Origin of the sequence: Agromyces ramosus, from assembly GCF_004216665.1 — a bacterium.
GTDB lineage: Bacteria > Actinomycetota > Actinomycetes > Actinomycetales > Microbacteriaceae > Agromyces > Agromyces ramosus.
The window spans coordinates 843,972-899,032 of record NZ_SGWY01000001.1; the positions used below are offsets into that span (position 1 = coordinate 843,972).

The window sequence follows — 55,061 nt, forward strand, 5'->3', positions numbered from 1 at the left end:
CGCCGCGCTCGGTGTACGCGTGGCGACCGTCGTCCGAGCGGAAGTCGAGCCGCCACGCTCCGCCGGGCCGGGCATCGGCCTCGGCCGCAACGGTCGTGTAGCCGACGGGCGCGAACCAGCGCGCGAGTGCCTCGGGTTCGGTCCAGAATGCGAACACCCGGTCGGATGCCGCAGCGAACTCCTGCTCGATCTCGACCGCGATCCCGCGGTCGGCTTCGGTCGTGCTCATGGGGTCTTCCCTTCATCGGTTGCGTCCTCGGCGTGGTTCGCGATCTCGTCGCGCGCGAGTTCCTCGCGGAGGGCGGCGAATCGCTCGTCCCAGATGCCGCGGTACCCGTCGAGCCAACGGTCGACCTCGGTGAGCGGCTCGACGCGCAGTCGGCTGGGCCGGCGTTGCGCGTCACGGCTCCGCGCCACCAGGCCGGCCTCCTCGAGCACGCCGACGTGCTTCGAGATGGCGCGCTGCGTCAGGTCGAAGGGCGCGGCGAGCTCGGCGACGGATGCCTCGCCCACCTCTGCGAGGCGAGCGAGGATCGATCGCCTGGTGGGGTCGGCAAGGGCCTGGAACGTTCGGCTCAGCGCGTCGGTCGTCATGTCTCGTACCAATCGGTTCTGGAACTATCTGGTTCCATTAAGGCACGCGGCCGACCGCGTGTCAAGAGCGGCGGCCGGTCGTCCCGACGAGCCGCTCTTCCCGGCCGAGCCGCTGGCCGCTACCGTCGAGCCGTGAGTGCCCTGCCGCGAACCGACGCCCCGACCCAAGCCCCGACCGCGGAACCGGGCTCGTCTCGGCCACTCGCCGTCATCCCGTTCGCCGTGGCCGGGATCGCCGGAATCGCGACGATGCTGCTCTCCTCCGCAGTGGTCGGCGTGCTGTTCCGAGCTCCGTGGGGCTTCGTCCTCCTGGCCGTCACGCTCGTCGGCAGTGCGCTCGCGATGACGGTGCTCTTCCGCGCGGTGACGGGCCGAGCGCGCTGGATCGCGTCGATCATGCTGGCGCTCCTCCCGCCGGCGGGCGTGTGGCGGGCGATCATCGGAAGCGGCCGGATCCCGTTCGACACGGTGTACGGGATGCCCGCTGCCCTCGCGATCGGTGGCGCCGTCGGCTCGCTCTCGATGCTCGCACTCCCGGGTCGGTGGAGGTTCGCGGGTGCCGTCAGCGCGGTGCTGATCGCGACTCCGCTGCTGATTCCCGTGTTCGCGCATGCCGCGGAGCGGGCCGCCGCCGAGGAACGCGCGCAGCGGGCGTCGGTGGAGCAGGCGTTCGACGGCCTGGTCGACCCGCTCGGCACCGACCTCGCCGGCACGACCATCACGCTGACCTCCGCGTCGACGGACGCGGCCCAGGTCGCCGTCGACCGCGACGGCCGCGAGCTCGTGATCCTCACCACGCCGACCGGCGGATCGGGGCCGTACGATCCCGACGCCTTCGCCTGCTGGCGCCTCGTCGGCACCGAGTCCTCCGAGGGCGACGAGACGATGGCCGAGTTCGCCGACCGCTGCGTGGTCGTCGACGGCGGCTGGGCGACCATCGACGGTTCCGTCGTCGGTACGAATGTCGGCACCCGCTGGGTGCAGGTGGAGGCCGGCGCGGGTGCGACCCCCGACGACGTGATGGCGGTGTTCCACTCGCTCGAGGAGTTCCCCGAGGAGCGGGTCCGGGCGTGGTTCGACGAGCACCTGATGCGCGACCGAAAGGGCGGGGAGTAGCGCCGCCGGCCCGCGTCCGCTGCTACCCGCCGTTGTTCTGCAGGAACGCCAGCACCGCGGCCACCCGCCGGTGCACACCCGACTCGGGCAGCCGCAGCTTCGTGAAGATCGCGTTCACGTGCTTCTCGACCGTCGACGACGACAGGAACAGCGCCTGCTCGATGCCGGCGTTGGTCTTGCCCTGCGCCATCTCGCGCAGCACCTCGAGCTCGCGCGGCGACAGTGCCGAGAGCGGACTCGACGCGCCCGCGCTGCGTCGGCGCACGAGCGTGTCCACGATCTGCGGGTCGATCACCGAACCGCCGGCGCAGACCTCGCGGAGTGCGTGCACGAGGTCCTCGAGGTCGCCGATGCGGTCCTTCAACAGGTACCCGAGCCCCGCCGAGCCGTCGGAGAACAGCGCGAGCGCGTAGCTCTCGTCGGCGTGCTGCGAGAGCACCACCACGCCCGTCTCGGGATGAGCCGCACGGATGTCGCGGGCGGCCTCGATGCCCTCCATGTGATGACCCGGCGGCATCCGGATGTCGGTGAGCACCGCGTGCGGGTCGAGTCGCCGTACGGCGTCGAGCAGCTCGGTCGCGTTGCCCGTGGAGGCGACCACGTCGATCTCGCCCGAGTCCTCGAGCAGGCGGCGCAGCCCCTCCCGCACGAGGTAGTTGTCCTCGGCGATCACGACCCGCAGCGTGCCCGTCTCATCCAACGGGATCCGCCTCACGGTCGGCCGGGCGATCGGGGCGGTCCACGGGCAGGTCCACCAGCACGGTCGTGCCAGACGGCTGCGCCGCCGAGACGCTCACCGTGCCACGGAGCGCCGCCACGCGGTCGCGGATGTTCGCGAGGCCGCCGCTCGACACGGAGGCGGGCGAGAGGGCGCCGAGTCCGCGACCGTCGTCGGTGATCGCGATGCGCAGGTGGCCGTTGCTGCGCGCGAGCTCGACGGAGGCGTGGGTCGCGTGCGCGTGCTTCGCGGTGTTCGCGAGCGCCTCGCGCACCACGTAGTACGCGGTCGTCTCCACGTCGTCGGAGTACCGCTCCGCCCGCACCGCGGCATCCGCCTCGACCGTGAGGGGGATCGGGTACCGCGAGACCCCCGACTCCACCGCGGCGACCAGGCCGTTGTCGCTCAGGACGGGCGGGTGGATGCCGCGGGCGAGCTCGCGCAGGTCGGTGAGCGTCTCACGTGCCTGGTCCTGCAGCTCGACGAGCTCCTCCGTCGTGAGCTCCCCGCGCTGGAGTCGATTGCGGGCGAGGCGCAGTCCGGCGATCTGCGCGACGACGTCCTGCTGGATGCCGTCGTGCAGGTCGCGCTCGAGGCGCCGGCGCTCGTCGTCCTGCGCGGCGACGAGCCGCTCCCGGGAGGCGCGCAGTTCGTCGAGCTGCTCGGCGAGCTGCGCCGTCAGGCGCACGTTCGCGACGGATGCCGCGGCCTGACCCGCGACCGTTCGCAGGAGTGCGCGCTCCGCGTCGCCGTAGTCGCCGCGGCGCCGCGGCCCCACCTCGATGCGCCCGAGGGTCTCCTCGCCGCGCACGAGGTCGCACGACTCGACCGGATCGCCCGCGACCTCGCCACCGACGCCGATGGGCACCGCGGCGAACGCGGCATCCGTCGACGCCAGCCGGATCCGCACCCACGACGCGTCGAGTCCGTCGCGGACCGCGTCGGCGAGACTGGTGAGCAGCTCGCGCGGGTCGCCGGCGCGTTCGAGCTGCGCGCCGAGCTCGCTCAGCATCGTGAACTGCCGGTCGCGGTCGCCGAACAGTGCGCGGTGCAGCCGCCGCTGCATCCAGCTGCGCGCGGGCAGCAGCACGACCGCGAGCAACGTCGTGAGCAGGATCGCCGGCAGGGTGCGGAGCGGGGGCGCGAGCAGCAGGGCGGGCGTCGCGACGCCTGCCGCGTAGACGACCGTGATGAGCAGGTTCGACGAGCGCTCGACGCGCGCGCCGCGATCGCCGGGATCGATGTCGAACGCGCCGTACCGGAGGATGCCGTGGATCGCCGCGACCGGAATGGCGATCATCGACGCGTAGACCAGGAACTCGACGCCCCAGAGGCCCGGCACGAAGGTCCACAGCCCGAACGCGAGGATCGCCCCGGCGACCGCCAGGGCCATGACGCGGGTGCGAGCGCGCACCTCCGGTTCGCCGAAGAGCGCTCGGGACGCGAGCACGGTGAGGCCGAGGGCGACGGCCGCCCACGCCTGGACGACGAGGTAGTGCACCGCCGGTTCCGCCCACTCGAGCCACGGCACGAAGAACGGGTTGGGGATCGACTCGCCGCTGATCCCGATGAACTGCGACATCACGACGTGCGGGGACGTGAGCAGGGTGAGCGGACCCACGAGCACGGGGGTCCAGAGGAAGATGACCGCGATCCGCTGCCACCGTTGCTCGGGCCGGCCGTCGGGGAAGGTCGCGAACACGATCAGCAGTGTGGACGTGGCCACCGCATCGGTGGTCAGGCCGAGGACGTTGACGAGCGGGAACCACGGCTCCATCAGGACCCCGGGATTGAAGTGCACGAACGTCTCGAAGGCCGAGCCGACGAGCATCGCGGTCGATCCGAGCGCGATGAGCAGGGCGATCCGCGACGCCGACACCGTGAGCAGCCACATGCCGAACACGAACAGCGGCAGCGCGCCGAGCAGCGGCCAGGCGAGGCCGTGGTCGGTGGTGACGTCGGCGTAGAGGAAGCCACGCATCACGACGACGTAGACCAATGCGGCGACCCCGATCGGGCCGAGCACTGCGAGGCACACCCACCTCCGGTCCACGGTCCTATCGTCCTCCTGCCATGGCCCTCGCGGGAGAGGGCCATCCATGTCCGCGCGTGGGGGCTGTCCTCCATCCCCTCATGGGCTCTGCGGTGCCCCTCGATCGGCCGCGGCGGATCCCCGGACCGGCAGGTCCACGTCCACCGTCGTGCCGGCGCCGGAAAGTCCGGCGCCGGAGATCCGGACCGTGCCGCGCAGCACGGCGACGCGGTCGCGGATGTTCGCGAGCCCGCCGCTCGCGTTCGACACCGGGGAGACGGCACCCAGGCCGCATCCGTCATCGCGGATCGAGACGTGCAGCCGCCCATCGGTCCGGGCCAGGGCCACGGTCGCCTGGCTGGCGTGCGCGTGCTTTGCGGTGTTCGCCAGGGCCTCGCGCACCACGTAGTAGGCGGTCGTCTCCACGTCGTCGGGATACCGCTCGGTGCGGACTCGCGCGTCGGCGTGCACGGTGAGCGGGATCGGGAATCGAGCCGCACCCGACTCGATCGCGGCCACGAGCCCGTTGTCGCTCAGCACCGGCGGGTGGATGCCGTGCGCGAGCTCGCGCAGGTCGGTGAGGGTCTGGCGGGCCTGCTGCTGCAGCTCGCTCAACTCGGCCGTGCCGAGCTGACCGCGCTCCAGCCGGTTCCGCGCCAGTCGGAGGCCGGCGATCTGCGCCACGATGTCCTGCTGGATGCCGTCGTGGAGGTCGCGCTCCAGCCGCCGGCGCTCGTCGTCCTGCGCCGCCACGAGGCGCTCGCGGGAGGCGGTGAGCTCCGCGAGCTGCTCGGCGAGCCGCGCCGTCAGGCGCACGTTGGCGACGGATGCCGCGGCCTGGCCGGCGACCGTGCGCAGCAGCGCGCGTTCGGCGTCGCTGTACTCCTCTCGGTGGCGCTTCCCCACCTCGATGCGGCCGAGGACCTCGTCGGCGTGCACGAGGTCGGCCGCCTCGACCGGCTCGCCCACCACGTCGCCGGCGACGCCCGCGGGCGACGCGGCGAGCGCGCCATCCGTCGCCGCGAGGCGGATGCGCACCCACGATGCGCCGAGTCCGTCGGCCACGGCGGCCGCCAGCTGCGTCAGGAGCTCACCGGGATCGGCCGAGCGCTCGAGCTCGGCGCCGAGCTCGCTGAGCATCGCCAGCTGGCGGTCGCGGTCGCCGAACACGAGCCGATGGAACCACCGCTGCAGCCACCCGCGCACGGGGAGCAGGGCGACGGCGACGAGGGCCGTGAGGAACGCGATCCCGAGCGGCGTCAAGGACCCGGCGAGCAGCACGGCGGGGGCGACGACCGCGATGCCGTAGAGCACGGTGGTGAGCACGTCGGCGGACCGGGTCACGAAGCGCGCGCGATCCTCGGCGGCGACGTCGAAGGCGCCGTAGCGGAGGATGCCATGGATCGCCACGAGCGGGACCGCCGTGAGGATGACGAGCACCGCGGCGCTGAGCATGATGTCCTCGGGCAGGAACAGCGTGAGCGAGTAGCTCACGACGATCGCGAAGGTGACCCAGGCCATCGGACGCGTGCGGACCCGGACCTCGGGATCGCCGAAGAACGTACGCGAGACCAGCACCGCGAGGGCGAGGAACACCGCCGGCCACGAGTAGGCGATCCACGTCACGATCGGGCCCGCCCAGGCGAGGGCCGGCAGGGCGAACGGGTTCGGGATGTCCGCTCCCTGGCCGGCGTGCACCTCCACCGTGAGGACGTGCGGCACGACCAGCAGCGTGAACGGCACCGCGACGACCGGAACCCAGAACAGCCAGACCGAGATCCGCTGCCACCGTCGCTCGGGAATGCCCGTCGGGAAGGTCGCGAACATGCTGACGAACGCGGCGGACGCGACGGTCGAGGCGGCCAATCCGAGGAGGTTGAAGATCGGGTACCACGGCTCCCGGATCACGTCGGGGTTCGTCAGCATGAACGTCTCGTACGCCGAGCCCGCCGCCATCGCGGTCGCCGCCCACGCGAGGAACAGGGCGGAGCGGGCCGTGGAGGCCGTCAGCAGCCACATGCTGAAGGCGAACAACGGCAGGATGCCGAGCAGGGGCCAGGCGAGGGCGGGATCCGCGGCTCCGGCGAGGAATCCGCGCGCGATCACGACGTACAGCAGTGACGCCGCTCCGAGCGGCGCCAGGGCTGCGAGCCATCCCCACCTGCGGAGCACACTCCCATGGTCCTCCTCCTCGGGCGCGGTCGGGAGAGGGACATCCCCGACAGCCCTTAGCGGCTGTCCTCCATCACCTGTGCGGCGCTCCCCTACGCGGCATCCGGTTCCCTGCGTTCCGGCACGCGAGGGTCTGCGCGAACCTCGGGGGCGAGCGGATGCCACGACAGCGCGCCGCACGAACAGGGAGACACATCATGCGCAAGGTCTACTCGGCCCTGGCCTGGATCATCGCGGGCGGCGTCGTCGTGCAGGCGGCCGCCATCGCGTTCGCGTTCGGCGGCGTGCTCAACCGCGTGTCGAACGGCGACGTCGTCGACAAGGCACTGCTCGAGAGCGGTGGCGCCGGCGGCTCCGGCGAGCTCGGGTTCTGGATCCACGGGATCGTCGGCGGGGTCGTCATCCCCCTGCTCGCGGTCGCGCTGCTCATCGTCTCGTTCTTCGTCCGGGCGCGCGGCGCGAAGCTCTGGGCCGCGATCACGCTCGCACTCGTACTGCTGCAGGTGACGCTCGGCTTCTCGATCACGGATGTCCCGTACCTCGGCCTCATCCACGGCGCCAACGCGCTCGCGATCGTGGTCGCGGCGGCCGTCGCCGCGCTGCGCGTGCGCCGCTCGTCGCGCACCACCGCTGGCGCGGCTGCCGGCACCTCCGAGGAGGCGACGACCGATGCCGTCGCGGCGTGATCTCCTGCGGTGCGCCGTCGTCGGCGTCGCGGTCACGACCGCGCTCGGCGCCGGCGCGCTCGCGTGGAGCTCCACGCTGCTCGGCGAGTACTCGGTGATGGACATGGGCGGCGGCGACCACGGGCACGACGGCCACGCGGCCCACGGCGCCGTCGGGGCGGGCGCGTCCGTCGCATCCGGAACCACCGGAGCGGCGGGCGAGGTCGACGTGACCGCGCTGACGGCCGACCCCGCCCGGCCGGCCGACGTGCGCGTCGAGCTCGTCGCCCGGCAGGAGACGATCGACGTGCCCGGCGGGCGCGCGGTCGAGGGGTACACCGTGAACGGCGAGTCGCCCGGGCCCGAGATCCGCGCGCGGCAGGGCGACCTCGTCGAGGTCGAGTTCGTCAACGAGTCCGTCGCCGCCGGCGCCACGCTCCACTGGCACGGCATCGACGTGCCCAATGCGGCCGACGGCGTCGCCGGCATCACGCAGGACGCCGTCCCCGTCGGCGGCCGGCACGTGTACCGGTTCGAGGCGACGGATGCGGGCACCTACTGGTACCACTCGCACCAGGTGTCCCACGAACAGGTCGAGCGCGGGCTGCTCGGCGCGATCGTCATCGACCCCGCAGAACCTCCGGCCGTCGCAGCCGACCTGGACGTCACGGCGCTGCTGCACGTCTACGGGGGCCAGCACACGCTCAACGGGCGGGCCGAGGACGAGCAGGTGACGGCGGACCCCGGCTCGATCGTGCGCGTGCGCGTCATCAACTCCGACCAGGGCACCGCGGCCGTCTGGTCGGCGGCTTCGTTCCGGGTGCTCGCGACCGACGGGCACGAGGTGAACGGCCCGACCGAGGTCGAGGGGCAGCGGGTGCTCATCCCCGCGGGCGGGCGAGCGGATGTCGCAGTGCGGGCGCCCGCGCGAGGCGACGCCGTGCGGCTCCACGTCGGCGGCGCCCGCAGCATCGTGATCGGCGACGCCGCGGCATCCGCACCGAAGGCGCCGCAGCCCTCGGAGACGCTCGACCTGCTCGCCTACGGCGACGCCACCCCCGTCGGACTCGACACATCGACGCCCGACCGCTCGTTCGACTACGTGATCGCCCGCCGATTCGGCCTCATGGACGGCCGTCCCGGCAACTTCTGGACGATCAACGGCCGGATGTTCCCCGACGTGCCGATGTTCCATGTCAGCGAGGGCGACGTGGTCGTGATGCGCATCGTCAACGACTCCGGCGACGTGCACCCGATGCACCTGCACGGCCATCACGTGGTGGTGCTGTCACGCGATGACGTCGCGGCATCCGGAAGCCCGTGGTGGGTCGACTCGCTCGACGTACGACCGGGCGAGTCCTACGAGATCGCCTTCGTCGCCGACAACCCGGGCATCTGGAGCGACCACTGCCACACGCTGCCCCACGCGGTCGACGGGCTCGTCGCGCACGTCATGTACGACGGCGTGACCACCCCGTTCACGATCAATGGCGACGCCGGCAACCGGCCCGAGTGACGCAGGCGGCGAGCCGGACCGGACTCGCTGTGGCATCCGCTCGGAACCGAGAAGCTCGGACAATGCAAGGGGTTGGGCCCACAACGCGTGGTGGCTATGTTCGTGAGATGTCATCACCGACCGAGCAGCTGGCGCCCGCACTCGAGATCGACGCGCGGCTCACCGAGATCGAGCGCCGCGTGAACCTGCTCGTCAACGTCACGCCGCTCAACGCGGCGGAGGCGTGGGCTGACTTCGAACGCAGTGATTTCGGCACGGCCCCCACGCTGCGCCTGCGGCCGTTGGACTTCGACCCCGACGTCGCGCATCGTGACCTGTACGACCTCGAGGTCGAGCACGTGGACGACCCGGCGCTGCACACCCTCTTCCGGGCGAAGCGGGACGAGATCGCCCGGCAGATCACCGCGTTGGAGGACCGCGACACGTCTCGGTTCCTCTACGGGTCACTCCAGCTCTACGGAACGGTGGCCCCTCCGCTGGCCGCTGCGGCGGCGGAGCTCCTCGAGACCATCCCCACGCAGGCGCCCAGCACCCAGACCGTCACGGCCGGGGCGTTCGCCGACGCGGCCCGTGCGGAGTTCGAGCGCTACCGCGCCGTGTACCCCGACTTCCCGGTCCGCGTGGAGGTACGGGACGACATCTCCGAGCTGATGGTGTCGTTCGGCCGCCTGCTCATCCCGGAGTCCTCCGCCTTCCGAGCCGACCGGGTCGAGGCGTTGCTGCACCACGAGGTCGGCACCCACGTGGTCACCTACCAGAACGGCGCCCGGCAGCCACTCACGCTGCTGACCATCGGCCTGCCCGGCTACGACGAGACCCAGGAGGGCCTCGCCGTGCTCGCCGAGTACCTGACCGGCGGGTTGGACCCGCGGCGGCTGCGCGTGCTCGCGGCGCGAGTGGTCGCGGTCGGCCAGATGCTCGACGGCGCCGGCTTCCTGGACATCTTCGAGTCCCTGCGGGCCGACCACCGCATACCGGCACGGACCGCGTGGTCCATCGCCATCCGGGTCGTCGTCGGGGGCGGTTGGGTGAAGGACGCGATCTACCTGCGCGGGATCACGCGCATCCTCGACGCCCTCGGCGAGGGCAGCCGGCTCGACGTCCTGCTCGTCGGCAAGCTCGCGTTGGACCACATCCCCCTGGTGCAGGACCTGCTCGACCGCGAGGTGCTCCACGCGCCGTGGGTCCGGCCACGCTGGCTGGACGTGCCCGGTGCACAAGAGCGTCTGGAGAAGCTGCGCGCGGGCGCGACGGTCACCGACCTCTACGAGGGAGACGTGGCGGCATGAGACTCGCATTCCTCGTCAACGACGTCGCCACCGAGGTGGACGAGTACACGACCACCCGACTCGCCAGGGCCGCAGCCAGGGGCGGGCACGAGACCTGGTATGTCGGCGTCGGGGACCTCGAGCACGGCAGCAGCGACGGGCAGTTCGCGGCCATGGCTCGCGCCGCGAGGTGGAAGAGCGACGACACCCTCGCGAGCTTCATGGAGGGGGTCAAGGCGCGCGACGCCGAGCGGATCGTCATGGACGACCTGGATGCGCTCGTCCTGCGCAACGAGTCGATCGACGACCTGCAGGAACGCCCGTGGGCCAGCCCGATGGGCGTGGTGTTCGGGCAGATGCTCGCGGCCCGAGGCGTGACGGTGGTCAACGACCCGAACACCCTCCATCGAGCGACCAGCAAGCTCTACCTGGAGGAGTTCCCGGAGAAGGTCCGACCACGGTCGCTGGTGACACGGAATCCCGAGGCGATCGAACGGTTCGTCGACGACGTCGGCCACTCCGTCGTCAAGCCGCTGTACGGGGCCAAGGGGCGCAACGTCTTCATGATCGAGGGCCCGGGAGAGACCAACCTCGCGCAGATGACGGAGGCGGTCCTGCAGGACGGCTACGCCATCATCCAGGAGTTCATCGACGGAGCCAAGGACGGCGATGTCCGAATGTTCCTGCTGGAGGGCCGCATCCTCGAGCGCGACGGCAGGCCGGCCGCCTTCCGACGCGTGCCCACCGGCAACGACCCGCGCGCCAACATCAGCACCGGCGGTCGGTCGGTGCCCCTCGAGCTCGGTGAGGCCGAGCTCGGCATCGTCGAGGCGATCGGCGACAAGCTCGTCGCCGATGGCCTGTTCCTCGTTGGCATCGACGTGATCGGCAGCCAGGTGGTGGAGATCAACGCGGAGAGTCCCGGCGGGTTCCAGAGCGTCGAGCGGCTCTACGACATCGATGTCGCCGAGACCGTCATCGAGGCCCTGGAGCGCCGCGCGAGCGCGGGGTCCTGAGCCGTACCGCCGTGCGCACCCCGGCGGCGTCAGCCGCCGACGAGATGCGCGAGCTGTTCGACGACGAGCACCACGGCGACGAGGACCATCGCGCCGCCGGAGATGCGGGAGAGGGTCCGAACCGCCGACGGGCGAGCTCGCAGCACGATCCTCGCGCCCGTACCCACGAGGGAGTAGACGAGCGCACAGCTGCCGACGAAGATCAGGCCGAGGGCGGCGAGCTGCACCGGGATCGGCCAGGCACCGGCCGCATCGGTGAACTGGGGCAGCAGCACGACCAGCACCAGCAGCCCCTTCGGGTTCAGCCCGCTCACCCCGACGCCCTGCACGAAGCGCATCCATGACCGCCTGTCGACATCTGGTGCGATGCCGATCCGCCCGACGGACCCGACCTGCCCTGCCGAACCGTCGTGCCCAGCCGACCCGACCCGCTCGACGTGACCGACCGCCACGGGCTCGATCGCCGGCGGCTGCCGGAGGATGCGCACCCCGAGGTACGCCAGGTACCCCGCCGCTGCGAACGTGAGGCCGACGAGCACCCAGGGCACCGCCGCCAGCGCAGCGCCGACGCCCACGGCCACCGCGGTCACGGCCGTGAGGTAGCCGATGAGGATCCCGCCGAGCGCCGGGAGGATCGTGCGATCCCGGGTGCCCGCGTCGATGATGTAGGCCCAGTCGGGGCCGGGCACCAGGACCATGAGGGTCATCATGCCCCAGCACGCCAGCAGCAGTTCCGCGTTCACCGCGCCCTCCCGTCTCCGCCGATACGACGACGGTACGGAAGTTCGCGCAGAAGAGGCTTCCAACTTCCGCCATGCAGCCCCTGCCTCATGGAAGAATTCACTCCATGGACGCCATCGATCGGAGAATCCTTGCCGAGCTCCAGCAGGACGGGCGACTGAGCCTCACCGATCTCGCCGCGCGCGTGCAGTTGACCATGTCGCCGACCCACCGTCGACTGCACGCGCTCGAGGCGTCCGGGGCGATCAGGGGGTACCGCGCCGTCATCGACCCGGAGGTCGTCGGACTCGGCTTCGGAGCGCTCGTGTTCGTCACGATGGACCAGGCCAATCGCTCGACCATCCCCGCGTTCGACGCCGCCGTGGCGGAGATCCCCGAGGTGATCCAGGCGTTGCGGCTCTTCGGAGATCCCGACTACCTGCTGCGCGTGGCGGTGCCCGACCTTCCCGCCTACCAACGACTCTGGGACGAGCGGCTCTCCGCGCTGCCCGGCGTCCGCCGTGTCGAATCGACCCTCGTCATGAAGGCGATCGTCGACGACCGACCGCTGCCGATCTGACCCCTCGGTTCCGGCCCGCTACCGCGCGCCGTACGCCGCCAGGAACACTCGCACCGCCCCGCGCACCTGCGCCGCGCGCTCCGCCGCGGTGGGAATCGCGGCGTCGCCGAGCAGCATGGCCCGGTTCACCGGCTCGCCCATCACGAGCCAGTTGAACTCGGTCGCCGCAGCGGTGGGGTCGTCGACGCGCAGCAGTCCGAGCTCGTCGAATCGCTCGAACATCGCCGCGAGGGTGGTGATGGCCCGTTTCGGGCCGTGCTCGTACAGCGCCTCGGCGAGTTCGGGGAACCGGGTGACCTCGCCGATGACGAGGCGCCGGAGCTGCAGCAGCGTCGGCGTCATCACGATGTCGAGCTGCCGATCGGCGTACGCCTCGAGGAACGACGGGACCTCGTCGGCCTCGGTCGGATCGGCGAGGTCGACGTGGACCCGGTCGCCCGCGGCATCCGTCATCGAGGTGACGAGTTCGACGAACAGCGCCTCCTTGCTCCCGAAGTGCTTGTAGACGGTCTGCTTCGACACGCGCGACGCCGCCGCCAGCTCGTCCATGTTCGTGCCGAGGTAGCCGCCGGCGAGGAACATGCCCTGGGCGGCCTCGAGGATCGCGCGGTGCTTGCGCTCGGAACGGCCGAGCGTCTCGGCGGGTGCTCCACCTCCCGTAGCAGTGTGCGGCGTCGCCGCGTCGACATCTGCAACCATGCGGAAACCGCCTCCCGTTGACAGCCAGTACTGATCAGTCTAGTCTCTCCATAACGGAACTGTACGGTCTAGTTTGATAGGAGTTCCCTCATGACCGACTTCATCACCACCGCGCTCGGCGACCGCGTCGCCTACGACCTGCGCGGTGACGGACCCGCCGTGATCTTCGTCGCCGGCGCCGGCCCCTACCGCGCCATCGACCCGTGGACGACCGAGACCGCCGAGCTCGCGGCCCGCCGCGGCATCCGCACGGTCGTCTTCGACCGACTCGGACGTGGCGAGAGCCCGGCAGGCGGTCGGCTCGACCTCGAACGCGAGCTCGTGGCCATCGCGACGCTGATCGAGCTCGTGGGCGGGAGCGCCGTGCTCTGCGGACACTCCTCGGGCTGCTCGATCAGCCTGGCGGCCGCGGCCCGCGGGCTCCCCGTCGCCGGCCTCGTGCTGTGGGAGGCGCCATTCGGCCCGCAGGACGGCCCCGCGCGCGCGTGGGCCGCCGAGGTGGAACGTCGCATCGACGCCGGCGACCTCGAAGGCGCGCTCGCCTACTACATGAAGGACATGCCGCCCGAGTGGCTCGACGATGCGAAGCGGTCGCCCGACTACCCCGAGTACGTGGCCCAGGTCGTGAGCTACCGCGCCGACGGCGAGTCGCTCGCCTGGGTCGAGTCGGCGCCGATGGCCGAGCTCTTCCGCGAGATCCGGGTGCCCGTCGAGGTGCTGCTGGGCGACTCGACCTTTCCCGAGCTGTTCGACGCAGCCGCAGCGATTTCCGCCGCCATCCCCGGCGCCACCTGGAAGCAGGTCCCGGGCGCCGACCACTCATGGGAACCGGAGCCCATGGCCCGCGAACTCGTGGAGTTCGTGACGGCCGCGGCTGCGGCGGTTCAAGCGGGGGCGGGCGCCACGCGCTCGAACAGGCCCGCGTAGCGCAGCACCAGCCAGTCGTCGTCGAGGTCGAGGTCGGCCTCGAACCCGGCCGCGACGCCGAGGTCGACGAACCGCACGCGGTTCGGCCCGACCCGGTCGTACCGCTGCCGTGAGCGCTCCGCCGTCATGGCGGCGGCGTCGACGTAGCAGGTGTCGAGCGTCAGGCGGGCGCCGGGGCCGAGGGGGAGCCGTCGGATCGGGAACGTGTTGCAGAACGGGGTGACCGACAGGTCGGGTTCCGCTGCGCCGTCGAGGTCGCGGCGGGGCTCGCCGTCGACGAGCCATCCGTCGCCCGACCGCTCGAGCACGAGGCGGCGATGCCCGCCCGTACCCCAGCGCTCCACGTGCAGCGACCGTGCTCGCCAGTCGCGGGTCAGCCACCACCGGTGGTCGAGGCGGAATCCGCCGTCCTCGAGGCAGAGCACCGTGGATGTCGCGAGGATTCCATCGGGCGCCACCGTCAGCTCGAGCCGTTCGAGGCCCTCGACGTCGGTGCGCCGCCAGAAGAAGACCTCCGGCGCATCCGGCGTGCGCGGGCCATCCGTGGCGGTCACCGTCACCCCTCTCGCCGGTTCCCGCCACCCTGCCAATCGCGAGCGACGACCGCAAGCCGTTGCCGGTGTCGGGGGCCGGTGGCAGTGTGGCGGCATGGCGATCGAGGTGCGGCCCGCATCCGTCTACGCAGACGTGAAGACGATGGTCGGGCCGAAGCGGCCCGATGCGAACGTGTGCTTCTGCCTGAGCTACCGCCTGATGTCGTCGAAGGAGAACCAGGCGCTCACGGGCCCCGCACGCGGCGAGCGCGTGAGGCAGCTGTGCCGCCAGGATCCACCGCCGGGCGTACTGGCCTACGACGGCGACGAGGTCGTCGGCTGGGCCGGCGTGCACCCGCGTTCCGACACGAGCTTCGCGCACAATCGCCGGATCCCGCACGTCGACGACCTCGACGTGTGGTCGGTCTGGTGCATCCGCGTACGGCCGGGGCATCGCGGCGAGGGCATCTCGCACCACCTGCTCGCAGGGGCCGTCGAGTTCGCGCGCGATCACGGCGCGCCCGCGATCGAGGGCTATCCGCTCGACAACAGGGGCGCGAAGATCGACCTGACCATGGCGTACGTCGGCACCCGCAGGCTCTTCGAGCGGGCGGGGTTCACGAAGGCGGCCACGACCGAATCCGTGCTGAACGGATTCCCGCGCGTGCTCATGCGACTCGACCTGCGATGACGTCGCCGCCACGACCAGGCCTCGCCCGGCTCGCCGGGGTGCGGCGGCCGGGTCGATCGCACGGCGCTACCGTCGGGGGATGGAAGCCTTCAGGATCTCCGTTCCATCCGACGTGGTCGACGACCTTCGATGGCGGCTTGCGCGAACCCGCTTCACCACACGAAGCGCGCCCGGGTGGGACGCCGGCACCGACCCCGCCTACCTGCGCTCCTTCGTGGAGTACTGGGCGAGGGACTTCGACTGGCGCGCCGCGGAGGCGCGGCTCAACGGCTACCCCCAGTTCCTCGACCGCAGGCAGCACTTCGTGCACGTGCGCCGCGATCCGAGTCGGCCGCCGGTGCTGCTCGCCCACGGCTGGCCGAGCAGCTTCGTCGAGATGCTGCCGCTGCTCGACCGGCTCGACGTCGACGTGGTCGTGCCGTCCCTCCCGGGATTCCTCTACTCCGAACTGCCCGAGGGTCCGCTGACACGGGCGGCCATCGCCGAGGCCTTCCACACCCTGATGACCGAGACGCTCGGGTACGAGCGCTACTTCGCCTTCGGTGGCGACATCGGCGGCGCGGCATCCGGGTGGCTCGCGACCATGTACCCCGACGAGGTCGCCGGGTTGCACGTGATCCACGGCCCGTTCCCCGCCGACTTCGACGCTTCCCCGATCACCCCCGAGGAACAGGCCTTCCTCGACGCGGACGAGGCTCGGGATGAGACCGACTCGGGCTACAGCTGGATCATGGGCACGCGCCCCGACACGATCGCGGCCGCCCTCGCCGACTCCCCTGCCGGCCTGGCGGCCTGGATCATCGACAAGTACCGGGCCTGGAGCGACTGCCACGGCGACCTCGAGTCGCGATTCGACCGCGACACGCTGTGCACGATCCTGACCCTGTACTGGGTGACGGAGTCCATCGGCACGTCGTTCCGCCAGTACCTCGACTGGCCGCGGAATGCGGAGCGACCGACGATCAACGTGCCGGTCGCGGTGACGCAGACGTGCGAGCCGCCGTTCGACCTGTTCCCCCGGTCCATCGCCGAGCGCGCGGCGAGCGACCTGCGTCGCTACTCCGCGCCAGGCCGCGGCGGGCACTTCCTCGCGTTCGAGGAGCCGCAGCTCATCGCCGACGAGCTCGGTGCGTTCATGCGGTCGGTCGGATAGCCCGAGCCGGCTCCGCGGGTGATGAGGCCGGCGGTCTCCATCGTCCCAGCAGGTTGCCGACGGTCGTGCGGCTCAGTGTCGGCTCGCCGGCGATCTCGGCCGGACTGTGCACGCGTCAAGCGCGTGATCGCATACCGCCGCGGTCGGGGCCCGCTCGCCGCTCGCCGCAGTGGCACTACCGCTCGTCGCAGGGGCCTTCCGCTCGTTCGAACGATGCGCTAGGTTCGGATACCTGACCGAACGATCGGTCGGGAAACCCAATAGCGCTCCACCCCCGCGCTCCCCCTCCCCTACTGAGAAACGCCAGAACAACGGAGTTCGCATGACGTCAACTGTTTCCGAAACGCAGGCCACCGGGCGGATGCCCGCGGAGGAGCGCAAGGTCCTCGCTGGCACGCTCGTCGGCACCTCGATCGAGTGGTACGACTTCTTCATCTACGCGCAGGCCGCCGGCCTCGTGCTCGCACCGCTCTTCCTCGCGCCCGTGGCCGAGGCGAGCCCCGGGCTCGCGCAGGTGCTCGCCTTCGCGACGATCGGGATCTCGTTCCTCTTCCGGCCGCTCGGCGCGATCGTGGCGGGCTACCTCGGCGACAGGCTGGGCCGCAAGAAGATGCTCGTCTTCACCCTGATCCTGATGGGGCTGTCCACCGCCCTCATCGGCCTGCTCCCGACGTATGCCGCGATCGGCATCGCCGCCCCGATCCTGCTGATCCTGCTCCGCATCCTGCAGGGGTTCTCGGCCGGAGGCGAGTGGGGCGGCGCGGCGCTGATGGCTGTCGAGCACGCGCCGACGGCGCGCCGCGGCTTCTTCGGGGCCTTCCCGCAGATCGGCGTGCCCGTCGGCATGATCCTCGCGACCTCGACGCTTTTCGTGATCACCTCGCTCCTCACGCCCGACCAGTTCATGGCGTGGGGCTGGCGCATCCCGTTCCTGCTGTCCATCGTCCTGATCGGCGTCGGCTACGTCATCCGCCGCGCGGTCGAGGAGAGCCCGATCTTCCAGGACCTGCAGCGCCGCAAGAAGGAGTCGGCCGCGCCGCTCCGCCAGCTCTTCCGCCACAACACCAAGTCGGTCATCCTCACCGCCGTGATCTTCATCGGCAACAACGCGGCCGGGTACCTGCTCATCGCGTTCTTCGCCACGTACGCCGTGACGGTGCTCGGCATGGACCGCCCGACGGTGCTGCTCGCCACGACGCTCGCGTCGTTCGGCTGGCTCGTCTTCACGCTTTGGGGCGGCCACGTCTCCGATCGTCTCGGCCGCGTACGCACCTTCCAGATCGGCTACGCGTTCCTCGCGCTGTGGGCGGTGCCGATGTGGTTCCTCATCGACACCGGTGACATCGTCTGGTACTTCGTGGCCCTGTTCGTCATGACGTTCGGCCTCGGACTCTCGTACGGCCCGCAGGCCTCGCTCTACGCCGAGATGTTCCCGGCGAACGTGCGCTACTCGGGCGTCTCCATCGGCTACGCCCTCGGCGCGATCCTCGGCGGTGCGTTCGCCCCGATGATCGCCGAGGCCCTCATGAGCTCGACCGGCCAGTCGTGGACCATCGGCGTCTACATCGCCGTGGCCGCGCTGATCTCGCTGGCCGGCGTCTCGCTGGTCAAGGAGACGAAGGGCGTCGACCTGCACGCGTAGATGACGGCACGCGCGGTGGGGGTCGCGCGGCACGGGGGCGGATGCCGCGGCATCCGCCCCCGTCTTCGACGCCTCGTCGACGCCGGGCTCCCGACGCACGTCGTACCCACCCCGTAGCATCCGCGGTATGGCTCCCGATCGCTACCGCTCCGTCGACGAGTACCTCGCGGCCCTGCCGCCGTCTCGACGCGAGCAGGTCGAGGCGCTTCGCGGCCTCGTGCGCGCCGCCGCCCCCGAGCTCGACGAGATCGTGAAGTGGAACTCACCCGACTACACGCTCGACGGCATCGACCGTCTCACGATCAACGCCGCCGGCCGCGGGCCGGTGCGGCTCATCCTGCACTTCGGCACCGAGCGAGCCGAGACGAAGGGCGCGGCACCGACGTTCACGGAGGACCCCACCGGCCTGCTCACCTGGCACTCCGACATCCGCGCGAGCCTCGAGCTGCCGCCCGAGGCCGAGCTCGAGGCGAAGCGATCGGCGATCACGGCGGTCATCCGGGCGTGGCTCGCCCACGAGTGAGGCGCGGGCGGCCGACTCGGCTGCAGCCCCGTCGCACGTGGCGCCGGGCCTCAGTCGTCGCGCCGTGCGTTCGCCCGACTCGCCTGCTCGGCGAGCGCGCTGAGCAGCGGCGGCACGTCGAGCGGCGGCACGACGGCCTCGATGAACACCAGGCGCCGACCGCCGAGCCGGTCGTATTGCTCGAACGCGCCGGTGACGTCGGCGGCGGTACGCGCCGTGACGGAGCGCGTGAACCCGGTCGGGTCGAAGGCCTTGACGACCGCGGTCCAGTTCCACGGTGCGATGTCGTTGTATTCGGCGGTCAGCCCGTGGATCGCCCGCTCGACCGTGTAGCCGAGGTTGTTCACGACCACGACGATCGCCGGCACGTGGTCGCGGATCAGGGTGCCGAGCTCGGCGATGGTGAGTTGCGCGGCACCGTCGCCGATGAGCACGATCGGCCGTCGCGATCGATCGGCGAGCGCGGCGCCGAGCAGCGCGGGCAGGGTGTAGCCGATCGCCGCCCAGAGCGGCTGCCCGATGAAGGTCACGCCATGCGGCATCCGGTGCATGCCCATGCCGTAGAACGACGTGCCCTGGTCGGCGATCACGAGGTCGCCCTCGCGGAGTCGTGCCGCCACCGCGTCCCAGAGGGCGGCCTGGTCGAGCGGGGCATCCGCCGGCTCGGCCGCCTCGGCCGTCACCTCGACCACGGGGAGCCGCGAGGCAGCCGCCCTCGGGGCGACCTCCGCAGCTTCGACGGGGTCCGCTGCGCCGCCGCCCGCGCCTGCGGCGTCCGCGTCGGGCGCGTCCCCCACGAGCCCGCCCTCCTCGAGCACCTCCCCCAGCACGGCGAGCGCGTCGGACATCGCGACCGAGCCGAACACCTCGTCGCCCATGCGCACCGAGCGCGGTCCGATCTCGATGGTCGTCTCGGGTAGGTGCTGCGAGAAGAACCCGCTCATGAGGTCGGTGAACTGCACGCCGACGGTGATGAGCACGTCGACGTCCTCGACCGCGGCGAGCGCCTCGGGCGAGCTCACGGCGCCGATGTACGGGCCGACGTAGTGCGCCGAGCTCTCGTCCACCACGCGCCGGCCCCACAGCGACACCGCGTGCGGCACGCCGAGCGCGAGCAGGTCGTGCAGCGCCGCCTCGGCGCCCATGCGATGCACGAGGATGCCGGCGAGCAGCGACACCGACGAGGCATCCGTGATCGCCGCCGCGGCTGCGCCGCGCAGGGCGGCCAGTGATGCGGCGTCGGACGCCTCGTCTTCGAGTGCGAGCGGGGCATCGGGTGCCGGCAGCGACGCCTTCGCGACATCCGCCGGGATCAGCAGGTAGCCCGGGCGGCGCTCGGTGAGGGTCTCGCGGATGACGCGGTCGATCTCGGCCGCCGCGTTCTCGACGGTGAGCAGCCCCTGCGCGTGCGTGACCTCGGCCGCCATGCGGGCGAAGTGCCCGAAGTCGCCGTCGCCGAGGGTGTGGTGCGTCGCGCGCCCCGCCGCCTGCGTCGCCGTCGAGGGCGAGCCCACCACGTGGATCACCGGCACGTGCTCGGCGTAGGCCCCGGCGATGGCGTTGATCGCGCTCAGCTCGCCGACGCCGAACGTGGTGCACACCGCCCCGAGGCCGCGGATGCGCGCGTACCCGTCGGCGGCGTACCCGGCGCCGAGCTCGTTGGCGCAGCCGACCCATTCGATCGTCGGATGCTCCTCCACGTCGTCGAGCATCGCGAGCGTGAAGTCGCCGGGGACCCCGAAGAGGCGTTCGACGCCGGCTTCGGCGAGGCGGTCGAGCAGGTACGTCGTGACGTTCGCTTCCCCCATGCGCACATCCAAGCACGCGGATGCCGCGGCGGCACGGATCGCGGGGTCAGCGCGTGCGACGGCCGTTCGGGCGGGGCGGTGCGGGCCGCGCCGACACGGTCGCGATCGTGCGCAGCGCCTCGACGACGGTGGCGACCTGGCCGCGCGACAGGTCGCGGATCAGTTCGGCCTCTGCGCCGATGAGCTCTCGCATCGCCGCGTCGACGGCGCTGCGCCCCTCGGGCAGCAGCGTGACGAGCCGACTCCTGAGGTCGGCGGGGTGATCGGTGCGGGCGACCATCCCGCGGGCCACGAGCCGGTCGACCCGATAGGTCGAGGTGCCGGTCGCCGTGCTCGTCGCCGCGGACAGCTGCGACGGCGTCATCGACTCGCCGTCGGGTGCTCGGCGGAGGTTGGAGAGGATGTCGAACTCCCAGGCGCGGAGTCCCGCCGACGCGAACGCCCGCTCGCGGATCCCCTGCAGGTCTCGCGCCACACGGCGGAGGCGCGACATGACGTCCAACGGCGTCAGGTCGAGATCGGGCAGGATCTCCGACCACGCGTCGATGACGGAGTCGACATCATCATCCGACCAGTCCACTCGTCAGCTCCCTCCGGACGCCGGCGCTCGAGGCCGTCGCCGTCGCCTCCTTCAAGTATCCGTGGGATGCCCCGGCGGTGGGGCGCACGGACGGGGGCGATCGCCACTCGACCCACGGAGCGGCCTCCCGCAAGGGGTCGCGCGTGTCGGCGGCATCCGGAACCATGGCCGCATGGATGTCACCGAGTGGCTGCTCGATTCCGATCCGTCGATCCGCTGGCAGGTCATGCGCGACCTGCTCGCCGCGCCCGACGAGAGCGTCGAGGCCGAGCGATCCCGCGTCGCACGCGAGGGCTGGGGTGCCCGCCTCCTCGGGCTGCAGGACGACGACGGGTACTGGGGCGGCGACGAGTACGGCGAGAACGGCGACCGGCGGGGCACCCACTGGACCCTGCACCTGCTGCGCCGCCTCGGCGCCGACCCCGGCGACCCCGCCGTGCGCGCGGCCGTCGAGCGCGTCCGTGAGGGCGTGGTGTGGAAGTGGTTCGACCACCGAGGGTACTTCCACGGTGAGGTGGAGGAGTGCGTGAACGGCGGCGTCCTCGCCGTGGCGGCCTACTTCGGCGAGCTGGGCGAGGGCAGCGAGGGGATCATCGCGCGCCTGCTCGACGAGCGGCTCGACGACGGCGGCTGGAACTGCGAGCGCGAAACGGGGTCGACCCGGTCGTCGTTCGACTCGACGATCTGCGTGCTCGAGGGACTGCTCGCCTACGAGCGGGTGGTCGGCTCGGCGACGGAACCCGCCATCGCCGAGGCCCGGCGAGGCGGCGAGGAGTACCTGCTCGAGCGCAGCCTCTTCCGGCGACGGTCCACCGGCGAGCTCGTGCTCCCCCGCTACGCGAACTTCTCGTTCCCTCCGTACTGGTTCTACGACGTGCTGCGGGCGCTCGACTACTTCCGCGAGGCCGGGGGCACCCCCGACCCCCGCATCGCCGATGCGATGGACCTGATGCTCGACCAGCGAGGGGACGACGGACGCTGGGCGGCCGGCGTGCCCTGGCGCGGCGAGGTGTTCTTCGCGGTCGACGCGCCCGAGGGCGAGCCGAGCCGCTGGAACACCCTCCGCGCGCTCCGCGTGCTGCGCTGGGCCGGGGCCGACTAGCCCAGCGCGGCGGCGTTCTCACTCGCTCACCGGGGCGGGCACCGCCTCGCCGTCGAGGCGCGCGATCCGGGCGCGCGCGTTCTGCTCACTCGGGGACATGCGGCCGAGCAGGCGCACGCCGAACGCGAGGACGAGCCGGGTCAGGGTGATCGCCGGCCACCGTGGACGCCGCAGCCCGAGCAGCTCGCGGTAGTGCGGGTCGAGGGAGGCGACGGCGCCCCCGAACAGGATCGGGTACAGCCGGCCCGTCAGGCCCGGCAGCCCGGGCTTGCGCAGGAAGCCCACCGCCTGTGCGACCCGCGCATCCGGTTTCGCCTCGACGAGGAACGCGTCCATCTCCTCGTGCAGCGCCGCGACCGAGGTGGGCGGGTCCTGCACGCCCATCAACCGGCCGGCCTGCGCCCACTCCCGCACGTAGGCGTCGGGCCCGCCGGGGATCGGTCCGCCCCAGATCCGGTGGGCGCCGATGAACGCCTCGGTGAACGCGTCGTGCACCCAGCGCAGCAGCTCCTCGTCGTTCGCCGCGTACGGGCGTTCGACCCCTCGGGCATCGACGTAGGTGCCCGTGACGTGCTCATGCAATCGCGAGACGAAGGCGGATGCCGCAGTGGCGCTGCGCCGGTCGCCGAAGGTCGTCATCGCGACCCAGCGCACGGTGCCGTCGAGCCGGCCGAGCGGATCCTCGCTGTAGCGCGACCAGTCGTGCACGCCGGCCATCGCACCGGGATGCAGTGTCTGCAGCAGCAGCGCACGGATGCCGGCGACCAGGGTCGGCAGTGCGCCGTTCACGGCCCAGACCGCGCTGCCCGGTCCGAAGAACCCTTCGTCCTCGCCCTCCGCGAGCGAACGCGTCCATGCCGGGGGCTCTCGGCGCCCGTGTCGGCCGGGTCGCCAGCGCACCGCTCCGAGCGAGCTCCCTCGTTCATCGGCCATAGTCGACCGTAACCCGGAGCACGCCCCGGCAGTCTGCGGATCCGCCGCGAACCGAAGCCCGCTGTCACAACGCGCACCGCTGAGTTGTCTGTGCTGGTGAACGCGAGTGCCACCGCACCCGTGCCGGAACAACGCGAACGGCGACGACGATCGTCGGTCGACGTCCGGGAGACGACCGAGAGACGACAGAGAGAAGCGACATCATGAACGAACAGCAACCCGTCATCGCGCTCGTGCACGGCGCCTTCGCCGAGTCCGCCAGCTGGAACGGCGTCATCGAACGCCTGCAGGCGAAGGGGCTCGACGCGATCGCGATTGCGAACCCGCTGCGCAGCCTCACGATCGACGCCGCCTACCTGCGCGACGTCGTCGCCGGGCTCGGTCGACCCGTCGTGCTCGTCGGCCACTCGTACGGCGGGATGGTGATCACCGAGGCGGCCTCGAACAACGACGCCGTGCGGGCGCTCGTCTACGTCGGCGCCTTCGCTCCCGCCACGGGCGAGAGCGCCCTGTCGCTGTCGTCGAAGTTCCCGGGCAGCACGCTGGGCGAGACGCTGACCGCCTACCCGGTCTCGACCGGCGGCAACGAGCTCGCGATCCGCGTCGACGCGTTCCACCGGCAGTTCTGCGCCGACGTTCCCGCCGAGACGGCCGCCCTCATGGCCGCGACCCAGCGACCCGTCACCGAGGCCTCGCTCTCCGAGGGCCTGCCGACGGATGCCCCGGCGTGGACGCAGCTCCCGTCCTGGTTCGTGTACGGCGACTCCGACCTGAACATCCCTGCCGAGCTGCAGCGCTTCGCGGCCGAGCGGGCGGGATCCCGCGGAACCCGCGAGCTCGCCGGAGTCTCGCACGCACTCAGCGTGTCGGCGCCCGACGAGGTCGCGGCATCCGTGCTCGACGCTGTCGCGAGCGTCTCGGCGCCCGTCGAGTAGGAGGACGACGATGAAGATCGCGGTCATCGGCGGCACCGGCCTCATCGGCACGCGGCTGGTCGCGCGGCTCGCGGCCGAGGGTCACGACGTCACGTCCGCCGCGCGGTCCACCGGGGTGAACTCCTACACCGGCGAGGGGCTCGCCGAGGCGCTCGAGGGCGTCGAGACCCTCGTCGACGTCTCGAACTCGGGATACCTCGACGAGCGGGGTGCGAACGACTTCTTCTACGGCTCCACCCTGAACCTGCTGACCTACGGCGCCGCGGCCGGTGTGCGTCACCACGTCGCGCTGTCGGTGGTCGGCACGGATCGCCTCGCGGGCACCGAGGGAGGCTACTTCGCGGCGAAGGCGGCCCAGGAGCACCTCATCCGCCAGTCGGGCCGTGAGTACTCGATCGTCCACACGACCCAGTTCTTCGAGTTCCTCGCGAGCATCGCGGATGCCGCGACCAGCCGGCACCTCGTGCGCCTCTCGAACGCGCTCATCCAGCCGATCGCCGCCGACGACGTCGCGACGGTCGTCGCGACGGTGGCGACCGGCTCGCCCGTGAACCGGGTGGTCGAGTTCGCGGGGCCCGAGCAGTTCCGGCTCGAGGAGCTCGTGCAGCGGGAGCTCCGGCTCCGCGACGATCCCCGCGAAGTCGTGGCCGATCCCCTCGCGACCTACTTCGGCACCGAGCTCGACGAGCGCGAGCTGCTGCCGGGCGACGATGCCACGATCACGCCGACGCGCTTCGGGGAGTGGATCGCGACGCAACCGGGCCCGCGAGCCGGCCGCCCGGTGGATCGGGCATAATCGCCGGGGCATCCGTGTTGTTGAGAATAGTTCTCAATACTATGGAGGAATCATGAAGGTCCGCGCATCGATGAAGTCGCTGAAGAACCAGACCGGCGCGCAGGTGGTGCGCCGCCGCGGCAAGGTCTACGTGATCAATCGCCTGAACCCGCGCTTCAAGGGCCACCAGGGCTGACCGCCGGAGGACCCGGATAGAGCATCGCGAGCAGCTCCGCGGTCGCCTCGTTGGGTGAGAGCCCTTCGAGGAGGCCCGGCGGCACGGCCATCGGCGGGAAGTGCGCCGGGATCGCGCTCGCGGCATCGATGTGCTCCCCCGTGGCGGACTCGAGCTCGGCGAGGGCGATGATCCCGTGACGATCCAGTCGGATTCCGGCCGGGCCCAGCTCGAGGATCGGCAGCGATCCGGAGGCCGCATGCTCGAACGCCGCCTCGAAGAGGATGGGCAGCCCGTGCCGCTCGGCGAATTCGGTGGCCGCGCCCGGGTCCACGATCTCGGTGCGCCCGCTCTCGTTCATCGACGTCGCGGCGACCCACTCGATCCCCGAGTCCCACATGGCAGTCATGAGCGTGGAGGTCCCCGGCATCCGGAGCGGGTCGAAGACCTGCACCCACCGCCGGCCGTCGACGTCCGAATGCAGGTGGTCGGGAATGCCGGAACCCGGCGAGGCCGGGGCGCGCACGGCCACCATCGCCGCCAGCTGCTCGGCGAACCACGGCGCCTCCGCCAAGCGACGCGCGTCGGGAGCGAACGCGCCGACGTCGACGAGCTCCAGCAGGCGCCCCGGGCGCGTGCACACGCCCAGCGGTTTGTGGCCGCGAGCTGCGCCCTTGACGTGCATGATCTCGTCGGCGACACCCACGTGGCTGCCGTCGACGATGAGCCCGAAGACGGTGCCGAAACGGGCGCCGACGATTCCGCCGGTCTCGACGACCTCGATCGCCGCGGCGACCGCACCGGCATCCTCGAACGAGGAGATCTCCATCTGCCCCACCCCCATCGACGATCATCGCCGATCGGACGCGTCTTCGGTGGCACGATGGAGGTCATGACCGGATCCGACCGATCGACCTCCCGGGTCGCGCCGCGCGTGCTGGGGCCGGTGGTCGACGACATGACGCGGTGCGTGCACTACCGCACCGAGGTCGACATCGTCGCGATCAGGTTCGCCTGCTGCAACGAGTACTACCCGTGCCACCGCTGCCACGAGGAGACCGCCGACCACCCGGCGCGGCAGTGGAAGGCCTCCGAGCGCGAACGGGAAGCCGTGCTCTGCGGCGCGTGCGGCACCGAGCTGACGATCGCGTCGTACCTCGCGACGGTCGAGTGCCCGCGCTGCCGGTCGCCGTTCAACGAGCGCTGTCGCCTCCACGCCCATCTCTACTTCGAGACGGGCGACTGAGCGGCGGCGACGCCCCGCCCACGCGCACGCTTACCGCGGCAGGACGGTCAGCACCCGCTGGATGTGCTCCCGGAACTCCGACATGAAGCCCGTCAGGAACTCCTCGGTGCTCGCGTCGCCGATGTCGCCGTCGGCGCCGAACACCTCGGGCGAGTACTGGATGTACGCCTCGGGCGCCGTCATCTGCCGCGCATTGCAGAAGCTCAGGACGGCGCGCAGGCTCTGCTGCGCCAGCGCCGTGCCGATCGATCCCGCCGACGCGCCGATGACGGCCGCCGGGATGTGGTCGAACGAGTTGTGGCCCCACGGGCGGGAGGCCCAGTCGATCGCGTTCTTCAGCGCACCCGGGATCGACCGGTTGTACTCCGGCGTCACGAACAACACGGCGTCGGATGCCGCGATCGCGTCCTTGAGCGCGGTGGCCTCGGGCGGATAGTCGGCGTCGTAGTCCTGGCTGTACAGCGGCAGGTTGCCGATCGGGATCTCGGTGAAGACGAGATCGTCCGGCGCGACCCGGATGAGCGCCTTCGAGAGGACCCGGTTGATCGAGGTCGAGGACAGGCTGCCGACGAAGTAGCCGACCTGGTACGTGGGCATGATCGCTCCTCACTCGCACCGCCGATGCTACCGACGCCCGCAAGGCCGCAGGAGGGGGTTGCGGAGCCGCCCGCGCGGCGCCGAGGCTCGGACTCGGAACCTACGATGGAGCGCGGGAGGGGAGATCGCATGGACGAGCACGTCGCGAACGCCGATCACCTCGATGACGGCCCACGACCGGGCGAGCACTCCTGGCCGGGCGACCTGACCGCCGTCGAGACGCCCTTCGGCGTGTTCGCGGCCGTCGACGACGGCGAGGTCACGCGGATCCGCAACATCCGCTATGCCCGGGCCGAGCGCTTCGCGGCGCCGGTGCCGGTCGAACCCGACCCGCACGAGGCATCCGCTCGGCAGTACCAGCGGATCGGATGCCCGCAACCCCCCGCTTCGAGCGACGGCCTGTTCGGCGGCACGATGCGCGGGGTCGAGTTCGACGAGGACTGCCTGCGACTCTCGATCACGCGCCCGTCGGCGTGGGCCGGGGAACCGCTCCCGGTCATGGTGTGGGTGCACGGCGGCTCCTACGTCTCGGGCGCCGGCGACGTCGGCGGCTACGATCCGTCCGCGCTCGTGCGCGAGCAACGGGTCGTCGTCGTCACGGTGACCTACCGGCTCGGCGTGCTCGGGTTCCTCGGCGACGGCGAGCCCGACGGTCGTCCGGCGAACCTCGGCCTGCTCGACCTCATCGCGGCGCTGCGCTGGGTGCGTTCGCGTATCGGCGGGTTCGGCGGCGATCCCGCGCGGGTGACGGTCTTCGGGCAGTCGGCCGGCGCCGACGCGATCGCGCACCTGCTCGTGGCCTCCGGAGCCGAGGGCCTCATCACGCGCGCGATCGTGCAGAGCGGGCCCTTCGGCATCAGGCGCCGTCGCGAACGGTTGCAGGAACGGATGCGGCGTGCCGCCGGCCCGCTCGCCGCGGATGCCGCACTCGACGACCTGTTCGCCGCGCAGGCGCGAGCCGGTCGCGCGGCGGCCGGGTTCGGGTTGCGCTCGGGCATGCCGTTCAGCCCCCAGTACGGGCACGCGCCGCTGCCGCCCGAGCGCGAGGTCGCCGCGGGCTGGCGACGGCAGGCGCCGCGACTCGACGTCCTCGTGTGCTCGACGACCGAGGAGGCCGCGTTTTTCCTCGAGCTCGCGCCGAGGCTCAGGTCGCTGACCGCCAAGCCCGTGATCGGCCCGGCGATCCGCTTCGCGCTCGTGCGCGTGGTGACCGACGCCGTCTACGGCTGGGGCGCCCGACGGTTCGCCCGCCTCCTCGCGAAATCCGGCGCGCGGGTGCAGCTCGCCCGGTTCGACGGGCGCCCGGAGGGCAGCAGCATCGGATCGGCCCACGCCATCGAGCTCGCCCTGCTGTTCCCGAACACCGCGGCGTGGGCTCCCGCGCGACTCCTGGCGCCCCACGGTGCCGAGTCGCTCGTCGAGGCGGGCGTACCGCTGCGTGCGGCGTGGGGCGAGTTCGCACGCACCGGTCGCATCGCGGCGTCGCACGTCCGCCTCGGACCGGGGTGGCGCGGAGGCCTGCGGGTGCGCTGAGTCGCTCCCCGGATCAGTGGTGCGAGATCGGTCGTGCGAGATCAGCTCGGCGCGATCAGCTCGGCGAGATCAGCTCGGCGAGATCGGCCCACAGCTCTTCGGGGATGACGGCCTCGCGGTTGGCGACGAGCTCGCGCACCCGGTCCGGATGCGACACGCCAACGATCGTGGACGTGACCCGCGGGTCCCGGGTCGAGAACTGCAGGGCGACGGCGGCGAGTTCGACCCCGTGGGAATCGCACAGCGCCCGCAGCCGCCGGGTGCGCTCGATCACCGCCGGGTCGGGCTCGCGGTACTGGTACCGCGGCGCGTGCTCGAGCGGCTTCGCGAGGAGCCCGCTGGCATAGGGGGCCGCGTTGAGGTAGGTCATGCCCAGCTCCACGGCCTTGGTCATGAGCGCGCTCGCGGACTGGTCGAGCAGCGTGAACCGGTTGTGGTTGAGCAGCACGTCGAACACGCCGAGGTCGACGTAGCGGTCCATCGCCTCGAGGTCGCCCCCGGCCACGCCGATCGCCGTGACCAGTCCCTCCTCCTTGAGTTGCTGCATGCCCTCGAGGGCCCCGCCCGGCGCCGTGATCTCCTCGAACGAGAACCGCTCGGGGTCGTGCAGGTGGAAGATGTCGAAACGCTCGAGTCCCAGCCGCTCGCGGCTCTCCTCGAACGATCGCCGCACCCGGTGCGCCGAGAAGTCCCGGCCGTCGGGATCCGCCTTGGTGGCCATCACGAATCCCTCGGGGAGTCCCCCCATGGCCGCGATCACCGAGCCGATCCGGCGTTCGCTCTCGCCCTTGCCGTACTCGTTCGACGTGTCCATGAAGTCGATCGCGGTCTCGAACACCGCCTCGACCGTGGCGACCGCGCGCTCCTCCTCGACGCTGTAGCCGTAGGTCTGCGGCATCCCGCCGAGCGGGCTCGTGCCCACGCAGAGATCGGACACCGTGATGCCGGTCGTGCCGACGCTGTTGAACTCCATCGTTGCTCCTCGCGAATCGGGCGTTGGATCCCAGTCTCTCGCGTCGTCGATCGCGGTCGCCTCCCGTTCGACGTACCGATGTAGGACGAATCAGGAACCGGAGGGAACGATCATGGGTTCGGTCATCTTCGACATCAGCATGTCGCTCGACGGATTCATCGCGGCCGACGGCATGACCGTCGACGAGGGCATGGGCGTCGGCGGGGAGGTGCTGCACGACTGGGCATTCCGCGGCGACGATCGGGACCGCGCGTTGCTCGAGCGCGCCGGCTCGACGCTCGGCGCCGTCATCGCGGGCAGGCGCACGTACGACAACTCCATCAGGTGGTGGGGAGCGGATGGACCGACCGGTCCCGACCGCGTTCCACTGTTCGTCGTCAGCCACGGGACCCCAGAGGAGGTGCCGGCGAACGGCGTCTACACCTTCGTCGGCGACATCCGGGGCGCACTCGACGCCGCACGAGCCGCGGCCGGCTCCGCCGACGTCGGGATCATGGGCGGTGCGGACATCGCGGGCCAGTACCTCGAAGCCGGCCTCATCGACGAGATCTCGATCCACCTCGCACCGGTGATCTTCGGCAGCGGGACCCCGCTGTTCGGCACGGGCTCCGGGATCGACGAGCACCTGCGCCTGGAGCGCACCGAGTGCACGGCCACGGATGCCGCGACGCACCTTCGATTCCGCGTGGTGCGGTGACGGTCGGTGCTCAGCCGACTGCTCCCACCGCCCGGGGCGCGCGCACTCGGAGCGCGTCGAGCAGAGCTCAGCCGGCGAGGAACTCCACCCCGGCCTGGCGGAACACGCGCGACCCCGGCGCGTTGAAGTGGTGCCGGCCGGGCAGCTCGACGAAGGTGCCGTTCGGCGTGGCATCCGCCAGCAGCTTCGACCGCTCGAGGATCGCATCCTCGCTGCCCGTGGCGAAGAGGATCGGCTGCATCGGCGGATGCGCGGGATCGGGATCGGCGTCGCCCAGGCGCATGCCCTCCGCGAGCGCGACGAGGGCGCCGAGGTCGTTTCCTGGCACCCGTTCGGCGAGCGTGACGTAGTTCAGGGTGACCTTGTCCTCGACCGGGGTGCCGTGCGCGGCGTAGGCCCGCGCCTGCTCGATCTGCAGTCGTGCGAGCGGACGACCGTCGGGGATGCCGCCGAGCACCGCGCGGTCGACGTGCTCGGGCGCCTGCACCGCGAGCTGCCAGCCGACCCGCGCGCCGAGCGAGTATCCGGCGTAGCGCACCGTGTCGAGCAGGTACGTGTCGAGCACCGTGATGAGGTCGCCGACGAGCGCGTCCATGCCGTACGCCGCCGCGTCGCGCGGCTTGTCGCTCGCGCCATGCCCGAGCTGGTCGACGCCGAGCACCCGGAATCCCGCGCGGGTGAGATCGCGCACCCAACCCGTGTTCACCCAGTTGTCACGGCAGCTCGACGCGAACCCGTGCACGCACAGCACCACCGGCGCGTCCTCGTCGCCCCACAGGTAGGTCGCGATGCGACGGCCCTCTGCCGACATCACGTACTGCGGCGACGGCATCTCGGTCAGGGCTGGCAGCGCGGCATCCATGTCGCCCATTCTTCCGGTTGTGCGGGTGCATGGCCGTCGCGTGAAGCTGATCACGGCCATCGACGCAGCGGATGCCGGCTACGGCGTCCACCATGGCCGCAGCGGCAGGTCGACGGCCGCGCCGCGGTCGTCACGGCGCACCGCCAGCACCTGGTGCAACTGGATGCCGCCGGTCTCGAACGCGAGCCGCGACCCGGCCATGTACAAACCCCACACCTTCGCGGTCGGCAGCCCGACCTCGGCGACCGCCTCGTCCCAGTGGGCGACGAGGTTGGCGCACCAGTCTCGCAGCGTCAGGGCGTAGTGGGGCCGCAGGTTCTCCTCGTGCAGCACCTCGAGGCCCACGTCCTGCGCCTCGGTGATGATGCGGCCTGAGCCGGTGAGCTCCCCGTCGGGGAACACGTACCGGTCGATGAACCCACGGGTCGACGGGCGCGACGTGTTGTCGGGGCGCGTGATGCAGTGGTTGAGCAGCAGGCCGCCGATCCGCAGCCGCGACTGCAGGAAGCGGAAGTACGACGGATAGTTCCGCACTCCGATGTGCTCGAGCAGCCCGATCGAGGACACCGCGTCGAAGCCGCCCTCCCGGATGTCGCGGTAGTCGCCGAACCGCACCTCGGCGAGGTCGGCGAGGCCTTCGTCGGCGATCGCGCGCTGCGCCCACGTCGTCTGCTCCTGCGACAGGGTCACCCCGAGGGCCCGCACGCCGCGGCGGGCCGCGTAGCGGACCATGCCGCCCCAGCCGCATCCGACGTCGAGCAGCCGGTCGCCGGGCTTCAGCCGCAGTTTCTCGAACACCAGCCGGTACTTGTTCTCCTGCGCCTCGTCGAGCGAGGCGTCCGGCCGCGGGTAGCACGCGCAGGTGTACGTCATCGACGGCCCGAGCACCCACTCGTAGAACGTGTTCGAGACGTCGTAGTGGTAGTGGATCGCCTCCGCGTCCCTGGCCTTGCTGTGCCGGAGCCCCTCGGCCACGCGGCGCCAGCGCGGCGGGACCTCCTGCGGCGGCGGCGCGATCGGGCGCAGGTGCTCGACGCCGATGGACCGGACGATCCGGGCCATCGCCCGTGGCGGCGGCATCCGGAACACGAGCTCGTCGGCGAGCGCCTTGAGCAGCTCGTAGGGGTCGCCCGGGTGCACGCCGTGGATCTCGAGGTCGCCCGCGATGTAGGCGCGGGCCAGGCCGAGGTCGCCGCGTGCGGTCGCGAGGTATGTCGTGCCGCGCGGTGACGTCAGCTCGATTCCGAGCGGTGCATCGGGGGGTCCGGCCGAGCTGCCGTCGTACGCGGTGAACCGCAACGGCAGCCGTCCCCCGGCGAGCATCTCGAGGATCTCGGCGAGGGTGAGCTTCCCGTCCTGGCCGGGCGGCTGAGGCGGCTCCGTGCTGGGCGTGGCTGCTCCGGCCGACGCCGTCGGCCGTTGCCCCGCCTGCGGCCCTTCCGCCGTCTTCGCCGCGTCGTCCGTTGTCGAGGTCATCGTCGTTGCACCGCCTTCGCATAGAGGTCGAGGAGTCGTCCGTCGGGGTCGTATCGCTGCTTCGCGGCCCGGTAGGCGTCGCCGCCGTACAGCGCGTCGAACTCCGCCCGGGAGTAGAAGGCGTCGGAGTACAGCGACTTGTGCCCGTCGAGCTCGGCGACCTCCCGCTCGATGCGGCGGTTGGTCTCCCCCTCGGCCACTCCCACCGGCACGGTCGACCAGAATCCGACGTTCACGTACGTGCGCCGGGGCTCGAGCGGGTAGAGCGGCCAGCCCGCGTCGTCGCGCAGGCGCAGCGGGCACAACCAGATCGGCTCGATCGGCACGTTGCCCAGGAACCACTCCAGGAACTCCGCGCACCGCTCGATCGGCACCTCGATGTCCTGGATCACGCGTTCCCGCGGCGGGCGTCCGCGGAGCTTCTCGAGGCGGTCGCCCACGTCGAACCGCCGCTCGAGCTTCATGAGCTTCCAGTACGAGCTGCTGCGCCGGTACCGCCGCGGCCAGAGTCGGCGGATGAGCGGATGCTGCGCGCCGAACGCCTCGGAGCACCAGAACCAGTCAGTGTCCCAGCGCCAAAGGTAGTCGTGGATGGTGAGGCGGTCGGCCGTCGCCCCGTCGTCGTGCTGGATGGAGCGGTAGTAGACCTGCTGGCGGGTGTAATCGCTGACGGGCCCGGGTGCCGCGGTCTGCACGCCCACGCACAGGTAGCTCTCGTCGGCGCTGAACACCACCCCGTCGAGGTAGTCGACGGGAATCCCGTCGAGGCTGCCGGTTGCGACGATGCGGTCCATCGCGGCGACGAGGTCGGCGAGCGCGTTGAACCGCAGGTGCGTGAGCGCGACGAAGGGCCGCACCGGCTCCAGCTCGATGCGCAGGCGCACGGCGTAGCCGAGCGTCCCGTAGGAGTTCGGGAAGGCGCGGAACAGGTCGGCGTGCTCGCCCGGCGATGCCGTGAGCACCGCTCCGGCGCCGGTGAGGATGTCCAGCTCCAGCACGGACTCGTGCGGCATCCCGTTGCGGAACGACGTCGACTCGATGCCGAGGCCGGTCACCGCGCCGCCGAGGGTGATGGTCTTCAGCTGCGGGACGACGAGGGGCGCCAGCCCGTGCGGCAGCGTCGCGGCGACGAGGTCCTCGTAGGTGCACATGCCCGCCACGTCGGCCGTGCGCGCCTCGGCGTCGACCCCGATGACGTGCGTCAGGCCCGAGGTGTCCAGGCCGCGGGCATCCGTGTCGGCGCGCGAACGGAACAGGTTCGAGGTGGGCTTGGCGAGCCGCACCGGAGCCGTCGCGGGCAGCGCCCGGTAGCTCTCGAGCAGGCGCTCCACGCCGGCGGCGTGAGCGGTTCGTGCGTCGGTCGCGGGAACGGACACGCTCCCACGCTAGTCCGCCGGATGCGTTGCGACCACCCGTCCGCGTCAGCCCTGGAAGTCCTCGGGGTCGACGTCGTCGAGGAATCGCTTGAACTCGTCGACCTTCTCCGCCTCATCGTCGCCGATGTCGACCATCTCCGCGGGGATGCCCGCCTCGTCGATGACGTCGTCGGCGACCCAGATCGGCGCGTCGGCCCTGAGCGCGAGAGCGATGGCGTCCGACGGCCGCGAGTCGAGCACCTGCGGGCCTGTCGGCGTGGCGAGGGTGAGCTCCGCGTAGAAGGTGCCTTCCTCGATCCGGGTCACGTCGACGCGCTCGACCCTCGCTCCGACGGCGGCGAACAGCGTCGTGATGAGGTCGTGCGACAGCGGCCGCGGCGCCTGCTGGCCCTCGACCGCGATGAGGATGGAGGTCGCCTCCTGGCCGCCGATCCACACCGGCAGCACGCGTCCCTCCCCTGGCTCGACGAGCAGCGGCTTCAGCAGCACGATGTGCTGGCCGGCAGCATCGAGCGCGACGCCGAGGACGCGGACCTGGACCATGGCGGCGGCCTACCCGGCGTCGGCCGCGAACCCGTTGGCGACCTTGGCGACCTTGTCGACGTAGTCGTTGTCGTGGTTGTACGAGAACACGGCCGCCCGCCAGCCGTCGGGGCTGGTCATCGGCCCGGACGCGCACAGGTAGTGGGCCGCGCTCCGGGCGGCGTCGTCGATCTGGTTCGGGTCCGCGATGCCGTCGCCGTTCGCGTCGCTCCCCCACTTGGCCCACGTCGAGGGGATGAACTGCATCGGACCGACCGCGCGGTCCCACGTGGCGTCGCCGTCGAAGACCCCGTCGTCGGTGTCCTTGATCGTGGCCACGCCGTCGCCGTCGAGTGCGCGGCCGATGATCGCCGGCTGGGCGTACCCGTTCTCATCGAGCACCGAGTCGCCATGGCTCCCGTGCCCCGACTCGATCTCACCGATCGCCGCGATCGTGGTCCAGTCGAGGCCGCACTCCGGCTCCTCCGCGGCGAGCGAGATGTGCGCGAACGCGTACGCCGAGAGCGCCCGTACCGGAATCCCCGTGGCCCCGGCGACCCGGGTCATCCACTCGGGATCGATCTGGGACATCGGCGAGACGCCCGATCCCGAGACCACGGCCGACTCCTGCGTCGCCCCGCCCGCGCCCTCGCCCTCGCCTTCGCCCTCGCCCTCGCCCTCGGCATCGGTCCCCTCGGCCTGCTCGGTCGGCGAGACGACCGGCGGCAGCGCCACGTTCGCCGGCTTCGCCGGCGGCGCGCCGAACCCGCCGGGCTTGGCCGCGAGCCCGAGGGAGTTCACGGCGACGATCGCTCCGGCCACGAGCGCGACGACTCCCGCAACGACGCCCAGGTATCCGGCGGCACGGCGAGCGACCTGCCACCCCGTGGTCGAGGCCTTCCCTCGCGCTGGGCGACGCTCGCCGAACTCGTCGGCGTAGGAATCGTCATCCCAGGACATCGGTGGGTGCTCCGTTCGGGCGTTGGTTCATGGGCTGCCCGCCGGGTCGACCGTCGCCATCCCGACCGGGATGCGCGTCGCCGAACCCGCCCCTACAGCCTACCCATCGCATCGCGAGGCGTATACAGGCCGGATGCCGGTCGGCGGTCCTCGATCACGAGCATCACGGCGAGCAGCGCGACCACGATCACCAGCGCGGACATCGCGGCGACGATCGCGAGCAGCGGGATCACCGCTGCCAGTGCGATCGCCGCGCCGATGCGCACGACGGGCCATCGCAGGCCCGACATCCGGCCGAACGCCGCGGTGGCCGCGATGTAGAGGGCGAGCCCGGCTCCGAGGGCGGATGCGCCGAACCAGCCGAACGCCTCGGGATCCGCGATGTGCGCCATGGCCTCCTCGACCCCGAGCGCGGCGAGGATGACGCCGCCGACGATGGCGAAGTGCAGGTACGTGTACGCGTCGCGCGCGAACACGACCCGCCTGGCACCCGTTCGTCGTTGCAGGGCGTGCTCGCCGGCCGGGGCGATGCGCGTGAAGTACGCGCGCCACAGCAGGAGCGACAGGGTCACCGAGAGGGAGACGCCGAGCACGATCGGCCCGTCGATCGGCTCCTGCGCGACCCCCACGCCGATCGCGACGATCGACTCGCCGAGCGCCAGGATCACGATGAGCCCGTACCGTTCCGCCCAGTGCACTGGCGAGTGCAGACGCCAGCCTCCGCCGCCGCGCGAGCTCACGTAGGTGAAGACGACGTCCCAGACGAAGGCGGCGAGCCAGATCCACGTCTGGGCCGAACCGCCGATCGCCGCACCGACGATGAGGGCCGTCCCCGAGGGCACCAGCGCGACGACCTGCGTGCCGAGCACCTGGCGCCGCAGCGCACGGTCCTCGCCGGCGACGATGACGTAGAGGGTCGCGTGCACGATGCGCACGAACAGGTAGGCCAGGGCGACGACGAGGGGCGCGTACCATCCGCCCTCGAGGTCGTCGTAGGCCTCGGGGATCGCGAGGGCCACGATGAACACCGCGATCATGGCGATGGACATGCCGGCCTGCACGACGCCGCGGTCGGCGGGGGCCTGGTTGCCGAGCCAGCTGTACGCGCACCACACCCACCAGAGCAGCCCGAGCACCACGAGCGCCTGCAGCACGCCGAGGGCACTGTGGGTGTCCGCCATGAGTCCGCTCACCTGGGTGAACGCGAAGACGTACACGAGGTCGAAGAACAACTCGAAGGTGGTCACCCGAGCCGACTCGCCGTCCCGCGAGGCACGCGGCATCGGCTCGGCGTCGCCGGCGGCATCCGCTCGATCCTGCTGCACCCGACCAGTGTGCACCAGACGACGAGCGTGGTGTCGGATGCCGCGACACGACGACGACTCAGGAGCGGACCGTGACCTCCGCAGGCGGCGGGGGAACCCGGTGCCCGATCGCCGCCTCGAGCAGGCGACGCAGCTCGGGGCGCGCCACGTCGTCGGGCGTGGCGAGACGCACGTTCCGGATCCTGGCGCCCGTGCCCTGCAGCAGGCCCGACGGATCGTCGAGCTCCGCACCGTAGGGGAACGCCATCGCGACGTGCCTCGCCGCGGGGAGGATCCATGCGAACTGGTCGCTCATCTTGCGCGGCCCGGTGCCGTACCCCGAGGTGCGCTGCGTCGGCCACACCACCTCGACGGACTGCGGCAGCACGTCGAAGACGAGTCGCCGTGCCGCGAGCGCGACGGCTGCGACATCCGCTGAACGCCCTTCGAGGATGCCGCGGAACTCGGCGTCGTCGGTCGTGATGATCCCCTCGGCCACGCACTCAGTGTCGCACTCCGCGGGGGTGGGCGTCAGGTGCCGTCGTCGGTCGGATCCTCCACGTAGAGCTCGTCGAGCACCTCGGCGGCGTCCGGGTTGCCCCCCGCCTCGAGCCGTCGGAGCTCGTCGACGTCGCCCGACTCGGTCGCGAGCTGCACGCGCTGGTCCATCGCGTCGGTGCCGCCGCTCTCGGCGATGAGCCGCAGCTCGTATGCGTCCTCTCGCTCGCCGGCCAGCTCCACGAGTTGCGCGGCGGCCTCCTCGTCCCCGAGGGCGACCTGTTCGCGAAGGTATTCGAGTTCGGCATCCGACATGGCGCGCCCCCTTCATGGTGTCGACGGGGTCAATGTAGCGTCCGGTCACCCGGCCCGTCTGGGGGTTGCGTCGGACCGTGGAGGGAGTCCGGCACGACGGGCTCTGACGGTGCCTGCTGGCAGACTCGTGACATGAGTACGCGGATCGGCACGCCCGGCGGAACGCCCGATCGGCCCGCCATCTTCTTCTCGGGACCCGAGGAGTTCCGCGCCTGGCTCGAGGCGAACCACGCCACCGAGACCGAGCTGTGGATGGGCCTCAACAAGCGGCACGTGCCCGAACGCGGGCTCACGTGGGAGCAGGCCGTGCCCGAGGCACTGTGCTTCGGATGGATCGACTCGGTGTCGCAGCGCATCGACGACGATGCCAGGCGGCAGCGCTGGACCCCGCGCAAGCCGAGCAGCAACTGGTCGTCGGTGAACATCGCCCTCGTCGAGCAGCTCACCGCCGAGGGGCGCATGCACCCCGCAGGCATCGCCGCGTACGAGCGGCGGCGTGACGATCGATCGGGCGTCTACTCCTTCGAGAGTCCTCCGCAAGACCTGCCCCGGGGCTACGCCGAGACACTGGCTGCGGATGCCGCGGCGTCGGCGTTCTGGCACGCCGCGACCCCGACCTACCGGCGCCAGGTCACGCACTGGGTGCTCACGGCGAAGCAGGAGGCCACCCGCGAGCGCCGGCTCGCACAGCTCATCGAGGACAGCGCGGCCGGACGACTCGTACCCCCGATGCGCTACGGCGAGACGCCGAAGTGGGCCGAACGTGCTGCCGAGGCGGCACGCGGGGCATCCCGCGCCTGACCGAGCATGACGCCGGCGCGTCATCCGAATCGGACCGACGCGGTCGCCGTACGAGGATGGCATGGTGCCCGCCTTCACGCCGCTCGAGTGGCTGCTCCTCGCGATCGCCGCACTCGCCGTCGGTGCGTCGAAGAGCGGAATGCCCGCGTTCGGCCCCATCCCGGTGGCACTCTTCGCCACCGTCCTGCCGGCGAAGGCGTCCACGGGCGCGGTGCTGGGTCTGCTGCTGGTCGGCGACCTCATCGCCGTCCGGATGTACCACGCCCACGCCGACTGGACGATCCTCCGTCGCCTCGTCCCGTCGGTCATTGCGGGCGTGCTGCTGGGCGTCGTCGTCCTCTGGTTCGCGGACGACACGGCGGTGCGCCGGACCATCGGCGCCACGCTCATCCTCCTCGTCGTGCTGCGCGTGACATTCCTGCTGCGCGAGCGCCGCACGGCCGCCGGCCCGCGATCCGTTCCGAGGGGGCTGGCCTACGTGTTCGGCCCGCTGGGCGGGTTCACGACGATGATCGCCAACGCGGCGGGGCCGGTGATGACGCTCTACTTCGTGGCCTCACGCCTGCCGGTGCAGGCGATCCTCGGCACGGCCGCGTGGTTCTTCCTGCTCGTGAACGCATTCAAGGTCCCGTTCTCGGTCGGGCTCGGCCTCATGACCTGGCAGTCGCTCCTGCTGAACCTCGTCCTCGTGCCCGCGCTGGTCCTCGGCGCCTTCGGCGGTCGCGCCGTCGCACGGCGCCTCTCGCCCGTCTGGTTCGAGCGCATCGTGCTGGTCCTGACGCTGACGTCGGGGGTCTACCTGCTGGTCCGTGCGTAGGGCTCCATTTCGGGATCCGTCGCCGCGCGTGAATACCCCGTGGCAGGTCGTGTGAGACGCCGTGCTTCCCGTGATCGGCGTGGCGCTCACCGTCGTGCTCTGGCTCGACGTGCGCAGCGAGGCCATGACCTCTGGGCCTGATCTGGCTGGCGGTCGGCGTCATCGCGCTGCTCGTGACGACGCGGGGTAGCCCGCACTGCAAGAGGCGCCGTCCGTTCCACCGCCACTCCTGAAAGCGTTCGTTCCACCGTCACTCCTGAAAGCATCCACTCCACCGCCACTCCTGAGAGCGTTCGTTCCACCGCAACTCCTGAAAGCGTCCGTTCCACCGCACCTCCTGAAAGCGTTCGTTCCACGCAACTCCTGAAAGCAAGGACGCAATCATCCGTTGCGTGTCCGTCCTGATTTTCAGGAGTCGCTGGTGGGTCGGGCGGCGCCCCGGAGTGTACGGCCCGGCCGTCCGGGCTCTCCCCCTTCGCGGTGACTCACGGTCGGAGACATGCCGACGGCGCGTGCTCAGCGTCGCGGCGTCCACCCGAACGGCGTCGGGCCGTCGAGGTCGGCCCGCTCGAGGTCGGCCTGCGCGGACCAGCCCTGCGCGGCATCCGTCGCGTCGAAGCCGCCGCGCGCGACGCGGAACCCGACGTCCTCGTGGTGCATCCGCGGCGCCCCTCCGCGACGCGTCGATGCCCGCACGCTCCACGCGTCGTCGGCGAACCCGCCGCCGCGGAAGACGCGGTACGCGTCGTAGCGCGCCGGGTCGAGCAGGTCCCAGCACCACTCCCACACGTTGCCGAGCGTGTCGAAGAGCCCGTTGAGGTTCGGATGCTTGCCGCCGACGTCCTGCGGCGCGGTCACGCCGTCGGCGCTCGTCCACGCGACCTCGGCGAGCGGGCCGTAGTGCGGACCGCTCGACCCGGCGCGGCACGCGAACTCCCATTCCGCCTCGGTCGGCAGGCGGTACCCGTCGGCGTCGACGTGCCACGTGACGTCCTCGCCGTCGTACGTGTAGGCCGGGTCGAACCCCTCCCACTCGGATGCCGCGTTGCAGAATCGCACGGCTCGCAGCCAGCTCACGTCGGTCGCCGGGCGGCGCGGATGCGACGCGGTCTCGCCGAGCAACTCGGCGAGCTGCTCCTGCGTCACCGGATACACCCCGATCTCGAACGGCTCGAGCTCGACACTCCACCGCGCCGCGCGGCGCGCGTCATGGAGCGCGACGGTGCCGCCCGCAATGCGCGCCAGCTCCATGTCCTCCACCGGTGCAGTCTCGCATGCGTGGCGACGCGGCATCCGCCCGCGCCATGATCCGCGTGAGCCCGGCCGTCGGAGCCCTCGGCCCGGAGGGTGCGGTCGATGAACTCGGCAGCGGACGTGGTCACCCTTCGATTCTGCGTCAGTCGAATTCGGCGCTGGTCTCCCGCGGATAGGCTCCGCCCGCGAGTTTCACCAGCTGGGCGTGCGCGTACTCGCACACGAGCGCGTGCCGGTACACCATCCGCGGCACGTCGACGTTGGAGTCCATCCAGAGGCTCATGCCCGCGAGTTTCCAGTGGCGGAACGTGTCGTCGTCGGTGACGAGGGCGAGGATCTCGAGGAACGAGTCGTCGAATCGGATGGAGTGCACCGCTCGGCGGTACTCCTCGACCGTGAGCGCCATCGAGAACGGGATGTTCATGAAGCACAGGGCGGTCTGGATGTCGAGGCGGAGCAGCCGGCGGCGCCCTCGTTCGGCGTCGAGCGGCGGGATGTCGAGCTGCGTGAAGTCGAGCGTCTCCGGTCGCGTCAGCTGCACCGCATCGAGGGCGATGAGCACGTCGTAGACGTTGACGTCGTGCTCGACGACGGCGTGGTCGCCGAGCCCGGCGAGGGCCTCGGGTCGCAGCGTGACCGGCTCCATCGCCACCGGGGTGTTGCGGATGATGAAGTTGACGAGGTTGGTCTCGACGACGAAGTGCCGTATGAGCAGCTCGACGGCGTCGGGCGACACGAACCGCCGCAGGAACCAGACGCACAGCACGTCCATCGTGTGGAGCGGCATCCACCGGAACGGGAGCACGCGCTTGACGATCGAGATGAGCGCGACGAGCACGCGGGACACCACTCGGGCGATCGGGTACAGCCAACGCCGCGAGAGGCGCCGCTGGTCGTCGATGATCAGTCGCACCAGTGCGCGGTCGAGGGGCACGGAGGGGTCGGCGTACACCGCCTCCCACATGCTGGGGTCGGAGCGGACGAACTCCGCCATGTCAGCGGTCCAGTTCCTCGAGCTGCAGCGCGTAGAGCCGGGCGACCACCTGCGCGCAGCGCACGATCTCGTCGGCGGCCGCGTCGTCGATGATCCCGGAGGTCAGGATCGCCTCGAGGTCGCCGGTGTGCTCGCTGTCGGCCTGCTGGTGGTACTGCATGAAGTGCACCTGGTTGTCGGCGAGCCCGAGCACCTCCTGGAACCTCGCGGCCCACCCGGCAGCGCGCTTCGCACCGAGCCCCTCGATGATGAACATCGCCCCGAGCAGCCCCACGGGGTTCGGCCGGTCGGCGTAGTGGAACATGTATCCCGAGAGTGCTTCGGAGCCGAGGTTCTTCCGCCCGCTGCGCAGCTCGGCGAGCGAGCCGCCGATCGCGACGTAGTCGCGTTCGAGCATGAGGTAGTCGCGGTGCTCCTCCTCGGCGTGCCGGATCGCCGCCGCCCGCAGCGTGAAGTGGTCGATGTCGAAGTTGGATGCCGCGCGCGAGATCCACGGCGACCCGTCGACGACCTGCTGGCGGAGGTTGAAGAGCAGCCGCTCGTAGTCGTGGATGGTCACGGTGCCGTCGGCGAGCCGGCTCAGCACGGGCACGCGCTCGAGGCGCTCTTCGAGCTCGATCCACACCTCCGCGAGGCGATCGGCGAGGGTGCCGGGGTCCGCGGGCGCGAGGTCGGCGGGGGCGGCGGGGGTGCTGGTCGTCATGTCGGTGCTCCTTGCTGATCGGATGGGGCGACCACGGTGAGGTGGGCGAAGGCGAACGAGAATCGACCCGACTCGGGCACGGCCAGCAGCACCGTCTCGCCCGGAGCGAATCGGCCCGTGCGCCAGGCCTCCTCGAGGGCGATGAAGATGCTGGCCGACCCGGTGTTGCCGCGCGTCTCGAGGTTCGAGAACCACCGGTCGGTGTCGAGCGTCGGGATCCGGCGGCGCAACCCGTCGAAGGCGAGATCGCGGAAGACGTTGGTGCTGTAGTGGCACACGACGTGGTCGAGGTTCGTGACGTCGACGAGTCCGATGTCGACGAGTTCCTCGAACTGCCGGAGTCCGGCTTCGGCGAGCTCATCGAGCATGCTCACGTCCTGGCGCAGCACGAACATGCCGGCCGCCTCGGCGTCGGCGATCTCGACGTCCTGCCACGTGTGACCCACGCTGGGCTCGGCGCCCGCCATGCCGGACCGCATGCAGACGTCGTGCTCGTGTGCCAGGGAGACGTGCCGCACCCAGTCGAGTCGCAGCGACGGCCTGCTGGGGTGCGGCTGGAACTCGAGGATGACCGCGCCGGCACCGTCGGACAGCATCCAACGGAGGAAGTGGGAGTCCATACCGGCACGGATACCGTCGAAGCGACGCTGGCGCAGGCTGCGACTCGCCAGCTCCGACCCGACGACCGCGGCGCGTGGATGGTCGCCCAGCCGGATCTTGCTCGCGGCCGCATCGAGCGCCGCAAGGCTGGAGGCGCACACGCCCCCTGCGGACAGCAGTTGCATCGGTCCACCGCCGAGACGGCCGTGCACCATCGACGCGAATCCCGGCACGAGCACGTCGCCCATGGTCGTCGCGCACGCCAGCATCCGCAGGTCGGCGGCGTCGATCCCCCGGTCGTCGAGCGCCGCACGCAGCGCCTTGACGGCGAGCTCCTCGTTCAGCTCGGTCGGCTCACCGTGCTCGTCGAGCGCGTAGTGCCGCTGCCGGATGCCGTTCGCATCGAGGACGCGGCGGCGGATGCGCTCGGTCACCGGGTCGTCGCCGCCGAGCCGCGCCGCGATCCCGTCGTTGTCGACCGGATCGCCGGGCAGGTATCGGCCGAAGCCCGTGAGATATGCGGTCGCCGTCGAACCCATGGTGACGACAGTAGGGCACGCGGCCGCCACGCCCTGACACCTGTGCACGGCACAGCCCTCGGGCGTTCAGCGGCGCCGTCGTGACCTGCGCTGCGGCCGCTCCGCTACGGCAGGGCATCCGCCTTCGCGCGCGGACGGAACAGGTTCGACGTGGGCTTCGCGAAGCGCACCGCCGATGCCACGGGCAGCGCCCGGTAGCTCTCCAGGAGCCGCTCCACGCCGTCGACGCGAGCGGTGCGCGCGTCGGTCTCGCGAACGGACACGTTCCCTCAAGCTAGTCCGGTGCGCGTGGCCCCGTACGCATCGCATCTCGGCATCACCACGTCGCTCGACGGCTCCATCGGCACGAGCGGCATGCCCTGCTTGCGCTCGACGAGGAAACGGAGGATGGTGTCCACATGAGGAAGGCTCGGCTCTTCCTGCTCGCTGCTGCGCTCGCCTCAGCGGCGGCGCTCACGGGGTGCGCGGGGGGCACGGGTGGCCCTCAGCCGACCCCAGTCCGGGCAACCGGCGGCTCCGGCGACGGCGACCCCGGCGCGCCGACCTTCTCCGGCGACACGCGAACACCGGATGGACGAACGTTGTTCACGACGTGCTGGGGCGACGGCGAGGCCACCGTCGTCTACCTGCACGGGCTGATCATGCTCCAGGACACACCGAACTGGGCCCACGCGCCGGAACTGCAGGAGCGCCTCGCCGACGAGGTCACGTACTGCGAGTACGAGCGCTCCAACGTGGGGAAGAGCTCGAGCGTCGACGGACCGATCCCGATCGAGCAGACCGTCGCCGATCTCGACGCCGTGCTCGCGCAGGTGCAGCCGGACGAGCCGGTGGTTCTCGTGGGCGGATCATTCGGCGGCCTCGTCGCGCTGACCTATGCGGGAACGCATCCCGAGCGGGTCGACGGCGTCGTCCTGCTCGACCCCTCACTGCCCGGCAGCAACGCGCTCGAGGAGGCCATGCTGCCTCCCGAATGGCGTCTGGCGCCCGAAGCATGGGAAGAGAGTCGCGAGAAGGTCGACGTCTACGCGGCCGACATCGTCGCACTCGAGGCCCTCGACCGCATTCCCCAGGTGCCCGGCACGGTCTTCGTCACCGAGGAGATCGAGCTGCCATCCGCCGCCGGACCCGACTTCCTCGCCGGGATCCGAGCACAGCAGCAGGACGTGGCCGACCGGTTCTCGCCAGGACGGCTCATCACGGTGAATGCGCCGCACGCCATGATCTCCGTGCTTCCCGACGAGATCGCCGAGGCGATCCTCGACGTCGTGGGCGGCGCGGGCGGCTGAGCCCGCCGCCATCGGCACGGGTCACCGGCTCGCGAGCCGCATCGTCTTGCCGGCCCTCGCCGCGAACGTGGTCGCGGTGTCGGCGATCGTGCGCTGCATGACCTCGACCGCGGCGGTCGGCGCGACATCCGCCGGCCGCGCCAGGCTGATCGTGCGCTCGAGGGTCGGTGCTTCGAGGCGTACCGATCGCAGCCCGGGGCGATCGATGAGCACCATCGCGGGGACGATCGCGACCCCGAGACCGCGTTCCACGAACCGCAGCACCGCGTCCATCTCGGCGCCCTCGAGCACCACGTCGGGCAGGAGGCCGGCCGCGCGGAACGCCGCATCGGTCGTCGCGCGAAGGTCGTAGGTCGAGCTGAAGACGATCTGCGGCAGGCGCGCGACATCCGCGAGTCCGATGGCGTGGCGGGTCGTGACGGGCGGCGCACCGGCGGATGACACGACGACGAGCTCTTCGACGAGCAGCGCGGTCACCGTGAACCGTTCGGCCGCACCGGCTGATGCGGCATCCGACGTGGTGATCAGTGCGAGGTCGAGCTCGCCGCCGCCGAGCTCGTCGAGCAACCGCCGCGAGCCCTGTTCCGACAGGTGCAGGTCGATGCCCGGATGCTCCGCGTGGAACGCGCTGAGCACCTCGGCGACGAGGCTGATGCAGAGGGTCGGGGTGGCGCCGAGCCGCACCCGGCCGCGCTCGAGGCCGGCGAGCTCGGCGAGCTCGCGTCGCACCGAGTCGGCATCGGCGAGCATGCGGCGCGCGAGCGGGAGCAGCGACGTGCCCGCGGCGGTCAGCGTGCTGCCGCCACGCGCGCGATGGAACAACTGGGCACCGAGGTCCTGCTCGAGCGCGGCGATCTGGCGGCTCAGCGAGGGCTGGGCGAGGTAGAGCTCCTCGGCGGCGCGGGTGAAGTTGCCGAAGCGGGCCACCTCCACGAAGCTGCGCAGCTGCTCGAGGTTCACGTCGATAGCCTACACGCATTGTCGTCACTGCATATATGCATTGGAGTAATCCATAAGCCGTGCCTAACGTGGACGGTATGAGCACCGCAGAACGCCAGATCTCCACGACCGTCCTCGTGATCGGCACCGGCGGCTCCGGCCTGCGCGCCGCCATCGAGCTCGCCGAGGCGGGCGTCGACGTGCTGGCCCTGGGCAAGCGCCCCAAGTCCGACGCCCACACCTCCCTCGCCGCCGGCGGCATCAACGCCGCGCTCGCCACGATGGATGCCGACGACAGCTGGCAGCAGCACGCCGCCGACACGCTGAAGGAGAGCTACCTGCTCGCGAACCCGCACACGGTCGAGATCGTGACGAAGAACGCGGCCCGCGGCATCGAGGACCTCGAGCGCTACGGCATGCCCTTCGCCCGCGAGGACGACGGGCGCATCTCGCAGCGCTTCTTCGGGGCCCACACCTTCCGCCGCACCGCCTTCGCGGGCGACTACACGGGGCTGGAGATCCAGCGCACGCTCGTGAACCGGGCCGCGCAGCTGAGCGTGCCGATCCTCGATACGGTCTACGTCACGCGCATCCTCGTGAACGACGACGGTGCGGTGTTCGGCGCCTACGGCTTCGACCTCGAGGACGGCACGCGCTACCTCATCCACGCCGACGCGGTGATCCTCGCCGCCGGCGGCCACAACCGCATCTGGCGCCGCACCTCGTCGCGGCGCGATGAGAACACGGGCGACTCGTGGCGGCTCGCCGTCGAGGCGGGCGGCCGCGTGCGCGATCCGGAGCTCGTGCAGTTCCACCCGTCGGGCATCATCGAGCCCGAGAGCGCGGCCGGCACCCTCATCAGCGAGGCGGCACGCGGCGAGGGCGGCATCCTCACCAACGGTCTCGGCGAGCGCTTCATGTCGAAGTACGACCCCGAGCGCATGGAGCTGTCGACGCGCGATCGCGTCGCACTCGCCGCCTACACCGAGATCAAGGAGGGCCGCGGAACCCCCAATGGCGGTGTCTGGCTGGATGTCTCGCACCTGCCCCGCGAGACGATCATGCAGCGCCTCCCCCGCGTCTACCAGACCATGCTCGAGCTGCAGATGCTCGACATCACGAAGGAGCCGATCGAGATCGCGCCTACCGCGCACTACTCGATGGGCGGCGTGTGGGTGCGGCCCGACGACCACGGCACGGATGTCCCGGGCCTCTACGCGATCGGCGAGGCATCCTCTGGGCTGCACGGCGCCAACCGCCTCGGCGGCAACTCGCTCATCGAGCTGCTCGTCTTCGGCCGCATCGTGGGGCAGGCCGCTGCGTCGTATTCGGCTTCGCTGCCGGCGCAGAAGCGCTCGGCGGCCGCGGTGCGGACCGCGCGCGACGAGATCGCTGCGCTGCTCGCGTCGGACGGGCCGGAGAACGTGCGAGCTCTGCAGCGCGCCATCCGCAGTACCATGACCGAGCACGCCGGAGTGGTGCGTGACGAAGCCGGTCTCCTGGCTGGACTCGCCGAGCTCGACGCGATCGAGGCTCGCATCGCCGAAATCGGCGTGCACCCCGACATCGCCGGCTACCAGGACCTCGCGCACGCCTTCGACCTCAAGTCGGCGGCGCTGGCCGCTCGCGCCACCCTGGAGGCCGCGCTCGAGCGGCGGGAGACCCGCGGATGCCACAACCGCAGCGACTACCCCGAGACGGATGCCGCGCTGCAGGTGAACCTGGTCTGGTCGCCCGAAACCGGCGTGACCCGCGAGGAGATCCCGCCCATCCCGTCCGAGATCGCCACGCTCATGCGCGAGGTGTCGACCGTCGGGAAGCTGGTGGAGTAGGCGCGTCGCAGTGCCTCCTCACACGCAGTCCGCACCCTGACGCGCCTGACTTTGCGACTCCCATAGGATGTCCCGGTGCCTCTCTTCGACCATCTCGGCATCACTGTCGATGACCTTCCTCGTTCTATCGCACAGTTCGACCCGGTGATGCAGGCGCTCGGCTGTACGCGGCAAGATGCGGACGAGTCGGTGTCCTGGTACAAGGGCGAGGAGGAGCTGATCCTCTTCCCCGCTCGCGAAGCGGGCAGCGGACCGCACCGGCACGGGCGGGTGGGTTGGCAGCACCTCGCTTTCGCCGTCGAGTCGTGCGCCGAGGTCGATCGCCTGCACGAGATCGCGGTCGGCGCGGGCTGGACGGCGGTGCGCGAGCCGAAGCTGTACCCGCGTTTCAACGACCGCTACTACGCGTCGTTCGTCGAGGACGACAACGGCATCCGTCTCGAGTTCATGTACAACCCGCCGCGAGAGCCGGCCGCCGACTGAATCTCACGACGGCGACCGTCGACCCGGCGATGTTGTCGGCGGTGTCTGGCTACTTCGGTGCTCCACCTTGAGACAGGTTTGCTTCCCTATGCGACCGAGCTGCAGGCGTCGATAGAGGCGGATATTCTTGCGCTCATGTCGGAGTCTTCCGCAGATCGTGACGCTCGCCGCGCCGGACCAGACGATGCGGAAACGGTGGCGCGGTTGTTGCACGACTTCAACACCGAATTCGACACCCCCAGCCCCGGCACGGCAATTCTGACCGGACGCCTGCAGTCACTGCTCGCCGGACCCAGCACCATCGCCTACCTGGCCGGCGAGCCAGCGGCGGGAGTCGCTCTCGTGACACTGCGGAGCAACGTCTGGTACGACGGACCCGTGGCCCTCCTCGACGAACTGTATGTCGCGCCGGATCGACGGGGCCGTGGCCTCGGTTCGGCGATGATCCACCGGCTGATCGCCGAAGCCGAAGAGAACGGCATCTCGGCGATCGAGATCAACGTCGACGCTGGAGATGTCGACGCGCAGCGCTTCTACGAGCGCCATGGGTTCAGCGGCGCAGATCCAGACACCGGAGAGCGGGCGTTCTACTTCTCCCTCGAACTGTAGGCGGCGGAACTCCGCTTCCGGCTGCCATGCCGAACCGTCTCGTCATCGTCGATTACTGCTATCGAGGTCGCGTGATCGCGGCCGTCACCGAACTCAGAGCAACCCGGCGGCACGATGCAGGCTCGGTTCGTCCGCCTCTGACCACCGTTGGATGATGCGTCGTGCGCGCGTGGCATCCGGTTCCTCCAACTGTTCGAGCAGGGGACGGACGACATCGGTGGCGAGCGGATCCACCAGCTCGGGGACAGGAGCGTCGCGCAGGAACTGCTCGATCCGGGTGAGGTCGCTCCCACCCAACACCGCCAGATGGCGCTGCAGGAGGACGATCGCCGCGAGCCGGCGCTCATACACCGGTTCCGACCACAACTCCGAGGCGAGCGCCGTGACCGCGTCGTGCGACGTCCCGGGATAACGCCGAGTCCCGTCACGTACTGCGCCGCGCACGGCGCCGACCGAGGCGCCGTAGAAGCGCAGCCCCGTCCCGATCCGGTCGGCGTTCGCGCTTGCCCGCACCTCGGTGCCCTCGGCCCTCAAGATCCGGTCGATGAAATCCGCCGGCGTCGTCATGCTTCGATTCTCGGTCACCGACAGGGCCGATGTTCGGACGAATGTGTGACGCCCACCAATATGAGGCACCGCGCCAGTTGCCGTGCCGTCAGACGGCGGTATAGCCACCGTCGATGACGAGGATCGAGCCGGTCACGAACGAGGACGCGCCACTGGCAAGGAACACGACGCTCGGTGCGATCTCCTCCGGGAGCGCGAAGCGCTGCTGGGGCGCATCCTCGATCCAGTACCGCGTGAACTCGGGTTGGTCGACCGGCGTCATCTCGGTCTTGACGTAGCCGGGCGCCACGGCGTTCACGCGGATGTTGTAGGGCGCCCACTCGACGGCGAGCGACTTCGTGAGGTGGTGGACTGCTGCCTTCGAGGCGTTGTAGGCAGGCTGCCATTGGGGACGGTTGACGATCAACCCCGACATGCTTCCGATGTTGACGATCGAGCCGCCGCCGAGCTCACGCATGTGTGTCCCAGCCGCGATGCTGGCCTTCCACAAGGCCCGGACATTCAAGTCCCAGACCGCGTCCCACTCCTGGTCGGTCACCTCGAACGACGGCTTGTGGATGCATGCTCCGGCGTTGTTGACCAAGACGTCGACCCGGCCGAGGCCATCGATGGCAGAGCCCATCATCTCGGTGACCTGCTCGTCATCGGTGATGTCGGCGGTGATCGCGAGGAATTCGTAGCCCGCTCCTCGGGCTTCAGCGACGATCGCCGCGTTGCGCGGCTCGCTGCGTCCGGCAATGGCGACGCGTGCACCCGCTTCGGCGAGCCCGAATGCGAACGCCCTCCCGAGACCCTGGTTGCCTCCGGTGACGAGAGCGGTCTTGCCCTCGAGGCTGAATGGTGAGGTCATGCGAGCTCCTTTCGATTGAGTCGTTCGCGAGTCGTTCGGACCGGCCGTGCATCCGTCCGGCGGAGTACCGCCGATGTCTCCGGCACGCCGCAGTCTAGGCTGCTGCCGTGACCCGAACCACCGGTTCCGATCCGCATGCCCCCGAACCGGTCGGCCCTGTAGATAGGTGGAATTATCCAAGGTCGGTACGCATGGACGCGAGCACGTTCGTCATTGCCGCATCCGAGAGAGGATGCTCCAAGCGCTGGCCGCGCGGCGCGTGGCGATCGCGGCGTAGTGGTCGGCGTTGCCAAGCTTCCGTCATGTGCCCGCCTGCTTCGGTGCGCGCGCACTTGACGAGGTCGCTGAAGGCGTCCGCGACGTGCTGCGGAGCTTGGATACTAAGCAACGACTCGTAAAACCGGAGCCGGGACTGAATGTCACTGATGCTTGAAGAGATCGCGATTCGAGCCGCGGCCGATCCATCGCGGCGAACGACTAGGTATGGCGCTTCGAGGTAGTCGTGCACCGCACGAATAGCCTCGGCATAGGTCCGAGCTCGCCGATCAGACCGAGCCTTGCCCTGCTGCACGACGTAGCCCACAACTACAACTACTGCCGCGATAATCGCGGCGAGCACTGTGGCGCCCGCACCGACCCATGCATCGACACTGATCGCTTCTTCTGCGGGCGGCAAACACTGAGCCAAGATCATTGAAATCCATGTGGTGCGTCAGGAATCGGCCATTCGTCGGTTTCGCGCCAGATGTCCTCGTGGAAAAGGTGGTCGGCGATCATGACGATCAACGATTGCAGACCTTTGTCCGACGTCCACCGTTTCGTGGCTGGGTCATTGACGAAGAAGAGACAGAGCGAGTTGTCGTCCGCCATTCGATGCTTCGACCGAGCATCGGGGTCCGCGAAGACCCGTGGATAGTCGTGTGGCTCGAGCCCGTAGGTTTCGTACACAGGCTTCCGATGGAATTCGATCCGAGCGGGCACTCGAAGTTGGCGTCCCGGTACATGGAGGCCACGGTGGTAATAGGTCAGCTTGGTCGGCGCCTCCTCGATGTGGAGCCGCCGACCATGCATTCCCCGCGCATCTGCTTCGAGGGCGGCGCGCCACTCGGGATCAGCGCCGTACCAATGAGCGGTGGAGATGCCGAAGCTTCCGATCACGGCGCCCACGCGCGGGCCGGGATCGGCTTCGTCGCTGAGCTAGCGCTGACGAGCTCACCCGACTTCCGTCCGGCGTTGAGCGCCGCTCCTTCCCGCTTCACCTCGTCGGCAGGCGGGAAGGGAAACATGTCGGGGTCCTCGAAGAGCTGCGCGAGCTTCTCGAGAGCCATGGCCGGGTATCCCCTTCGCTCCAGTTCGAGCGCCTTGTCAAGCAGATCGAGGGCGGTACGCAACTCAGCGATCACATCCCGACTCGTCCAGTCGTCGCCGAGCCTGATCGGCTTCTCGGCGACACCTGCCGGGTCGGGAGTGAGGCCGCGCTCGAGATCGTGAATCGCACCCGCGTACCACCCGCGTAAGCCCGAAAGAATGGATCCCGGCAACCGGACAGAGCTCAGTGCGAGCGCCTTGATGTTCCAGGAGCAGAGCGGCCTTTCATGATGCCGACTCCAGTGCTTGACGAGCCTGACGACTCGCGCGAACCGGCTGCTACTGGCAGCGTTGGCCTCCCGGACGAGACGCGTGTGTTCAATCGGGTCCGAGCGATCCCAGGCATCCCACCGGGGGATGAACAGGCCCGCGGCGTCGGGGTTGTCGATCGCGACAATGACATCCGCAGTGAAGTCCGGCTGTCCGGCGGTCACAGGCTGGCGGAACCGGACGAGGATGGAACGCTTATGCCCGTCCACTTCGACACGGAGGTCTTCGTACATGGGGCTGAGTTCGCGACGGATCGCAGCGGCGGCGCGCGCCTTAAGTTCCGACGGTCCGCGTCGCCCGGGCCCGTAGATTCCGTCGGCGTTCGGCACCACCACCCCGAGATCGACATCGTTCAACGGGTTGAGCGCGTCGCCGTGTGCGACACTGCCGTTGCTGTAGGTCGTGGAGCCGGGGAACTCCTTCTTGAGAGCCGCCGCGATCTCGTCGCGGCGGTAGCGAGCCTCGTCCAACTCGGCCTGGCTCACCTCGATGCGGTGACGGGCTGCTTCAAGCGCGTCTTCCAGAACCGAGGTCTGGACATGGGATTCTGCGAGGGTCAAGTCGACTCTCCGATCTGCCGGCGTTGCCGGCGACGGCCCGGATCCGGACAACCAATTGAGTTGAATCCTCATGGCGTCCGGGCTAGAGTCGAACGCGTTCTGACCAAGAATGCGCGAGCTCTGCCGGGCTCCTTCCCTACGGGCGGGTGCCAGCAGGGCCTTCGTGTTTAAACTACGGACAACCACTGACGCGGACGTTAGCGGCGATTGGGCTCAGCGAGCCCGAAATGTGCGCCTTTCCATGCCTCCAATCTCGCGATCGTGCGCAGGTCGGGCCATCTCTGACCCGGGAAGGTGCGCGCAGTGACTCATGATCGCCGCCGCACCCAACCGTCGTCTCCCGGACGCCCTGCTCGGCACCGCGACGCCGGCTTCCCGCCGCGCGCCACGCCGACTCCGCAGGACGGTTAGGTGATAGACGACTTGACCTTCAGAAGTCCCAGTCCTCGTCCTCGGTGTTCACGGCCTTGCCGATCACATACGACGAGCCCGACCCCGAGAAGAAGTCGTGGTTCTCATCGGCGTTCGGCGAGAGCGCCGAGAGGATCGCCGGGTTCACGTCGGTGACGGTCTTCGGGAACATCGGCTCGTAGCCGAGGTTCATGAGGGCCTTGTTCGCGTTGTAGTGCAGGAACTTCTTGACGTCCTCGGTGAGGCCGACGCCGTCGTAGAGGTCTTGTGTGTACTGCACCTCGTTGTCGTAGAGCTCGTAGAGCAGCGAGAACGTGTAGTCCTTGAGGTCGTCGCGCTTGGCCTGGTCGACCAGCTCGAGCCCCTTCTGGAACTTGTAGCCGATGTAGTACCCGTGCACGGCCTCGTCACGGATGATGAGGCGGATGAGGTCGGCCGTGTTGGTGAGCTTCGCCCGCGACGACCAGTACATCGGCAGGTAGAAGCCCGAGTAGAACAGGAACGACTCGAGCAGCGTCGAGGCGACCTTGCGCTTCAGGGGCTCGTCGCCACGGTAGTACTCCATGACGATCGCGGCCTTCTTCTGCAGGTTCTCGTTCTCGACCGACCAGCGGAAGGCCTCGTCGATGTCCTTCGTCGAGCACAGCGTCGAGAAGATCGACGAATAGCTCTTCGCGTGCACCGACTCCATGAACGCGATGTTGGTGTACACCGCCTCCTCGTGCGGGGTCAGCGAATCCGGGATCAGCGACACCGCACCGACCGTGCCCTGGATCGTGTCGAGCAGCGTGAGGCCCGTGAACACGCGCATCGTCAGCTGCTGCTCACCGGGCGTCAGCGTGTTCCACGACTGCACGTCGTTCGACAGCGGCACCTTCTCGGGCAGCCAGAAGTTGCCGACCAGGCGATTCCAGACCTCGAGGTCCTTGTCGTCCTGCAGGCGGTTCCAGTTGATCGCGTTGACGTGATCGACCAGCTTGATCTTGCCGGCGTGTGCCGGGTCGTTGCTGGCCGAGTTGACCGGATCGGTGAGGGTCATGTCAGTTCCTTCTGAACGGATGTCGCGAGCGGATGTCTCGGGGTGGCGGTTCTCAGCGGTGCGCCGTGCTCACAGCATGCAGCTGACGCACTGATCCAGCTCGGTGCCCTCGAGCGCCATCTGCCGCAGGCGGATGTAGTAGATCGTCTTGATCCCCTTCTTCCACGCGTAGATCTGCGCCCGGTTGATGTCGCGGGTCGTCGCGGTGTCCTTGAAGAACAGCGTGAGCGAGAGGCCCTGGTCGACGTGCTGCGTCGCCGCGGCGTACGTGTCGATGACCTTCTCGTAGCCGATCTCGTAGGCGTCCTGGTAGTACTCCAGGTTGTCGTTCGTCATGAACGCCGCCGGGTAGTACACGCGACCGAGCTTGCCCTCCTTGCGGATCTCGATCTTCGACGCGATCGGGTGGATCGACGCCGTCGAGTTGTTGATGTACGAGATGGACCCGGTGGGCGGCACGGCCTGCAGGTTCTGGTTGTAGATGCCGTGTTCCTTCACGGATGCCGCGAGCTCGCGCCAGTCCTCCTGCGTCGGGATGTGCACGCCCGCGTCGGCGAAGAGCTGCGTGACCTTGGCGGTCGCGGGCACCCACGGGGCATCCGTGTACTTCTCGAAGAACTCGCCCGACGCGTATTTCGAGTCCTCGAACCCGTCGAAGGCCTCGCCGCGCTCGATCGCGATCGTGTTCGAGGCACGCAGTGCGTGGAAGAGCACCGTGTAGAAGTAGATGTTCGTGAAGTCGATGCCCTCCTCGCTGCCGTAGAAGATGCGCTCGCGGGCGAGGTAGCCGTGCAGGTTCATCTGGCCGAGGCCGATGGCGTGCGACTTGTCGTTGCCGTCTTCGATCGAGCGCACCGACGCGATGTGGCTCTGGTTCGACACCGAGGTGAGGCCGCGGATGGCGGTCTCGACGGTCTTGCCGAAGTCGGGCGAGTCCATCGTGAGGGCGATGTTCAGCGAACCGAGGTTGCAGCTGATGTCCTTGCCGATCTGGTTGTACGAGAGGTCTTCGTTGTAGGTCGTCGGCGTGTTGACCTGCAGGATCTCGGAGCAGAGGTTCGACATGTTGATGCGGCCCTTGATGGGGTTCGCCTTGTTCACCGTGTCCTCGAACACGATGTAGGGGTATCCGCTCTCGAACTGGATCTCGGCGAGGGTCTGGAAGAACTCGCGCGCGTTGATCTTCGTCTTCTTGATACGTGGGTCGTCGACCATGGCGCGGTAGTGCTCGGTGATCGGCACGTCGCCGAACGGCTTGCCGTAGACCTTCTCGACGTCGTACGGCGAGAAGAGGTACATGTCCTCGTTGTTCTTGGCGAGCTCGAACGTGATGTCGGGAACGACGACGCCGAGGCTCAGCGTCTTGATGCGGATCTTCTCGTCGGCGTTCTCGCGCTTCGTGTCGAGGAACCGCATGATGTCGGGGTGGTGCGCCGACAGGTACACCGCGCCGGCGCCCTGGCGCGCGCCCAGCTGGTTGGCGTAGCTGAAGGAGTCCTCGAGGAGCTTCATCACGGGGATGATGCCCGACGACTGGTTCTCGATCTGCTTGATCGGGGCACCCGACTCGCGGATGTTGCTGAGCAGCAGCGCCACGCCGCCGCCGCGCTTCGACAGCTGCAGCGCCGAGTTGATGCCGCGCGCGATCGATTCCATGTTGTCTTCGATGCGGAGCAGGAAGCACGAGACGAGCTCGCCGCGCTGCGCCTTGCCCGTGTTGAGGAACGTGGGCGTGGCCGGCTGGAAGCGGCCGCCGATGATCTCCTCGACGAGGTCGGTGGCGAGTTGCTCGTCGCCCTGCGCGAGGCCGAGCGCCGTCATCACGACGCGGTCCTCGAAGCGTTCGAGGTACCGCTTGCCGTCGAAGGTCTTCAGCGTGTAGCTCGTGTAGTACTTGAACGCGC

Annotated in this window: 60 protein-coding genes (2 of these 60 cut by a window edge); 24 read left to right on the forward strand and 36 right to left on the reverse strand. The window is 70.3% G+C overall.

Annotated elements, in window-relative coordinates:
• Both EV187_RS03935 and EV187_RS03940 read right to left on the reverse strand, forming a co-directional pair.
• Window positions 1-229, reverse strand: partial view of an SRPBCC family protein gene (locus tag EV187_RS03935; protein WP_130351688.1) — the beginning only. Its footprint begins 272 nt before the window's first position; only the first 229 of its 501 coding nucleotides appear in the window; its start codon is at window positions 227-229; the stop codon falls past the left edge of the window.
• Complete coding sequence (locus tag EV187_RS03940) at window positions 226-594, reverse strand: ArsR/SmtB family transcription factor (RefSeq protein WP_130351689.1); 369 nt, start codon at window positions 592-594, stop codon at window positions 226-228. Before EV187_RS03940 ends, EV187_RS03935 begins: the two co-directional genes overlap by 4 nt.
• A gap of 132 nt (window positions 595-726) precedes the next feature.
• Here EV187_RS03940 and EV187_RS03945 point away from each other — a divergent pair, with 132 nt between their 5' ends.
• Window positions 727-1,710, forward strand: a complete 984-nt coding sequence (locus EV187_RS03945) for a hypothetical protein (protein ID WP_130351690.1) — start codon at window positions 727-729, stop codon at window positions 1,708-1,710.
• 22 nt (window positions 1,711-1,732) lie between these two features.
• Here EV187_RS03945 and EV187_RS03950 read toward each other — a convergent pair whose 3' ends face one another.
• The 3 genes from EV187_RS03950 to EV187_RS03960 form a co-directional block, all read right to left on the reverse strand.
• Entirely contained in the window at window positions 1,733-2,410 is a 678-nt protein-coding gene (locus EV187_RS03950) for a response regulator transcription factor (protein ID WP_341272745.1), read from the reverse strand.
• The gene (locus EV187_RS03955; RefSeq protein ID WP_165391100.1) at window positions 2,403-4,481 is read right to left on the reverse strand and encodes a sensor histidine kinase; all 2,079 of its coding nucleotides are present in this window, start codon (window positions 4,479-4,481) and stop codon (window positions 2,403-2,405) included. The genes EV187_RS03950 and EV187_RS03955 overlap by 8 nt, the downstream gene beginning before the upstream one ends.
• A 78-nt stretch (window positions 4,482-4,559) precedes the next feature.
• A complete protein-coding gene (locus tag EV187_RS03960) occupies window positions 4,560-6,632 on the reverse strand; it encodes a sensor histidine kinase (protein WP_130351692.1) in 2,073 nt (690 codons plus the stop codon).
• A 197-nt stretch (window positions 6,633-6,829) separates the two neighbouring features.
• Here EV187_RS03960 and EV187_RS03965 point away from each other — a divergent pair, with 197 nt between their 5' ends.
• The 4 genes from EV187_RS03965 (at window position 6,830) to EV187_RS03980 (ending at window position 11,097) form a co-directional block, all read left to right on the forward strand.
• Window positions 6,830-7,318 (forward strand): hypothetical protein, encoded by a 489-nt coding sequence (locus EV187_RS03965; RefSeq protein WP_130351693.1) that lies wholly within the window; start codon window positions 6,830-6,832, stop codon window positions 7,316-7,318.
• Window positions 7,302-8,813: a multicopper oxidase family protein gene (locus tag EV187_RS03970; protein WP_130351694.1), complete on the forward strand. Its 1,512-nt coding sequence runs from the start codon at window positions 7,302-7,304 to the stop codon at window positions 8,811-8,813. Before EV187_RS03965 ends, EV187_RS03970 begins: the two co-directional genes overlap by 17 nt.
• 107 nt (window positions 8,814-8,920) lie before the next feature.
• Entirely contained in the window at window positions 8,921-10,102 is a 1,182-nt protein-coding gene (locus EV187_RS03975; RefSeq protein ID WP_242609421.1) for a peptidase MATCAP family protein, read from the forward strand.
• Window positions 10,099-11,097, forward strand: a complete 999-nt coding sequence (locus tag EV187_RS03980) for an ATP-grasp domain-containing protein (protein WP_130351696.1) — start codon at window positions 10,099-10,101, stop codon at window positions 11,095-11,097. Before EV187_RS03975 ends, EV187_RS03980 begins: the two co-directional genes overlap by 4 nt.
• Before the next feature lie 29 nt (window positions 11,098-11,126).
• On the opposite strand, the gene EV187_RS03985 is transcribed toward EV187_RS03980, so the two are convergent.
• Window positions 11,127-11,840 carry a LysE family translocator gene (locus EV187_RS03985; RefSeq protein ID WP_130351697.1) on the reverse strand — a complete coding sequence of 238 codons (714 nt, stop codon included), beginning with the start codon at window positions 11,838-11,840 and terminating at the stop codon, window positions 11,127-11,129.
• A gap of 104 nt (window positions 11,841-11,944) precedes the next feature.
• Between EV187_RS03985 and EV187_RS03990 the strand changes: the two genes are divergently transcribed.
• Entirely contained in the window at window positions 11,945-12,397 is a 453-nt protein-coding gene (locus tag EV187_RS03990; RefSeq protein ID WP_130351698.1) for an Lrp/AsnC family transcriptional regulator, read from the forward strand.
• A gap of 18 nt (window positions 12,398-12,415) precedes the next feature.
• On the opposite strand, the gene EV187_RS03995 is transcribed toward EV187_RS03990, so the two are convergent.
• A complete protein-coding gene (locus EV187_RS03995) occupies window positions 12,416-13,096 on the reverse strand; it encodes a TetR/AcrR family transcriptional regulator (RefSeq protein WP_130351699.1) in 681 nt (226 codons plus the stop codon).
• Between the two features lie 90 nt (window positions 13,097-13,186).
• Between EV187_RS03995 and EV187_RS04000 the strand changes: the two genes are divergently transcribed.
• Window positions 13,187-14,023, forward strand: a complete 837-nt coding sequence (locus EV187_RS04000; protein ID WP_130351700.1) for an alpha/beta fold hydrolase — start codon at window positions 13,187-13,189, stop codon at window positions 14,021-14,023.
• On the opposite strand, the gene EV187_RS04005 is transcribed toward EV187_RS04000, so the two are convergent.
• Window positions 13,981-14,577: a putative glycolipid-binding domain-containing protein gene (locus EV187_RS04005; RefSeq protein ID WP_207221726.1), complete on the reverse strand. Its 597-nt coding sequence runs from the start codon at window positions 14,575-14,577 to the stop codon at window positions 13,981-13,983. The two genes, EV187_RS04000 and EV187_RS04005, sit on opposite strands and share 43 nt — an antisense overlap.
• A 94-nt stretch (window positions 14,578-14,671) precedes the next feature.
• Between EV187_RS04005 and EV187_RS04010 the strand changes: the two genes are divergently transcribed.
• From EV187_RS04010 to EV187_RS04025, 4 genes are all read left to right on the forward strand, one after another.
• The gene (locus EV187_RS04010) at window positions 14,672-15,247 is read left to right on the forward strand and encodes a GNAT family N-acetyltransferase (protein ID WP_130351702.1); all 576 of its coding nucleotides are present in this window, start codon (window positions 14,672-14,674) and stop codon (window positions 15,245-15,247) included.
• 79 nt (window positions 15,248-15,326) lie between these two features.
• On the forward strand, window positions 15,327-16,400 hold the full coding sequence (locus EV187_RS04015) for an epoxide hydrolase family protein (protein ID WP_130351703.1): 1,074 nt from the start codon (window positions 15,327-15,329) through the stop codon (window positions 16,398-16,400).
• Between the two features lie 322 nt (window positions 16,401-16,722).
• Complete coding sequence (locus tag EV187_RS04020) at window positions 16,723-18,042, forward strand: MFS transporter (RefSeq protein WP_130351704.1); 1,320 nt, start codon at window positions 16,723-16,725, stop codon at window positions 18,040-18,042.
• 127 nt (window positions 18,043-18,169) lie between these two features.
• Complete coding sequence (locus tag EV187_RS04025; protein WP_130351705.1) at window positions 18,170-18,565, forward strand: DUF1801 domain-containing protein; 396 nt, start codon at window positions 18,170-18,172, stop codon at window positions 18,563-18,565.
• A 50-nt stretch (window positions 18,566-18,615) separates the two neighbouring features.
• On the opposite strand, the gene EV187_RS04030 is transcribed toward EV187_RS04025, so the two are convergent.
• Window positions 18,616-20,373: an alpha-keto acid decarboxylase family protein gene (locus EV187_RS04030; protein WP_130351706.1), complete on the reverse strand. Its 1,758-nt coding sequence runs from the start codon at window positions 20,371-20,373 to the stop codon at window positions 18,616-18,618.
• A 46-nt stretch (window positions 20,374-20,419) separates the two neighbouring features.
• Window positions 20,420-20,953, reverse strand: a complete 534-nt coding sequence (locus tag EV187_RS04035; RefSeq protein WP_242609422.1) for a MarR family winged helix-turn-helix transcriptional regulator — start codon at window positions 20,951-20,953, stop codon at window positions 20,420-20,422.
• Between the two features lie 172 nt (window positions 20,954-21,125).
• Here EV187_RS04035 and EV187_RS04040 point away from each other — a divergent pair, with 172 nt between their 5' ends.
• Window positions 21,126-22,055 carry a prenyltransferase/squalene oxidase repeat-containing protein gene (locus EV187_RS04040; RefSeq protein ID WP_130351707.1) on the forward strand — a complete coding sequence of 310 codons (930 nt, stop codon included), beginning with the start codon at window positions 21,126-21,128 and terminating at the stop codon, window positions 22,053-22,055.
• A gap of 18 nt (window positions 22,056-22,073) precedes the next feature.
• Here the strand turns inward: EV187_RS04040 and EV187_RS04045 are convergent, their stop codons facing one another.
• Window positions 22,074-22,988 (reverse strand): oxygenase MpaB family protein, encoded by a 915-nt coding sequence (locus EV187_RS04045; protein ID WP_130351708.1) that lies wholly within the window; start codon window positions 22,986-22,988, stop codon window positions 22,074-22,076.
• 203 nt (window positions 22,989-23,191) lie between these two features.
• Here EV187_RS04045 and EV187_RS04050 point away from each other — a divergent pair, with 203 nt between their 5' ends.
• Genes EV187_RS04050 through ykgO form a run of 3 tightly spaced genes read left to right on the forward strand, consistent with a single transcriptional unit; the run spans window position 23,192 to window position 24,894 of the window.
• Entirely contained in the window at window positions 23,192-23,923 is a 732-nt protein-coding gene (locus EV187_RS04050; protein ID WP_130351709.1) for an alpha/beta fold hydrolase, read from the forward strand.
• 10 nt (window positions 23,924-23,933) lie between these two features.
• The gene (locus EV187_RS04055) at window positions 23,934-24,719 is read left to right on the forward strand and encodes an SDR family oxidoreductase (RefSeq protein WP_130351710.1); all 786 of its coding nucleotides are present in this window, start codon (window positions 23,934-23,936) and stop codon (window positions 24,717-24,719) included.
• Window positions 24,720-24,771: 52 nt separating this feature from the next.
• A complete protein-coding gene (gene ykgO / locus EV187_RS04060) occupies window positions 24,772-24,894 on the forward strand; it encodes a type B 50S ribosomal protein L36 (RefSeq protein ID WP_130351711.1) in 123 nt (40 codons plus the stop codon).
• On the opposite strand, the gene EV187_RS04065 is transcribed toward ykgO, so the two are convergent.
• Complete coding sequence (locus EV187_RS04065; protein WP_130351712.1) at window positions 24,875-25,717, reverse strand: hypothetical protein; 843 nt, start codon at window positions 25,715-25,717, stop codon at window positions 24,875-24,877. The two genes, ykgO and EV187_RS04065, sit on opposite strands and share 20 nt — an antisense overlap.
• A gap of 48 nt (window positions 25,718-25,765) precedes the next feature.
• Here EV187_RS04065 and EV187_RS04070 point away from each other — a divergent pair, with 48 nt between their 5' ends.
• Window positions 25,766-26,119 carry a CHY zinc finger protein gene (locus EV187_RS04070; RefSeq protein ID WP_130351713.1) on the forward strand — a complete coding sequence of 118 codons (354 nt, stop codon included), beginning with the start codon at window positions 25,766-25,768 and terminating at the stop codon, window positions 26,117-26,119.
• Between the two features lie 30 nt (window positions 26,120-26,149).
• On the opposite strand, the gene EV187_RS04075 is transcribed toward EV187_RS04070, so the two are convergent.
• A complete protein-coding gene (locus EV187_RS04075; protein WP_130351714.1) occupies window positions 26,150-26,716 on the reverse strand; it encodes an NADPH-dependent FMN reductase in 567 nt (188 codons plus the stop codon).
• Between the two features lie 129 nt (window positions 26,717-26,845).
• On the opposite strand from EV187_RS04075, the gene EV187_RS04080 reads away from it, so the two are divergent.
• Complete coding sequence (locus tag EV187_RS04080) at window positions 26,846-28,249, forward strand: carboxylesterase family protein (RefSeq protein WP_130351715.1); 1,404 nt, start codon at window positions 26,846-26,848, stop codon at window positions 28,247-28,249.
• A gap of 55 nt (window positions 28,250-28,304) precedes the next feature.
• On the opposite strand, the gene EV187_RS04085 is transcribed toward EV187_RS04080, so the two are convergent.
• Complete coding sequence (locus EV187_RS04085; RefSeq protein WP_130351716.1) at window positions 28,305-29,222, reverse strand: aldo/keto reductase; 918 nt, start codon at window positions 29,220-29,222, stop codon at window positions 28,305-28,307.
• A gap of 112 nt (window positions 29,223-29,334) precedes the next feature.
• On the opposite strand from EV187_RS04085, the gene EV187_RS04090 reads away from it, so the two are divergent.
• Window positions 29,335-29,919, forward strand: a complete 585-nt coding sequence (locus EV187_RS04090) for a dihydrofolate reductase family protein (protein ID WP_130351717.1) — start codon at window positions 29,335-29,337, stop codon at window positions 29,917-29,919.
• Window positions 29,920-29,986: 67 nt separating this feature from the next.
• On the opposite strand, the gene EV187_RS04095 is transcribed toward EV187_RS04090, so the two are convergent.
• From EV187_RS04095 to EV187_RS04130, 8 genes are all read right to left on the reverse strand, one after another.
• Window positions 29,987-30,781 (reverse strand): alpha/beta fold hydrolase, encoded by a 795-nt coding sequence (locus EV187_RS04095; protein ID WP_130351718.1) that lies wholly within the window; start codon window positions 30,779-30,781, stop codon window positions 29,987-29,989.
• Between the two features lie 78 nt (window positions 30,782-30,859).
• Window positions 30,860-32,257, reverse strand: a complete 1,398-nt coding sequence (locus EV187_RS04100) for a class I SAM-dependent methyltransferase (RefSeq protein WP_130351719.1) — start codon at window positions 32,255-32,257, stop codon at window positions 30,860-30,862.
• Entirely contained in the window at window positions 32,254-33,633 is a 1,380-nt protein-coding gene (locus tag EV187_RS04105; RefSeq protein WP_130351720.1) for an FAD-binding oxidoreductase, read from the reverse strand. Before EV187_RS04105 ends, EV187_RS04100 begins: the two co-directional genes overlap by 4 nt.
• Window positions 33,634-33,678: 45 nt before the next feature.
• Window positions 33,679-34,176, reverse strand: coding sequence for a bifunctional nuclease family protein (locus EV187_RS04110; RefSeq protein ID WP_130351721.1), 498 nt, complete (start codon window positions 34,174-34,176; stop codon window positions 33,679-33,681).
• A gap of 9 nt (window positions 34,177-34,185) precedes the next feature.
• Window positions 34,186-35,115: a lytic transglycosylase domain-containing protein gene (locus EV187_RS18645; protein WP_242609423.1), complete on the reverse strand. Its 930-nt coding sequence runs from the start codon at window positions 35,113-35,115 to the stop codon at window positions 34,186-34,188.
• Window positions 35,116-35,207: 92 nt separating this feature from the next.
• Complete coding sequence (locus tag EV187_RS04120; protein ID WP_130351722.1) at window positions 35,208-36,440, reverse strand: low temperature requirement protein A; 1,233 nt, start codon at window positions 36,438-36,440, stop codon at window positions 35,208-35,210.
• Between the two features lie 58 nt (window positions 36,441-36,498).
• The gene (locus EV187_RS04125) at window positions 36,499-36,918 is read right to left on the reverse strand and encodes a DUF1801 domain-containing protein (RefSeq protein ID WP_165391101.1); all 420 of its coding nucleotides are present in this window, start codon (window positions 36,916-36,918) and stop codon (window positions 36,499-36,501) included.
• Window positions 36,919-36,950: 32 nt separating this feature from the next.
• Window positions 36,951-37,232 carry a hypothetical protein gene (locus EV187_RS04130; RefSeq protein WP_130351723.1) on the reverse strand — a complete coding sequence of 94 codons (282 nt, stop codon included), beginning with the start codon at window positions 37,230-37,232 and terminating at the stop codon, window positions 36,951-36,953.
• A gap of 132 nt (window positions 37,233-37,364) precedes the next feature.
• Between EV187_RS04130 and EV187_RS04135 the strand changes: the two genes are divergently transcribed.
• Entirely contained in the window at window positions 37,365-38,033 is a 669-nt protein-coding gene (locus EV187_RS04135) for a YdeI/OmpD-associated family protein (protein WP_130351724.1), read from the forward strand.
• Window positions 38,034-38,094: 61 nt separating this feature from the next.
• A complete protein-coding gene (locus tag EV187_RS04140) occupies window positions 38,095-38,850 on the forward strand; it encodes a sulfite exporter TauE/SafE family protein (protein WP_130351725.1) in 756 nt (251 codons plus the stop codon).
• A 516-nt stretch (window positions 38,851-39,366) separates the two neighbouring features.
• On the opposite strand, the gene EV187_RS04145 is transcribed toward EV187_RS04140, so the two are convergent.
• The 6 genes from EV187_RS04145 to EV187_RS18850 all read right to left on the reverse strand — a co-directional run bounded on the left by EV187_RS04145 (window position 39,367) and on the right by EV187_RS18850 (window position 43,338).
• Window positions 39,367-40,110: a formylglycine-generating enzyme family protein gene (locus EV187_RS04145; protein WP_207221727.1), complete on the reverse strand. Its 744-nt coding sequence runs from the start codon at window positions 40,108-40,110 to the stop codon at window positions 39,367-39,369.
• A gap of 136 nt (window positions 40,111-40,246) precedes the next feature.
• Window positions 40,247-41,098, reverse strand: a complete 852-nt coding sequence (locus EV187_RS04150; protein ID WP_130351726.1) for a DUF6999 family protein — start codon at window positions 41,096-41,098, stop codon at window positions 40,247-40,249.
• 1 nt (window position 41,099) lies between these two features.
• On the reverse strand, window positions 41,100-41,801 hold the full coding sequence (locus tag EV187_RS04155) for an iron-containing redox enzyme family protein (protein ID WP_130351727.1): 702 nt from the start codon (window positions 41,799-41,801) through the stop codon (window positions 41,100-41,102).
• Window positions 41,798-42,940: a 3-oxoacyl-[acyl-carrier-protein] synthase III C-terminal domain-containing protein gene (locus EV187_RS04160; protein ID WP_130351728.1), complete on the reverse strand. Its 1,143-nt coding sequence runs from the start codon at window positions 42,938-42,940 to the stop codon at window positions 41,798-41,800. Before EV187_RS04160 ends, EV187_RS04155 begins: the two co-directional genes overlap by 4 nt.
• A 104-nt stretch (window positions 42,941-43,044) precedes the next feature.
• The gene (locus EV187_RS04165; RefSeq protein WP_207221728.1) at window positions 43,045-43,203 is read right to left on the reverse strand and encodes a hypothetical protein; all 159 of its coding nucleotides are present in this window, start codon (window positions 43,201-43,203) and stop codon (window positions 43,045-43,047) included.
• Between the two features lie 6 nt (window positions 43,204-43,209).
• Complete coding sequence (locus tag EV187_RS18850) at window positions 43,210-43,338, reverse strand: hypothetical protein (RefSeq protein WP_278038698.1); 129 nt, start codon at window positions 43,336-43,338, stop codon at window positions 43,210-43,212.
• Here EV187_RS18850 and EV187_RS04170 point away from each other — a divergent pair, their 5' ends adjacent.
• Complete coding sequence (locus tag EV187_RS04170) at window positions 43,339-44,229, forward strand: alpha/beta fold hydrolase (protein ID WP_130351729.1); 891 nt, start codon at window positions 43,339-43,341, stop codon at window positions 44,227-44,229. It begins immediately after the preceding gene.
• Between the two features lie 21 nt (window positions 44,230-44,250).
• Here the strand turns inward: EV187_RS04170 and EV187_RS04175 are convergent, their stop codons facing one another.
• On the reverse strand, window positions 44,251-45,189 hold the full coding sequence (locus EV187_RS04175; RefSeq protein ID WP_130351730.1) for a LysR family transcriptional regulator: 939 nt from the start codon (window positions 45,187-45,189) through the stop codon (window positions 44,251-44,253).
• A 77-nt stretch (window positions 45,190-45,266) separates the two neighbouring features.
• Between EV187_RS04175 and EV187_RS04180 the strand changes: the two genes are divergently transcribed.
• From EV187_RS04180 to EV187_RS04190, 3 genes are all read left to right on the forward strand, one after another.
• Entirely contained in the window at window positions 45,267-47,000 is a 1,734-nt protein-coding gene (locus tag EV187_RS04180; RefSeq protein WP_130351731.1) for an L-aspartate oxidase, read from the forward strand.
• Window positions 47,001-47,075: 75 nt separating this feature from the next.
• Window positions 47,076-47,483: a VOC family protein gene (locus tag EV187_RS04185; RefSeq protein WP_130351732.1), complete on the forward strand. Its 408-nt coding sequence runs from the start codon at window positions 47,076-47,078 to the stop codon at window positions 47,481-47,483.
• A 57-nt stretch (window positions 47,484-47,540) separates the two neighbouring features.
• Window positions 47,541-48,092, forward strand: coding sequence for a GNAT family N-acetyltransferase (locus EV187_RS04190; protein WP_423190865.1), 552 nt, complete (start codon window positions 47,541-47,543; stop codon window positions 48,090-48,092).
• Window positions 48,093-48,185: 93 nt separating this feature from the next.
• Here EV187_RS04190 and EV187_RS04195 read toward each other — a convergent pair whose 3' ends face one another.
• The 7 genes from EV187_RS04195 to nrdE all read right to left on the reverse strand — a co-directional run.
• On the reverse strand, window positions 48,186-48,659 hold the full coding sequence (locus EV187_RS04195; RefSeq protein WP_130351733.1) for a DNA alkylation repair protein: 474 nt from the start codon (window positions 48,657-48,659) through the stop codon (window positions 48,186-48,188).
• Window positions 48,660-48,747: 88 nt separating this feature from the next.
• A complete protein-coding gene (locus tag EV187_RS04200; RefSeq protein WP_341272746.1) occupies window positions 48,748-49,689 on the reverse strand; it encodes an SDR family NAD(P)-dependent oxidoreductase in 942 nt (313 codons plus the stop codon).
• Entirely contained in the window at window positions 49,682-50,203 is a 522-nt protein-coding gene (locus EV187_RS18295; RefSeq protein ID WP_165391102.1) for a hypothetical protein, read from the reverse strand. Before EV187_RS18295 ends, EV187_RS04200 begins: the two co-directional genes overlap by 8 nt.
• The gene (locus tag EV187_RS04210; protein WP_242609424.1) at window positions 50,200-50,676 is read right to left on the reverse strand and encodes a type II CBASS E2 protein; all 477 of its coding nucleotides are present in this window, start codon (window positions 50,674-50,676) and stop codon (window positions 50,200-50,202) included. Before EV187_RS04210 ends, EV187_RS18295 begins: the two co-directional genes overlap by 4 nt.
• Entirely contained in the window at window positions 50,664-51,707 is a 1,044-nt protein-coding gene (locus EV187_RS04215) for a nucleotidyltransferase family protein (RefSeq protein ID WP_130351735.1), read from the reverse strand. The genes EV187_RS04210 and EV187_RS04215 overlap by 13 nt, the downstream gene beginning before the upstream one ends.
• Before the next feature lie 430 nt (window positions 51,708-52,137).
• The gene (nrdF, locus tag EV187_RS04220; RefSeq protein ID WP_130351736.1) at window positions 52,138-53,157 is read right to left on the reverse strand and encodes a class 1b ribonucleoside-diphosphate reductase subunit beta; all 1,020 of its coding nucleotides are present in this window, start codon (window positions 53,155-53,157) and stop codon (window positions 52,138-52,140) included.
• A gap of 69 nt (window positions 53,158-53,226) precedes the next feature.
• Window positions 53,227-55,061 carry the 3' portion of a class 1b ribonucleoside-diphosphate reductase subunit alpha gene (gene nrdE, locus EV187_RS04225; RefSeq protein WP_130351737.1) on the reverse strand. The gene runs 298 nt beyond the window's last position, so 1,835 of the gene's 2,133 nt are visible here — the last part of the coding sequence; the start codon falls outside the window, past its right edge; it ends in the stop codon at window positions 53,227-53,229.

What these genes read in the sequence shown, in the direction of transcription:
- EV187_RS03995 (WP_130351699.1), bottom strand. Translation starts at nt 13,096, where the DNA reads ATGGTTGCAGATGTCGACGCGGCGACGCCGCACACTGCTACGGGAGGT.
- EV187_RS04195 (WP_130351733.1), bottom strand. Translation starts at nt 48,659, where the DNA reads ATGACGACGCCGGCGGATTTCATCGACCGGATCTTGAGGGCCGAGGGC.
- EV187_RS04100 (WP_130351719.1), bottom strand. Translation starts at nt 32,257, where the DNA reads ATGACCTCGACAACGGACGACGCGGCGAAGACGGCGGAAGGGCCGCAG.
- EV187_RS03940 (WP_130351689.1), bottom strand. Translation starts at nt 594, where the DNA reads ATGACGACCGACGCGCTGAGCCGAACGTTCCAGGCCCTTGCCGACCCC.
- EV187_RS04015 (WP_130351703.1), top strand. Translation starts at nt 15,327, where the DNA reads ATGGAAGCCTTCAGGATCTCCGTTCCATCCGACGTGGTCGACGACCTT.
- ykgO (WP_130351711.1), top strand. Translation starts at nt 24,772, where the DNA reads ATGAAGGTCCGCGCATCGATGAAGTCGCTGAAGAACCAGACCGGCGCG.
- EV187_RS04085 (WP_130351716.1), bottom strand. Translation starts at nt 29,222, where the DNA reads ATGGAGTTCAACAGCGTCGGCACGACCGGCATCACGGTGTCCGATCTC.
- EV187_RS04025 (WP_130351705.1), top strand. Translation starts at nt 18,170, where the DNA reads ATGGCTCCCGATCGCTACCGCTCCGTCGACGAGTACCTCGCGGCCCTG.
- EV187_RS04045 (WP_130351708.1), bottom strand. Translation starts at nt 22,988, where the DNA reads ATGGCCGATGAACGAGGGAGCTCGCTCGGAGCGGTGCGCTGGCGACCC.
- EV187_RS04070 (WP_130351713.1), top strand. Translation starts at nt 25,766, where the DNA reads ATGACCGGATCCGACCGATCGACCTCCCGGGTCGCGCCGCGCGTGCTG.
- EV187_RS04050 (WP_130351709.1), top strand. Translation starts at nt 23,192, where the DNA reads ATGAACGAACAGCAACCCGTCATCGCGCTCGTGCACGGCGCCTTCGCC.
- EV187_RS04155 (WP_130351727.1), bottom strand. Translation starts at nt 41,801, where the DNA reads ATGACGACCAGCACCCCCGCCGCCCCCGCCGACCTCGCGCCCGCGGAC.
- EV187_RS04040 (WP_130351707.1), top strand. Translation starts at nt 21,126, where the DNA reads ATGGATGTCACCGAGTGGCTGCTCGATTCCGATCCGTCGATCCGCTGG.
- EV187_RS04110 (WP_130351721.1), bottom strand. Translation starts at nt 34,176, where the DNA reads ATGGTCCAGGTCCGCGTCCTCGGCGTCGCGCTCGATGCTGCCGGCCAG.
- EV187_RS03965 (WP_130351693.1), top strand. Translation starts at nt 6,830, where the DNA reads ATGCGCAAGGTCTACTCGGCCCTGGCCTGGATCATCGCGGGCGGCGTC.
- EV187_RS04090 (WP_130351717.1), top strand. Translation starts at nt 29,335, where the DNA reads ATGGGTTCGGTCATCTTCGACATCAGCATGTCGCTCGACGGATTCATC.
- EV187_RS04000 (WP_130351700.1), top strand. Translation starts at nt 13,187, where the DNA reads ATGACCGACTTCATCACCACCGCGCTCGGCGACCGCGTCGCCTACGAC.
- EV187_RS04080 (WP_130351715.1), top strand. Translation starts at nt 26,846, where the DNA reads ATGGACGAGCACGTCGCGAACGCCGATCACCTCGATGACGGCCCACGA.
- EV187_RS04150 (WP_130351726.1), bottom strand. Translation starts at nt 41,098, where the DNA reads ATGGCGGAGTTCGTCCGCTCCGACCCCAGCATGTGGGAGGCGGTGTAC.
- EV187_RS04135 (WP_130351724.1), top strand. Translation starts at nt 37,365, where the DNA reads ATGAGTACGCGGATCGGCACGCCCGGCGGAACGCCCGATCGGCCCGCC.
- EV187_RS04065 (WP_130351712.1), bottom strand. Translation starts at nt 25,717, where the DNA reads ATGGGGGTGGGGCAGATGGAGATCTCCTCGTTCGAGGATGCCGGTGCG.
- EV187_RS04095 (WP_130351718.1), bottom strand. Translation starts at nt 30,781, where the DNA reads ATGGATGCCGCGCTGCCAGCCCTGACCGAGATGCCGTCGCCGCAGTAC.
- EV187_RS04130 (WP_130351723.1), bottom strand. Translation starts at nt 37,232, where the DNA reads ATGTCGGATGCCGAACTCGAATACCTTCGCGAACAGGTCGCCCTCGGG.
- EV187_RS18295 (WP_165391102.1), bottom strand. Translation starts at nt 50,203, where the DNA reads ATGATCTTGGCTCAGTGTTTGCCGCCCGCAGAAGAAGCGATCAGTGTC.
- EV187_RS18645 (WP_242609423.1), bottom strand. Translation starts at nt 35,115, where the DNA reads ATGTCCTGGGATGACGATTCCTACGCCGACGAGTTCGGCGAGCGTCGC.
- EV187_RS04075 (WP_130351714.1), bottom strand. Translation starts at nt 26,716, where the DNA reads ATGCCCACGTACCAGGTCGGCTACTTCGTCGGCAGCCTGTCCTCGACC.
- nrdF (WP_130351736.1), bottom strand. Translation starts at nt 53,157, where the DNA reads ATGACCCTCACCGATCCGGTCAACTCGGCCAGCAACGACCCGGCACAC.
- EV187_RS04140 (WP_130351725.1), top strand. Translation starts at nt 38,095, where the DNA reads ATGGTGCCCGCCTTCACGCCGCTCGAGTGGCTGCTCCTCGCGATCGCC.
- EV187_RS03975 (WP_242609421.1), top strand. Translation starts at nt 8,921, where the DNA reads ATGTCATCACCGACCGAGCAGCTGGCGCCCGCACTCGAGATCGACGCG.
- EV187_RS03990 (WP_130351698.1), top strand. Translation starts at nt 11,945, where the DNA reads ATGGACGCCATCGATCGGAGAATCCTTGCCGAGCTCCAGCAGGACGGG.
- EV187_RS04010 (WP_130351702.1), top strand. Translation starts at nt 14,672, where the DNA reads ATGGCGATCGAGGTGCGGCCCGCATCCGTCTACGCAGACGTGAAGACG.
- EV187_RS04160 (WP_130351728.1), bottom strand. Translation starts at nt 42,940, where the DNA reads ATGGGTTCGACGGCGACCGCATATCTCACGGGCTTCGGCCGATACCTG.
- EV187_RS04055 (WP_130351710.1), top strand. Translation starts at nt 23,934, where the DNA reads ATGAAGATCGCGGTCATCGGCGGCACCGGCCTCATCGGCACGCGGCTG.
- EV187_RS04170 (WP_130351729.1), top strand. Translation starts at nt 43,339, where the DNA reads ATGAGGAAGGCTCGGCTCTTCCTGCTCGCTGCTGCGCTCGCCTCAGCG.
- EV187_RS04180 (WP_130351731.1), top strand. Translation starts at nt 45,267, where the DNA reads ATGAGCACCGCAGAACGCCAGATCTCCACGACCGTCCTCGTGATCGGC.
- EV187_RS04030 (WP_130351706.1), bottom strand. Translation starts at nt 20,373, where the DNA reads ATGGGGGAAGCGAACGTCACGACGTACCTGCTCGACCGCCTCGCCGAA.
- EV187_RS03970 (WP_130351694.1), top strand. Translation starts at nt 7,302, where the DNA reads ATGCCGTCGCGGCGTGATCTCCTGCGGTGCGCCGTCGTCGGCGTCGCG.
- EV187_RS04020 (WP_130351704.1), top strand. Translation starts at nt 16,723, where the DNA reads ATGACGTCAACTGTTTCCGAAACGCAGGCCACCGGGCGGATGCCCGCG.
- EV187_RS03980 (WP_130351696.1), top strand. Translation starts at nt 10,099, where the DNA reads ATGAGACTCGCATTCCTCGTCAACGACGTCGCCACCGAGGTGGACGAG.